Origin of the sequence: Roseibium sp. (assembly GCF_965232425.1) — a bacterium.
Taxonomy (GTDB): Bacteria; Pseudomonadota; Alphaproteobacteria; order Rhizobiales; family Stappiaceae; genus Roseibium.
In genome coordinates, this window is record NZ_OZ246971.1 from 3,924,206 (window position 1) to 3,980,742 (window position 56,537).

The 56,537-nt window shown below is 61.0% G+C and carries 51 protein-coding genes and 1 tRNA gene (2 of these 52 running past the window's edge); 34 read left to right on the top strand and 18 right to left on the bottom strand.

The genetic code is table 11. The features are described 5' to 3' along the window. The 3 genes from ACO08A_RS17850 to mnmA form a co-directional block, all read right to left on the bottom strand. Positions 1–533, bottom strand: partial view of a YceI family protein gene (locus ACO08A_RS17850; protein ID WP_422037326.1) — the 5' portion only. Its footprint begins 43 nt before the window's first position; the window shows 533 of its 576 coding nt (coding positions 1–533); its start codon is at positions 531–533; its stop codon lies off the left edge, out of view. A 214-nt stretch (positions 534–747) separates the two neighbouring features. Further along, positions 748–824, bottom strand: a tRNA-Met gene (locus ACO08A_RS17855). A gap of 115 nt (positions 825–939) precedes the next feature. Next, positions 940–2,118, bottom strand: a complete 1,179-nt coding sequence (mnmA, locus tag ACO08A_RS17860) for a tRNA 2-thiouridine(34) synthase MnmA (protein ID WP_422037327.1) — start codon at positions 2,116–2,118, stop codon at positions 940–942. A gap of 358 nt (positions 2,119–2,476) precedes the next feature. On the opposite strand from mnmA, the gene ACO08A_RS17865 reads away from it, so the two are divergent. From ACO08A_RS17865 to flhA, 9 genes are all read left to right on the top strand, one after another. Next, positions 2,477–4,534 carry a flagellar hook-length control protein FliK gene (locus ACO08A_RS17865; RefSeq protein WP_422037328.1) on the top strand — a complete coding sequence of 686 codons (2,058 nt, stop codon included), beginning with the start codon at positions 2,477–2,479 and terminating at the stop codon, positions 4,532–4,534. Between the two features lie 34 nt (positions 4,535–4,568). Continuing rightward, the gene (locus ACO08A_RS17870; RefSeq protein ID WP_421979135.1) at positions 4,569–5,228 is read left to right on the top strand and encodes a flagellar hook assembly protein FlgD; all 660 of its coding nucleotides are present in this window, start codon (positions 4,569–4,571) and stop codon (positions 5,226–5,228) included. A 376-nt stretch (positions 5,229–5,604) separates the two neighbouring features. After that, complete coding sequence (locus tag ACO08A_RS17875) at positions 5,605–5,880, top strand: DUF1153 domain-containing protein (protein ID WP_029065927.1); 276 nt, start codon at positions 5,605–5,607, stop codon at positions 5,878–5,880. Positions 5,881–6,192: 312 nt separating this feature from the next. Next, complete coding sequence (gene fliF / locus ACO08A_RS17880) at positions 6,193–7,806, top strand: flagellar basal-body MS-ring/collar protein FliF (RefSeq protein WP_422037329.1); 1,614 nt, start codon at positions 6,193–6,195, stop codon at positions 7,804–7,806. After that, entirely contained in the window at positions 7,806–8,855 is a 1,050-nt protein-coding gene (gene fliG, locus ACO08A_RS17885) for a flagellar motor switch protein FliG (protein WP_422037330.1), read from the top strand. Before fliF ends, fliG begins: the two co-directional genes overlap by 1 nt. 44 nt (positions 8,856–8,899) lie before the next feature. Beyond that, complete coding sequence (locus tag ACO08A_RS17890; protein ID WP_422037331.1) at positions 8,900–9,592, top strand: FliH/SctL family protein; 693 nt, start codon at positions 8,900–8,902, stop codon at positions 9,590–9,592. Next, positions 9,589–9,924, top strand: a complete 336-nt coding sequence (fliN, locus tag ACO08A_RS17895) for a flagellar motor switch protein FliN (protein ID WP_422037332.1) — start codon at positions 9,589–9,591, stop codon at positions 9,922–9,924. Before ACO08A_RS17890 ends, fliN begins: the two co-directional genes overlap by 4 nt. A 10-nt stretch (positions 9,925–9,934) precedes the next feature. Continuing rightward, complete coding sequence (locus ACO08A_RS17900; protein ID WP_421979130.1) at positions 9,935–11,287, top strand: sigma-54-dependent transcriptional regulator; 1,353 nt, start codon at positions 9,935–9,937, stop codon at positions 11,285–11,287. A 70-nt stretch (positions 11,288–11,357) separates the two neighbouring features. Next, positions 11,358–13,535 (top strand): flagellar biosynthesis protein FlhA, encoded by a 2,178-nt coding sequence (gene flhA / locus ACO08A_RS17905; RefSeq protein WP_422037333.1) that lies wholly within the window; start codon positions 11,358–11,360, stop codon positions 13,533–13,535. A 19-nt stretch (positions 13,536–13,554) separates the two neighbouring features. On the opposite strand, the gene ACO08A_RS17910 is transcribed toward flhA, so the two are convergent. Further along, complete coding sequence (locus tag ACO08A_RS17910; RefSeq protein WP_422037334.1) at positions 13,555–13,794, bottom strand: hypothetical protein; 240 nt, start codon at positions 13,792–13,794, stop codon at positions 13,555–13,557. 155 nt (positions 13,795–13,949) lie between these two features. Beyond that, positions 13,950–14,225 (bottom strand): flagellar biosynthesis protein, encoded by a 276-nt coding sequence (locus tag ACO08A_RS17915; RefSeq protein ID WP_420333567.1) that lies wholly within the window; start codon positions 14,223–14,225, stop codon positions 13,950–13,952. A gap of 152 nt (positions 14,226–14,377) precedes the next feature. Between ACO08A_RS17915 and ACO08A_RS17920 the strand changes: the two genes are divergently transcribed. Continuing rightward, positions 14,378–14,992 (top strand): GNAT family N-acetyltransferase, encoded by a 615-nt coding sequence (locus ACO08A_RS17920; protein WP_422037335.1) that lies wholly within the window; start codon positions 14,378–14,380, stop codon positions 14,990–14,992. Between the two features lie 592 nt (positions 14,993–15,584). On the opposite strand, the gene mtnA is transcribed toward ACO08A_RS17920, so the two are convergent. Further along, positions 15,585–16,691: an S-methyl-5-thioribose-1-phosphate isomerase gene (mtnA, locus tag ACO08A_RS17925; protein WP_422037336.1), complete on the bottom strand. Its 1,107-nt coding sequence runs from the start codon at positions 16,689–16,691 to the stop codon at positions 15,585–15,587. 242 nt (positions 16,692–16,933) lie between these two features. Between mtnA and ACO08A_RS17930 the strand changes: the two genes are divergently transcribed. Further along, complete coding sequence (locus ACO08A_RS17930; RefSeq protein WP_421979126.1) at positions 16,934–17,515, top strand: hypothetical protein; 582 nt, start codon at positions 16,934–16,936, stop codon at positions 17,513–17,515. 785 nt (positions 17,516–18,300) lie between these two features. Here ACO08A_RS17930 and ACO08A_RS17935 read toward each other — a convergent pair. After that, positions 18,301–19,230: a metallophosphoesterase family protein gene (locus ACO08A_RS17935; RefSeq protein ID WP_422037337.1), complete on the bottom strand. Its 930-nt coding sequence runs from the start codon at positions 19,228–19,230 to the stop codon at positions 18,301–18,303. 531 nt (positions 19,231–19,761) lie between these two features. Here ACO08A_RS17935 and ACO08A_RS17940 point away from each other — a divergent pair. Next, on the top strand, positions 19,762–20,247 hold the full coding sequence (locus ACO08A_RS17940; protein WP_422037338.1) for an NUDIX domain-containing protein: 486 nt from the start codon (positions 19,762–19,764) through the stop codon (positions 20,245–20,247). A gap of 77 nt (positions 20,248–20,324) precedes the next feature. Here ACO08A_RS17940 and ACO08A_RS17945 read toward each other — a convergent pair whose 3' ends face one another. Next, positions 20,325–21,299, bottom strand: coding sequence for a glutathione S-transferase family protein (locus tag ACO08A_RS17945; protein ID WP_422037339.1), 975 nt, complete (start codon positions 21,297–21,299; stop codon positions 20,325–20,327). A 371-nt stretch (positions 21,300–21,670) separates the two neighbouring features. Between ACO08A_RS17945 and ACO08A_RS17950 the strand changes: the two genes are divergently transcribed. Together ACO08A_RS17950 and ACO08A_RS17955 are read left to right on the top strand one after the other, a co-directional pair. After that, positions 21,671–22,165, top strand: a complete 495-nt coding sequence (locus ACO08A_RS17950) for a GNAT family N-acetyltransferase (RefSeq protein WP_422037340.1) — start codon at positions 21,671–21,673, stop codon at positions 22,163–22,165. 235 nt (positions 22,166–22,400) lie between these two features. Then, positions 22,401–24,791, top strand: coding sequence for a putative bifunctional diguanylate cyclase/phosphodiesterase (locus ACO08A_RS17955; RefSeq protein WP_422037341.1), 2,391 nt, complete (start codon positions 22,401–22,403; stop codon positions 24,789–24,791). A 51-nt stretch (positions 24,792–24,842) separates the two neighbouring features. Here the strand turns inward: ACO08A_RS17955 and ACO08A_RS17960 are convergent, their stop codons facing one another. Genes ACO08A_RS17960 through ACO08A_RS17975 form a run of 4 tightly spaced genes read right to left on the bottom strand, consistent with a single transcriptional unit; the run spans position 24,843 to position 31,725 of the window. Continuing rightward, the gene (locus ACO08A_RS17960) at positions 24,843–26,918 is read right to left on the bottom strand and encodes a hypothetical protein (protein WP_422037342.1); all 2,076 of its coding nucleotides are present in this window, start codon (positions 26,916–26,918) and stop codon (positions 24,843–24,845) included. 8 nt (positions 26,919–26,926) lie between these two features. Then, positions 26,927–29,746 (bottom strand): DUF4159 domain-containing protein, encoded by a 2,820-nt coding sequence (locus ACO08A_RS17965; protein WP_422037343.1) that lies wholly within the window; start codon positions 29,744–29,746, stop codon positions 26,927–26,929. A 4-nt stretch (positions 29,747–29,750) separates the two neighbouring features. Further along, positions 29,751–30,674, bottom strand: a complete 924-nt coding sequence (locus ACO08A_RS17970) for a DUF58 domain-containing protein (RefSeq protein WP_422037344.1) — start codon at positions 30,672–30,674, stop codon at positions 29,751–29,753. A 31-nt stretch (positions 30,675–30,705) separates the two neighbouring features. Beyond that, a complete protein-coding gene (locus ACO08A_RS17975; RefSeq protein ID WP_422037345.1) occupies positions 30,706–31,725 on the bottom strand; it encodes an AAA family ATPase in 1,020 nt (339 codons plus the stop codon). A gap of 271 nt (positions 31,726–31,996) precedes the next feature. On the opposite strand from ACO08A_RS17975, the gene ACO08A_RS17980 reads away from it, so the two are divergent. The 5 genes from ACO08A_RS17980 (at position 31,997) to ACO08A_RS18000 (ending at position 36,010) form a co-directional block, all read left to right on the top strand. Next, complete coding sequence (locus ACO08A_RS17980; RefSeq protein ID WP_422037346.1) at positions 31,997–32,596, top strand: DUF1285 domain-containing protein; 600 nt, start codon at positions 31,997–31,999, stop codon at positions 32,594–32,596. 69 nt (positions 32,597–32,665) lie between these two features. Further along, positions 32,666–33,301 (top strand): CoA pyrophosphatase, encoded by a 636-nt coding sequence (locus ACO08A_RS17985; protein ID WP_422037347.1) that lies wholly within the window; start codon positions 32,666–32,668, stop codon positions 33,299–33,301. Next, entirely contained in the window at positions 33,301–33,561 is a 261-nt protein-coding gene (locus tag ACO08A_RS17990) for a DUF6111 family protein (RefSeq protein ID WP_422037348.1), read from the top strand. The genes ACO08A_RS17985 and ACO08A_RS17990 overlap by 1 nt, the downstream gene beginning before the upstream one ends. 4 nt (positions 33,562–33,565) lie before the next feature. Beyond that, a complete protein-coding gene (locus ACO08A_RS17995) occupies positions 33,566–34,810 on the top strand; it encodes a CCA tRNA nucleotidyltransferase (RefSeq protein ID WP_422037349.1) in 1,245 nt (414 codons plus the stop codon). Positions 34,811–34,915: 105 nt separating this feature from the next. Further along, a complete protein-coding gene (locus ACO08A_RS18000) occupies positions 34,916–36,010 on the top strand; it encodes an HD-GYP domain-containing protein (protein ID WP_422037350.1) in 1,095 nt (364 codons plus the stop codon). A gap of 162 nt (positions 36,011–36,172) precedes the next feature. On the opposite strand, the gene hemF is transcribed toward ACO08A_RS18000, so the two are convergent. After that, positions 36,173–37,099 (bottom strand): oxygen-dependent coproporphyrinogen oxidase, encoded by a 927-nt coding sequence (gene hemF, locus ACO08A_RS18005; protein ID WP_422037351.1) that lies wholly within the window; start codon positions 37,097–37,099, stop codon positions 36,173–36,175. Between the two features lie 43 nt (positions 37,100–37,142). Continuing rightward, positions 37,143–37,613, bottom strand: coding sequence for a tRNA (cytidine(34)-2'-O)-methyltransferase (locus ACO08A_RS18010; protein WP_422037352.1), 471 nt, complete (start codon positions 37,611–37,613; stop codon positions 37,143–37,145). A 231-nt stretch (positions 37,614–37,844) separates the two neighbouring features. Between ACO08A_RS18010 and ACO08A_RS18015 the strand changes: the two genes are divergently transcribed. From ACO08A_RS18015 to ACO08A_RS18070, 12 genes are all read left to right on the top strand, one after another. After that, a complete protein-coding gene (locus ACO08A_RS18015; protein ID WP_422041774.1) occupies positions 37,845–39,632 on the top strand; it encodes an ABC transporter ATP-binding protein in 1,788 nt (595 codons plus the stop codon). Between the two features lie 89 nt (positions 39,633–39,721). Beyond that, on the top strand, positions 39,722–40,123 hold the full coding sequence (locus ACO08A_RS18020; protein ID WP_319383476.1) for a DUF2177 family protein: 402 nt from the start codon (positions 39,722–39,724) through the stop codon (positions 40,121–40,123). A 273-nt stretch (positions 40,124–40,396) separates the two neighbouring features. Next, on the top strand, positions 40,397–42,190 hold the full coding sequence (locus ACO08A_RS18025) for a putative bifunctional diguanylate cyclase/phosphodiesterase (RefSeq protein ID WP_422037353.1): 1,794 nt from the start codon (positions 40,397–40,399) through the stop codon (positions 42,188–42,190). Positions 42,191–42,582: 392 nt separating this feature from the next. After that, positions 42,583–43,011 (top strand): hypothetical protein, encoded by a 429-nt coding sequence (locus ACO08A_RS18030; protein WP_422037354.1) that lies wholly within the window; start codon positions 42,583–42,585, stop codon positions 43,009–43,011. Positions 43,012–43,013: 2 nt separating this feature from the next. Continuing rightward, on the top strand, positions 43,014–44,852 hold the full coding sequence (locus tag ACO08A_RS18035) for an ABC transporter ATP-binding protein (protein WP_422037355.1): 1,839 nt from the start codon (positions 43,014–43,016) through the stop codon (positions 44,850–44,852). Positions 44,853–45,155: 303 nt separating this feature from the next. Beyond that, positions 45,156–45,719, top strand: a complete 564-nt coding sequence (gene petA, locus ACO08A_RS18040; RefSeq protein WP_421979105.1) for a ubiquinol-cytochrome c reductase iron-sulfur subunit — start codon at positions 45,156–45,158, stop codon at positions 45,717–45,719. A gap of 25 nt (positions 45,720–45,744) precedes the next feature. Further along, the gene (locus ACO08A_RS18045; protein WP_421979104.1) at positions 45,745–47,010 is read left to right on the top strand and encodes a cytochrome b; all 1,266 of its coding nucleotides are present in this window, start codon (positions 45,745–45,747) and stop codon (positions 47,008–47,010) included. A 30-nt stretch (positions 47,011–47,040) separates the two neighbouring features. Further along, a complete protein-coding gene (locus ACO08A_RS18050) occupies positions 47,041–47,880 on the top strand; it encodes a cytochrome c1 (RefSeq protein WP_421979103.1) in 840 nt (279 codons plus the stop codon). Positions 47,881–48,182: 302 nt separating this feature from the next. Continuing rightward, positions 48,183–49,064: an S-methyl-5'-thioadenosine phosphorylase gene (locus ACO08A_RS18055; RefSeq protein ID WP_422037356.1), complete on the top strand. Its 882-nt coding sequence runs from the start codon at positions 48,183–48,185 to the stop codon at positions 49,062–49,064. A gap of 124 nt (positions 49,065–49,188) precedes the next feature. After that, on the top strand, positions 49,189–49,737 hold the full coding sequence (locus ACO08A_RS18060) for an adenine phosphoribosyltransferase (protein WP_421979100.1): 549 nt from the start codon (positions 49,189–49,191) through the stop codon (positions 49,735–49,737). Positions 49,738–49,741: 4 nt separating this feature from the next. Further along, complete coding sequence (bluB, locus tag ACO08A_RS18065) at positions 49,742–50,392, top strand: 5,6-dimethylbenzimidazole synthase (protein ID WP_422037357.1); 651 nt, start codon at positions 49,742–49,744, stop codon at positions 50,390–50,392. A gap of 10 nt (positions 50,393–50,402) precedes the next feature. After that, positions 50,403–50,882 carry a GNAT family N-acetyltransferase gene (locus ACO08A_RS18070; protein WP_421979098.1) on the top strand — a complete coding sequence of 160 codons (480 nt, stop codon included), beginning with the start codon at positions 50,403–50,405 and terminating at the stop codon, positions 50,880–50,882. A gap of 140 nt (positions 50,883–51,022) precedes the next feature. Here ACO08A_RS18070 and ACO08A_RS18075 read toward each other — a convergent pair whose 3' ends face one another. Next, positions 51,023–51,511, bottom strand: a complete 489-nt coding sequence (locus ACO08A_RS18075) for a MaoC family dehydratase (protein ID WP_422037358.1) — start codon at positions 51,509–51,511, stop codon at positions 51,023–51,025. Then, the gene (locus ACO08A_RS18080) at positions 51,508–51,966 is read right to left on the bottom strand and encodes a MaoC family dehydratase (protein ID WP_422037359.1); all 459 of its coding nucleotides are present in this window, start codon (positions 51,964–51,966) and stop codon (positions 51,508–51,510) included. Before ACO08A_RS18080 ends, ACO08A_RS18075 begins: the two co-directional genes overlap by 4 nt. 247 nt (positions 51,967–52,213) lie before the next feature. Between ACO08A_RS18080 and ACO08A_RS18085 the strand changes: the two genes are divergently transcribed. Next, entirely contained in the window at positions 52,214–53,113 is a 900-nt protein-coding gene (locus tag ACO08A_RS18085) for an AraC family transcriptional regulator (protein WP_422037360.1), read from the top strand. 4 nt (positions 53,114–53,117) lie between these two features. On the opposite strand, the gene ACO08A_RS18090 is transcribed toward ACO08A_RS18085, so the two are convergent. Next, positions 53,118–54,899 (bottom strand): SLC13 family permease, encoded by a 1,782-nt coding sequence (locus ACO08A_RS18090; RefSeq protein WP_422037361.1) that lies wholly within the window; start codon positions 54,897–54,899, stop codon positions 53,118–53,120. 151 nt (positions 54,900–55,050) lie between these two features. On the opposite strand from ACO08A_RS18090, the gene ACO08A_RS18095 reads away from it, so the two are divergent. Together ACO08A_RS18095 and ACO08A_RS18100 are read left to right on the top strand one after the other, a co-directional pair. Continuing rightward, positions 55,051–55,218, top strand: a complete 168-nt coding sequence (locus ACO08A_RS18095; protein WP_421979093.1) for a hypothetical protein — start codon at positions 55,051–55,053, stop codon at positions 55,216–55,218. A gap of 238 nt (positions 55,219–55,456) precedes the next feature. Further along, positions 55,457–55,621: a hypothetical protein gene (locus ACO08A_RS18100; RefSeq protein ID WP_422037362.1), complete on the top strand. Its 165-nt coding sequence runs from the start codon at positions 55,457–55,459 to the stop codon at positions 55,619–55,621. Positions 55,622–55,747: 126 nt separating this feature from the next. Here ACO08A_RS18100 and ychF read toward each other — a convergent pair whose 3' ends face one another. After that, positions 55,748–56,537 carry the 3' portion of a redox-regulated ATPase YchF gene (gene ychF, locus ACO08A_RS18105; protein WP_422037363.1) on the bottom strand. Its footprint extends 311 nt past the window's final position, so 790 of the gene's 1,101 nt are visible here — the last part of the coding sequence; the start codon falls outside the window, past its right edge; it ends in the stop codon at positions 55,748–55,750.

Below are 56,537 nucleotides of genomic sequence, written 5' to 3' on the forward strand. Positions count from 1 at the left end.
CCGACCGGCAGCGCGAAGCCGAAGGGGGCCGTATCGATCTCGGTGGTCGCGTGGAAGCCCAGCCAGTCGCCCTTGTAGTAGTCGATGAACTGGGCGACGGGGTGCGGACCCTGATGGATCAGTTCGACCTGCAGCGTCACGGGTACGGTCACCCCGCGCAGCGTCACCTCGCCGGCAACATCAGCCGTGGTATCGCCGGTCGGCGTTACCGACGTGGAGACGAAGCGTATGGTCGGGTGGTCCTCCACGACAAGGAAGTCGGCGTTCTTCACGTGATCATCGAGCGGCCCGACACCGGTGGATACCGAGGCGGCATCGATGGTGACCTCCAGTGTGGCCGAAGCCGGATCCGCAGGGTCGATCACCAGAATTCCCTCGGCGCGGTCGAACTCGCCGTGCTGGCGGCTGACACCCGCGTGGTCCCACCCGAAGCGAACCTCCGTGTGGCCTGCGTCGGTCTTGTAGGTGCGGGTCTCGGCCAAGGCAGGAACGGCGAGCAAACTCATGAGGGCAACGGTGACAAGGGTACGCATCGTGATCTCCAGGCGTCGTCTGAGGGTGAAATCTGACGCGGTCATATAAATTGATCACTGCGGAAAGCGCCACGAGAAGCGTTGCAGCCTCACGCAGACGTGACGAGGGCAGGGGGCGGGGGTGTCAGTGAGTGCAACGCGAGTACGAAACTGTGCGATCCAAACACATCATGGATCAAGCACCTTTGATTTCTTTTGAATTTCGTGTGTTTTTTGGTAGCGGAGGAGGGACTCGAACCCCCGACACGCGGATTATGATTCCGCTGCTCTAACCACCTGAGCTACTCCGCCAACCGGGCGCGCGGGCGTCGGTTGAGGCCGGCGCGACGTGGGGTGCTTATAGTGAGGCTGCGGGCAGGCGTCAAGCGCAGAATGAGCGCCTGACCGCAAACGTTTTTCTCATGCTTCAAGCCGCGGAAACCGGGGCTTCGGCTTGTGGAAAATCGGCAGGTGCCGCCACGGATCGCTCGGTCTTGTCGATCCATCCTCCCCCAAGAACCCGGGCGGTGTCATCGTCGCTGTCGAAGAAGACACAGGCCTGGCCGGGCGCGACGCCGGTTTCCCCGTTTGCCAGTTCGACAAAGCCCTTGCCGCCCAAAAGACGCAGGGTTGCGGGTGCGGGCGGGCGCGTGGACCGGACCTTGGCGAAAAGCTCGACCTCGTCGCCTTCATCGAGCGGCTGGTCGCCGATCCAGTTCATTTCGCGCAGGAGGATCGTCCGGGTCGCGAGCGCTTCGCGCGGGCCGACAATCACCTGGCGGGTGTCGGCGTCCAGACGGACAACGTAAAGCGGTTCGCCCGTTGCAACGCCGATGCCGCGGCGCTGACCGATGGTGAAATGAATGATGCCGTCATGGGTGCCGAGCTTGCGCCCGTCCATATGCACGATCTCGCCCGGTTCGGCCGCATTGGGCCGCAGCTTGCGGATCACCTCGGCATAGTCGCCATTGGGAACGAAGCAGATGTCCTGGCTGTCGGGCTTGTCGGCGACCGACAGGCCGAATTCCGCGGCAAGCTCGCGCACCTTCGACTTGGGCATGCCGCCGAGCGGGAAGCGGATGAAATCCAGCTGCTCCTGTGTGGTCGCGAACAGGAAATAGCTCTGGTCCCGGTCGAGATCGGCCGGCCGATAGAGCGCGCGCTTGTTGCCCTTCTGCGCCGAGCGCACATAGTGGCCCGTCGCGAGGGCGTCTGCGCCCAGGTCCCGTGCGGTTTTCAGGAGATCGGTGAACTTGACGGTCTGGTTGCAGGACACGCATGGGATCGGCGTTTCGCCGGCAATGTAGCTGTCGGCGAACCGGTCCATGACCTGTTCCTTGAAGCGGCTTTCGTAATCCAGCACGTAATGCGGGATGCCGATCTTCTCTGCGGCGCGGCGCGCATCGTGGATGTCGACGCCGGCGCAGCACGACTTGGCCTTGGCAACCGCAGCGCCGTGATCATAGAGCTGCAGGGTGACGCCGATGACGTCATACCCTTGTGCTTTCATGAGCGCGGCGACAACGGAACTGTCGACGCCGCCTGACATGGCGACAACGACGCGCGTATCCTCCGGACGACCGGGCAGATCAAGACTGTTTCCCATTTTCAACACTTCCAGAAGCGTCGGCCTTGTGGCGGCGGACCTTGGTCCAAGGTCACCGATCGCGTCTTCAGGATCCCTGCGCGCCGGATCAAGGCCATTTCAAAGTTGGCGGCACTATACAGATAGGATCATGCGATGCCAATTGCAGGCAGCGCGCGGCAGGCATGCTTTGCCTGATCGGCAAGTCTTGCCGACCCGCAGCCGTGGATCCTGCCATTCATCATCAAGGAAATTCATACTTTTCAATAACTTACTACGGCTTTCGACTTGGCCTGCGGCTTGCTTTGTAAGCGGTGACGCAATGTGCCCTTCTTGCAGGGCAATGATTTCGGGGGCGACTTTGCTGCCATTTGGATTGATGACCGATGTATCTGCCGGGGCCCTGGCCGCCGGTACGGGGGCACTTCCGGGTTTGGGTAAACCGGTTGGCGGTCCCGTCGGGACATCTGATTTCGAAACAGAGCTGACCGCGTTTTCGGACGTCGCCACGAACGGTGCACCCGGTATGCCGGACGGCACCGAATTTGCCGGTGGCGAATTTCCGCTCGCCTTTGCGGCGCTCTTCAATCCGGTTGAGCCCGGATTCGACCCCGCGGCCGGCGGCGAGGCACCGGAAGCAGCGGGGCCGGCCGGTCCGCCTTTCCTTCCGGTTCCCGATGCAGACGGCGAAGGTGTTGCACCGGTGCCCGCCGGGGCTGCTGCTCCCTTGCCGGGACCATCACTTCCTCCCGTGGGCGGCGCGGCGCGTGCACCGGAAACGGGGCCGTCGGGTGCGCCCGAGCTTCCGGGCCAGCCGCCGGTGCAGACGGCACAATCTCAACCGCTCCCGGCGGGGCCACCTGAAGGGCTTGCCGATGAGCGGCAGGCAAGGCCGGTCAATGCTTCCATTCAGCCGCTGCCGCCCGTTCAGCCGGTGCAGTCCGGACCGGGCGCGCAGGCAGCCGGTCTGCAAAACGGACCGGCAGCACCGTCGCAGTCTGCTGTCAAAGTACCTGGAGTGCAGCCGGACGCAGGTCCGGTTCCCGGGTCACAGGCCACACGGGTCCCTGTGCCGGAAGCTGCCGTGTTTGAAGAGAATGCGCCCGCGAATACACCACAGCCAGCAGAGCGCGCGCAGAGGCCGGCGCAAGATGCGGGCGCTGTGCCAGCGCAGAGACCCGCTCAAGTTGCCGTCCCGAGCGCGACCGCGCAACCGGCGGCTCAGCTGCTTGCCAATGGGCGCAGGTGGCAGAGCGAACTGCCGAGCGAATTGCGCGCACCGGTCCCGGCTTTCTCAAGGAGCGCGGAAGTCGTGCTGCCGCCGCAGGCTGCCGCAGCTTCTAAATTGGCTGACGGTACGACATCACTGCCTGCCGCTTCCGGTGCGCCGGCCGGTGGCAGCGCACAGGCACCGGCGGTTCCTGTTCAGACACCCGTGCCGGCAAGCACTCTGCCCGAGACAGGAACGAGGGTGGCGCAGCCCGTCAGTGACGCGCCGGTAACCAGTTCTGATCCGCTGCCCGCAGCCGCAGGCGAACGTGCAGGCAACCAGCCCGGCACGGCTCCGCTGATGCAGGTTGCAAGGCAAGGGCCGCAGAACGCCGGTCCCGGGTCTTTGACACCGCAGGCGGCAATCGACCCTTCTGCTGATGCGGCACCGGAAGGGGTCGAGCCTGTCTTCCTGAAAACGGAAACCGGAGTGAAGGACAGCAAGGCGCCGCAGCTAGCAACCGGTCCGGACAACCAGTCGCCGGGGCGTGTGCCTCACGGTGACGCGAATTCCGCGCCGCAGGCAGGAACGAATGTTGCCGATGCCCGTCCTGCGGCCGGTCCGCTGGCCGCCGCCGCGCTGGCAAACCAGGCTCCTGTTGACGACCCGGACCTCCTCACCAAGCCGGTTGAATTCACGACGACCAGCGATTTCGCCGCCACCGTGCGCGGCGGCGAGACGCATGGTGCCGTCAGGACCGAGAGCCTTCAGACCCCAAGTCAGGCCCAGTCGGGACAGGTGGCGACGCAGGTCGCCGCGGAGATTGCCAGACATCTCAAGAATGGTCAGACCCGCTTCCAGATGCGGTTCGATCCTCCGGAACTCGGCCGTGTTGACGTCAACATGCGTGTCGGCGCTGACGGCGGCGTGCAGGCGCATCTCATCGTGGAGCGTCCGGAAACCCTGGACATGTTCCTGCGCGACCAGCGCAGCCTGGAGCGGGCCCTGGAAGCAGCCGGGCTCAGCACGAATTCCGAGAACCTTCAGTTTTCGCTGAAGCAGGATGGAGGACGGGGCTTTGCATCCGGTGACGGCCAGGGCGACCAGGGGGGACATGTAGCGGAAGGCGCGGGCGGTGCGGAAGGCGAAGATCCGGATCCGGACACCGAAGAGATCATCCGGCTGACACTTGCCGAGAGCCGCGGCGGCCTCGACGTGAAGATTTGACGAACGGGATGACGGGTCATCCAAGGAGCATAGCGTGACAACCGTTTCTTCCAGTACGACTGGGACCTCGCAGAGTACCAGCACGGCCAGCCAGTCAGGCCTCATGGCCAACTATGAGCTGTTCCTGAGCATCCTTACCACGCAGATCCAGAACCAGGATCCACTCGATCCGATGGACTCGGCTGAATACACAAGCCAGCTTGTGCAATACTCGAATGTCGAACAGTCGATCCAGCAGAACAAGAACCTCGAAGAAATCATCGCCATGCTCGGCAGCAACATGAGCATGAGCTATGTCGGCTATATCGGCAACGAGGTGACGGCGGACGCATCCACCACCACGCTGTCCGGCGGTCAGGCAACCTGGACCTATGACGTCAGCGAAGACGCCACCGGAACCTATGAAGTCCGCAATTCCAGCGGCGTGGTCGTCTATACCGGCGATGCGGATCTCAGGGCAGGCTCGGGAACCGTCACGTGGAATGGCCAGTTGTCCGCCGGTGGTGAAGCCCCTGCTGGTCTTTACACGATCTCGTTCGATGTACGGGATGCCGCCAGCAACCGGGAAACCGTCAGGACTGAGACGAAAGGCATCGTCGACAGCGTCGACCTCTCCGGATCGGAAGTCGTTCTGAATGTCGGCGGCCAGAGCGTTCCCATTTCCTCGGTGACATCCGTCTCTGCTCCCTCCTGACGCGTCTCCAGGGCGGGTTTACGACCTGCCGGAGCATCTTTTCAGGAAAATCGGCCAGATATTCGGGCCTGAGCGGCCGTTTTGCCGGAAAACCGGTGGGCGTGAGAAGATTTTTTGCGGGCCCGGTCCCTCATGCGCCAACCCTCCGCGTTGCGGTTCCTTCGATCTGCCTTGCAAAATGCACATGCGGGAATTCATGGTTAACAGAACCATGCAATACAGTTAATAACTCTAGGTTTTTTCTTTGCGACTTCCTAAATATCATTCACTAAATTTAGATTTTATAGTTAATAAAAACACAATTTTGCTTTAGGCGTTTGTTAAGCGTCGTCTTGTAGTCTCATCTCACCTTGGTCATGGTTAGTGTGAGAGTACAATGACCGAACAAATTCGTTCGCGTGTAAAATATGTCATCGGCCCCGATGGTAGCCCGCTCACAATTGCGGATCTGCCACCAACATCGACGAAGCGTTGGGTTATTCGTCGCAAGGCCGAAGTTGTCGCCGCAGTTCGTGGAGGACTCCTGTCCCTCGAAGAGGCGTGTCAGAGATATACCCTGACGGTTGAGGAATTCCTCTCCTGGCAGAGTTCCATCGAAAAGCACGGCCTTGCGGGTTTGCGCGCCACGCGCATCCAGCAATACAGGGGCTGACGCTCTGAAATCAGCGTAATACGGGCGCATGTTGCAGCTCGTTTGAAGAGGTCGGTTATTCCGGCCTTTTTTATTTGTCTTGTCCGATCCCGGTTTATCCAAAAGTTAATGAACTGGGCATTTTTTCCCCACCTCGCTCGCGTTTTGCGATTCCCGAAATCCCGGAAAACCGTCGTTTTGCCAAATTGGACCAGATACCGTTAACCAGTTGTTAACCGTCTGGGCGGCAAATTTTGCCCATCGAGGGTGTGGCGTGTCGAGCCGACTCCAACAATAACGGCTTGGACATGTTTCAGATGCGGGCGGGCATTCGTGAACGGCATAATTGAATTCATAAAAACATTGGGTCCGGCGCGGATCGCCGCCATGGGAGCCGTTGCGGCCATCCTGGTGGGCGTGTTCGCCTTTATCATCCTGCGCGTGACCGCGCCGCAAATGACGACGCTTTACAACGAGTTGACCCTTGAGGATTCCGCCGCGATCGTCAGTCAGCTCGAGAGCCAGGGCATCCAGTTTCAGCTCACCCGCCAGGGGGCCACAATTCTCGTTCCGAAGGACCAGGTCGCAAGACTGCGGATGCAGCTCGCCGCCGAAGGTCTGCCGACCGGCGGTTCCATCGGCTACGAGATCTTCGACCGGAGCGACACGCTCGGTGCGACGAGCTTCGTTCAGAACATCAACCACCTGAGGGCGATGGAAGGCGAGCTTTCACGGACGATCGGATCGCTGGACCGGATCAAGGCGGCGCGCGTTCACCTGGTGATCCCCGAGCGCCAGCTGTTTCAGCGGGATCGCCGTCCGCCATCCGCATCGATCGTGTTGAATGTGCGCGGTGCCCTCGGGCCCGGCGAGATCCGCGCGGTTCAGCACCTCGTTGCAACGGCCGTGGACGGCCTGGATCCGGACAGGGTGTCGATCGTCGATGAAAGCGGCAGACTGCTTGCGTCCGGTGCCGGTGCCAGCGACGAGGACATGGTGTCCACCTCGCTTCAGGAGCGGACGGTCGCCATTGAGGGGCGCTTGCGCAACCAGGTCGAGGAAATTCTGAATTCGGTTGTCGGTCCCGGCCGGGCGCGTGTGCGCGTCAACGCCGAAGTTGACTTCAACCGTTTGACGGAAACGACGGAAACCTTCGATCCGGAAGGGCAGGTCGTGCGGTCGACGCAGACCAAGGAAGAGGCGACGTCCTCGGTCAGCCGCAATGGCCAGGTCACCGTCGGCAATGAGCTTCCGAACGCGCAGGCGCAGCAGGACGAAGGCGGACGGGACACGGCCTCCCTGACGGAGGAGGTCGTCAACTACGAGATATCGCGTTCGACGCGGACAGAGGTCGTGGAGGCCGGGCAGGTCAGGCGGCTGTCCGTCGCGGTTCTGGTCGACGGCACCTACCAGCCCGACGGCAACGGCAACTCGGTCTATACCCCGCGCCCGCAGGAAACGCTCGACCGTATCGCGGTGCTGGTGCGCTCGGCGGTCGGTTTCGACGAAAACCGCGGTGACCTTGTCGAGGTTGTCAATCTGCAGTTCGCGCTCCCGCCCCAGGACGATCTCCTTGCGGAAGGCGACGGGCTGTTCGAGTTCACACGGGACGACATCATCCGGTTCGCCGAGCTCGGGGTTCTGTTCCTGATCACGATCCTGCTGCTCCTGTTCGTGGTGCGGCCGCTGCTTCGCCGCATCGTCACACCGGAGGAAAAACAGCCGCAGGAGCTGATGATCGGACCTGACGGAACGCTGGTCGTCGAGACGGATGTGCCGCAGGACGAGGATATGGAAGACGAGTTCGTGATCGAATGGCTCGAGCAGGCGAAGCAGGAAGGGGCCATGCAGGCGAGCTCGATCGCGAAGGTGGGCGACATGATCAAGGATCATCCGACCGAAGCCGTCACCATCGTGCGCGGCTGGCTGGATGAGCAGGCAGCCTGATGGTAACCGATCAACTTCAACAACACCTCACGATCAGCGCGGACGAGGAAGACCGTGAGCTGAAAGGTGCCGAGCGGGCGGCGGTTCTGCTGCTTGCGCTGGGGGAGTCGCATGGCTCACCCATCTGGGAAAAGCTCGACGAAATCGAGGTTCGTCAGGTCTCGGCCGCGATGGCCAACCTTGGACCGGTCACGCCGAACATGCTGGAGAACCTCTTCAAGGATTTCGTGCGCCGTGTCAGCTCAAGGGGCGCCCTGACAGGCAATGTGGATGCGACCGAGCGCCTGCTGGCCAACTTTCTTCCGGGAGACAAGGTGTCGGTCATCATGGAGGAGATCCGGGGACCGGCCGGACGGAACATGTGGGAAAAGCTTTCCAACGTTCAGGAGAATGTTCTCGCGAACTATCTGAAGAACGAATATCCGCAGACCGTCGCCGTGGTGCTGTCGAAAATCAACTCCGACCACGCCGCACGCGTCCTCGGCATCCTGCCGGAAGAACTCGCGCTCGAAGTGGTCAGCCGCATGCTGCGCATGGACGCCGTGCAAAAGGAAGTCCTCGAGAAGGTGGAGCAGACGCTCAGGGTCGAATTCATGTCCAACCTGACGAACACCTCGCGCCGGGACAGTCACGAGATGATGGCGGACATATTCAACAATTTCGACCGGCAGACAGAGGCGCGGTTCCTGGCGGCGCTCGAGGAGGACAACCGCGAGGCGGCGGACCGGATCAAGACACTGATGTTCACCTTCGACGATCTGCTCAAGCTGGATGCGGCCAGCTGTCAGACGCTGCTGCGTCACGTGGAAAAGGATCAGCTGGCCATTGCGCTCAAAGGCTCCACCGACACGGCCCGCGAGTTCTTCTTCGGCAACATGTCCTCGCGCGCGGCGAAACTGCTCGAGGACGATATGGACGCGCTTGGTCCCGTGCGGCTGCGTGATGTCGATGAAGCGCAGACCGGCATGGTGAACAAGGCCAAGGATCTGGCTGCGAAAGGCGAAATCATGATCTCCAAATCGAAGGGCGATGAGGAAATCATCTACTGATGACACTCGGGCGACAGGCAGATACCGAAAACAGAATGGGCAAAATGACCAACCCGTCTAAATTTCTGTTCAACATGGACTTCTCCGAGCCGGAGGAGCCGGAGGTCGTTGCACCGCCCGAGCCGGACATCCCGTCCATTCCCCTGGCCGATCATGAAAAGCTGCTTGCCGATGCGAAAGCCCAGGCCTTCGAGGAAGGGCGGGCACAGGCGCTTCAGGACCTCCAGAACAAGCAGGAGACCCTTCTGACGGCAGAGGTCAACCGGCTGGTCGATATCGTCGGCGAGGTGATCGAACAGATCGACGACGGGCTGGCGGTGCAGGAAAAAGATGCCGTCGGCCTCGCATTTCTTGTGGCCAGACGTCTTTGTGCACACCTGATTGCGCGTCAGCCGCTGGCGGAAACCGTGGCACTGGTGTCAGAATGTCTGGGCCCGCTCAGGAAGGCGCCTCACCTGGTCATCCGGATCGCGGAAAAGGACGTTGAAGGGCTCAAGTCCCGGGTGGACCCGATCGTGCACGAGAAAGGCTTCGACGGCCGCCTCGTGATCCTCGGCGAACCGGAAATCGGCCGGGGAGACTGCCACATCGAATGGGCGGACGGTGGCATCAAGCGTGACCGAAAAGCGCTCGAAAACGAAATCGACACAAGTATTCGCAGCTATCTGCGCGCACGCGGCGCGGGTACGAAAGGCACGTCATCCGCGCCTGGAGCGGAAAAGGAAACTGACGCATGAGCGACGAGCAAGAGACCAATATCCCGCTTGACGAACTGGAAGCTCCGCAACGCAGTCTTGAGGACGAGGACGTTGCTTCGCCGGAATCGGCCGCGGATCTGGAAGCCGTTTTTGACGTCCCCGTCCGGATCTCGGCCGTTCTCGGACATTCCCGCATGCATGTGTCGGAGCTCTTGAAGCTCGCCTCCGGAACCGTTCTGGAACTTGACCGGAAGGTCGGGGAGGCAATCGACATCTACGTCAATGACCGTCTGGTCGCGCGCGGTGAAGTTGTCCTGGTCGAGGACAAGCTGGGCGTCACCATGACGGAAATCATCAAGACCGACCGATAGGATTACTCAGATGCGTCTGCTCATTGTCGGAACACTAGGCGGTCAGCTCACAACGGCGTCGAAAATCGCCATGCAGGGGGGCGCGCAGGTCACGCACGCCGATGACGTGGAAGGCGCCCTGAAGGTGCTCAGATCCGGCCGCGGCGCCGATCTGCTGATGGTTGAAGTGCATCTCGACATCGCCGGGCTGATCGGCAAGCTCCAGGACGAACGGGTGCATGTGCCCGTGGTCGCCTGCGGTGTGGAAACGGATGCGCAGGCCGCCGTGTCGGCGATCCGCGCCGGGGCCAAGGAATACATCCCCCTGCCACCCGATCCGGAGATGATCGCCGCCGTGCTTCATGCCGTTGCGCAGGAGCGGGGCGATCTCATCTATCGCGACGAGGCGATGGCGAATGTCGTCAAGCTGGCCGAGCAGGTCGCGCCGTCGGAAGCGTCCGTCCTGATCACGGGCGAGTCCGGTACCGGCAAGGAGGTGATCGCCCGGCACGTGCACAAGTGCTCCAACCGAGCCTCGAAGCCCTTCATTTCGATCAACTGTGCCGCTATTCCCGAGCACCTGCTGGAATCCGAACTGTTCGGCCATGAGAAGGGTGCCTTCACCGGCGCGGTCGCACGGCGCATCGGCAAGTTCGAGGAAGCCGACGGCGGCACGCTGCTCCTTGACGAGATCTCGGAAATGGACGTGCGGCTCCAGGCCAAGCTGCTGCGTGCGCTTCAGGAGCGTGTGATCGACCGCGTCGGCGGCACACGTCCGGTCGCCGTCAACATCCGGATCCTGGCGACATCCAACCGGGATCTTGCCGAAAGCGTCCGGCAGGGACAGTTCCGCGAGGATCTCCTGTTCCGGCTCAATGTCGTCAATCTCAAGCTGCCGGCCCTGCGCGAGCGCCCGGCGGACATCATGGAGCTCGCCCAGTTCTTCATCAAGCACTACGCCGAGGCAAACGGCGTGCCCCAGCGCCCGCTTTCCGTGGAGGCGCGTCAGGCCCTGATGTCCAATCCCTGGCAGGGCAATGTGCGTGAGCTTGAAAACACCATGCACAGGGCCATCCTGCTCGCATCCGGCCCGGAGATCGGCGTCGAGGCGATCCGCATGCCCGACGGATCGCCCCTGTCCGTTTCCAGGGGGCCGGCGCAGCGCGCGGCGGAGACAGCCGAAGCCGTCACCAGATCCTTTGTCGGCCGCACGGTGGCCGACGTGGAACGCGATCTCATACTCGACACGCTCGACCATTGCCTGGGCAACCGGACACATGCGGCGAAAATTCTGGGAATCTCCATTCGCACGCTGCGCAACAAGCTGAATCAGTATACCGATGAAGGAATTAGCGTGCCCGCTCCGGGCGAGGCGCGTCCCTGAAACCAGTCATTCAAGCATCTCACGGCGTGGGTTTTTCTAGTCGATCGCCTGTCAGGAACCGGAAGTAGGAATGTCGGACACGGCAGCAGGCGGACAGAGCGGGGCACCTGAACCCGCGCCCGAAAAACCGGCGGCGGCACCGCAGTCCGCCGGCGGCCTTTCGGCTCTGCCGGGTGTGCAGGAAGTGATCGATACGTTGCGCAAGGGCGATGTCGGCCTTGCCACCGGTATCCTGGTCATCCTGACGCTGCTGATCCTGCCGATGCCGCCGATGATGCTCGACACGTTCCTCGCCGTGTCGATCATCTTTTCCGTCATGATCCTGATGACGGGGCTGTTCATCCAGAAACCGCTTGAATTCTCGTCCTTTCCGACCGTCCTCCTGATCGCGACCATGCTGCGGCTGGGGCTCAACATCGCCTCGACACGACTGATCCTGTCGAACGGTCACGAAGGCACGGCTGCGGCCGGCAACGTCATCCAGTCCTTCGGCAACCTGGTGATGGGCGGCAATTTCGTCATCGGGATCATCGTTTTCGCCATTCTGGTGATCGTGAACTTCGTCGTTATCACCAAGGGTTCCGGCCGTATCGCGGAAGTCGCCGCGCGCTTCACCCTGGACGCCATGCCCGGCAAGCAGATGGCCATCGATGCCGATCTTTCGGCCGGGCTGATCGACGAGGCCGAGGCCAAGGCGCGCCGGAAGGCGCTGGAGGACGAGAGCTCCTTCTTCGGGGCCATGGACGGTGCCTCGAAATTCGTCCGCGGCGATGCGATCGCGGGTCTCCTGATCACGTTCATCAATATCCTCGGCGGGATCTTCATCGGCGTCGCCCAGATGGGGCTCAGTTTTACCGAAGCCGCCAACAACTACACCCTTCTGACCATCGGTGACGGTCTTGTCTCGCAGATCCCGGCGCTGATCGTGTCCACCGCCGCCGGTCTTCTCGTCTCCAAGGCCGGGGTGCACGGCGCGGCCGACAAGGCGCTGTCCAGCCAGTTCACCGGATACCCGAAAGCGCTCGGCATGTCGGCGGCCGTCATGGTCATCCTGGCGCTTTTACCCGGCATGCCAATGGTGCCGTTTCTCGCGCTTGCCGGGATCGCGGGCTACCTGGCCTACCGGGTCGGCGCGAACAAGAAAAAGGAAGAGGTCAAGGTTGCGCAGGAGAAGGCGATCGAAGCCGCACCGAAGCCGCCGCCGGAGCCGCCAATCACCGATGCGCTCAAGATGGACGAACTGAGGATCGAGCTCGGCTATGCGCTGCTGCCGCTGATCAACGGCAAGGTCCAGGGCGACGGAGATATCCTGACCGAGCAGATCAAGGCGCTGCGCCGCCAGGTCGCGGGCGACATGGGTGTGATCATGCCGCCGGTGCGCATCCTCGACAACATCCAGCTCGGCGCCAACGACTATGTCATCAAGGTCAAGGAAGTCGAAGCGGGAAGGGGTATTCTCTATCCGAACCACTACATGGTCATGGATCCAGCGGGCGGTCAGGTGAAACTGCCGGGCACGCACACAACGGAACCGACCTTCGGCCTTCCGGCAACCTGGGTGGAGGCGCAATACCGCGAAGACGCCTCCCTGCGCGGCTACACGGTGGTCGATCCGGCAACGGTGCTCTCGACCCATCTGACGGAGACGATCAAGACCAATATCAGCGAACTTCTGACCTATGGCGATGTTCAGAAACTGCTGAAGGAACTGAAAGGCGAGCAGGCCAAGCTGGTGGAGGATCTGGTGCCGTCGCAGATCACAGTTTCCGGTCTTCAGCGCGTGCTGCAGGCGCTGCTCGACGAGCGGATCTCCATCCGCGATCTCGGCACCATCCTGGAAGGCGTCTCCGAGGCTACCGGCATGACACGGAACACCGATACGATCGCCGAGCATGTGCGCTCGCGGCTCGGCCGCCAGATCTGCGCCTCAAACCTATCCCCGGGCGGTTATCTGCCGCTGATCGCGCTGTCACCGCAATGGGAGCAGGCGTTCCTGGAATCGATCGTCGGGGAAGGGGACGACCGCCAGCTTGCCATGCAGCCAAGCAAGCTGCAGGAATTCGTCGGCAAGGTCCGCGATGCCTTCGAGGAAGCCGCCCAGCAGGGCGAGGTGCCCGTGCTCCTGACGTCACCCCAGACACGACCGTTCGTGCGGTCCATCGTCGAACGCTTCCGCGCGCATACGACCATCATGAGCCAGGCCGAGGTTCACCCGCGTATCAAGCTGAAGACGGTCGGGTCGATCTAGGCAAGTCAGGTGAGTGCAGTCAGCCCGCGTCGTGGCCGGCACCTTCCGCCTGACTTCCGACGTTCATGCCATCCCTGTAAGTCCTGTTGTAGTCGGGTTTTCCGGCGCGATCCTTGCCCTGCTGCCTTCGGACGACGATGAGCGAGAGCACCATGATGGCGAACAGCGGCAGTATGAGAGCTCCGGCCAGGTGATGGTGAGGTTCGGGCAATATGTTCACCAGGACGAGCGCCAGCACGATTGCGGCAAACGAGGCCAAAAAAATCCGGAAAGCCGTCATTCCCTAAGTTTAATTGACACAAAATGAAACTGCAATTTTAGCTAGAATTCTGATTGAGCGCTCTTGTCTGAAAAGGGCGCGTTGCGCCCATCGCGCCTTCGTGGACCGGTTTGCCGTGGATAATGCCGGTTTCGCTAGACCAGCACGTTCACGCGCGCCGCGACGGCGGTCGCGTTGGCGTATGGGCCGGCCTGGTTCCTGTTCTGGAACACGAAAGCCGTGTTGGCCTGTGCGGCCTGGGTGCCGATGATATTGAAGTTGCTGGCGAGGGCGCGCAGTTCCTGCATCTTCTGCGCTGACGCCTGACGCCGCTTGGACCATGCCTGGTTGTAGTCGGACCAGGTGGATTTCCCCTGAGACCGGAACCGGCTGTGATAGTCTCTCTGGACGTAATTCCCGACCTTGGGCATGCGCGCATCTTTCCTGGATACGGTTTCAATCTCTCAGGACGTGGTTAATGAAGCGTTAAAGGCGTGCAAACCGCAACGGCCGCACTTGGTCAAATCGGGACCAGCTGATAAGCCGGACGAGTGCTTTCAAAACTTTGATCCGAGATCTTCTCATGCCTGACCAAACGCTCAATCTGACCGGATACACGGACGTGCCCGACGGCAAGATCGCCTTTGTCGTGACCTTTCTGGAAATGCTGGAGGCGCCGGCCAAACCGCTCGCACCGGCGCGGGACGATGTCGAACTGGTCCGGTGGCAAGACCCGAACCTCACCGCCTACAGGCAGCTTTTCCGGCAGGTGGGCGAGGACTGGATCTGGTTCGGCAGGCTGACCCACGGGGACGAGGAACTCCGGCAGTTGCTGGCCGATCCGGCCCGTGAAAACTATCTGCCGATGCAGGGTGGCACGCCGATCGGAACGCTCGAGCTGGAGTTCGGCAATCCGGAGGAACCGGAGCTTTCCTACTTCGGTCTCGTCCCGGGGGCGATCGGCGGCGGTCTCGGGCGCTGGCTGATGGCGCAGGCCGTGGATATCGCCTGGTCACGGCCCGAAACCAGGCGCCTGTGGCTGCACACCTGCACGGGAGACAGCCCGCAGGCGATGAAGTTCTACATGTCGTGCGGCTTCAAGCCCTACAAGCGGTCCATCGAGATCGATGACGACCCGCGGCTGCTCGGGCTCTATCCGCATGAAACGGCCCCGCATGTGCCCGTGATCAAAGGGTAGAGGGCAAATGGCAGAGGCGAAAATTGCCCATGCTTCGACACAGCACTTCGCGCTTCCCCTGGATGAGGGCGGACAAGATCGAATTGCAAAAGTTGGAGCAAACTTCAGGTGTCATCCCTGACCTGATCGGGGAGCCACTCGTTTCCAGAGCTGAAGATGAGCGGTGACAAGGCTCCGCAACGCCTCGCCAAATTGCCATGCCCGAGGTTGCCGAGATCTGGATTGGATCCCCAATCAAGTCGGGGATGACCCTTGGTGTGGGAATTCGCGCTGCAGGCGCGGGCTGAACCAGTGCAATGGAGTTCCGCGGGTTCGCTACGCTCACGCTTGTGTCTGGTTACCCGTTCAAGCCGGGCGCAGGTTCCGGATCAGCGTTCGGCTGCGCCTCACTTGTCCGGAATGACCTGGGTGGGGAGCGCATCAACACTCTCCATCGTCACCCCGGGCGAACAGCGTGAGACCCGGGGCCGGGGAGCCCTGGTGCGTTGGAAAGGGTATTGTACAATCCGCAAGGTACCCGCCGCTCTGGTCCCGGTTCGCGCTGTGCTTGGCCGGGATGACGCCGATAGAGGAAAGTGTGAGGAGTACGATTTCAGGCGCTCATCTTGACACGCTCTGGAAAGGCCTCGGCAATCGCCTGACGGTTCGGCTTCAGGACGCCGCGCTCGGTGATCAGCCCCGTGACCAGCCGGGCCGGGGTGACGTCGAAGGCTGGATTTCCGACGTCCGACCCCTCCGCGACGATGTTGATCGTCTGGATATCGCCGCGATCGGTCCGTCCGGTCATCTTGCTGACCTCCGTGCCTGCCCGTTCCTCGATCGGAATTTCCCGGACACCGTCGGACAGGGCAAAGTCGATCGTCGGCGAGGGCAGGGCGACATAGAAGGGCACATCATTGTCCCTGGCGGCCAGGGCCTTCAGATAGGTGCCGATCTTGTTGCAGACATCGCCGCTTGCCGTCGTCCGGTCGGTTCCGGTGATCACCATGTCCACCTGGCCATGCTGCATCAGGTGCCCGCCGGCGTTGTCGACGATGACCGTGTGCGGCACACCGTGGTGGCCGAGCTCCCAGGCCGTCAGGAAGGCACCCTGGTTCCGGGGACGGGTTTCGTCCACCCAGACATGAACCGGGATGCCGCCATCGTGGGACATGTAGATCGGTGCCGTTGCCGTTCCCCAGTCAACGGTTGCGAGCCAGCCGGCGTTGCAGTGGGTGAGGATGTTGACCGGTTCGCCCTTGCGCTTGGTCTCGGAAATCGCGGCGATCAGTTCCATGCCGTGCATGCCGATGGCCATGTTGATGCCGATGTCCTCGTCGCAGATCTCGTTGGCGAGCGTGAAGGCGGCCACAGCCCGCAGCGCCGGTTCCACCTGGATCAGGCTCTTGCGGGCGCGGTCGAGCGCCCAGTGCAGGTTCACGGCGGTGGGGCGGGTTTGCAGAAGGGCGGAGCAGGCGTTGTGCAGGGCTTCGTCGGAGGAGTCCGCCCGCATCGCCAGGGCGACGCCGTAGGCGGCCGTTGCACCGATCAGTGGCGCGCCGCGCACCTGCATGACGCGGATGGCATGGGCCGCATCTTCCATGGTGTGCAGCTTGATGATTTCAAAGGCATAGGGAAACTTGGTCTGGTCGATGATCTCGACGCTACCTCCGTCCTGAGCGAGCCAGATCGTGCGGTATTTCTTGCCATCAACATTCATGATGCAGTCTCCCCTAGGCAGGTGGACGACGAACCCACTAGCTTTGCATAACCCATGATTTGGAGTGAGGCCAGCGCTGCCTTGCTGGCGTTACGGTTAATTTTACCCTAAGCTTTGTTAACCATTTTAGGACCAATGCCGGTGGATAGGCGGCAGGTGAAGACGGAGTGCCGTTCTGCCCCTGCGCGAGTCGGTTAAGACTTTTGTGTTCACGACGGCAGAAGAACGGAGCCAGGCGCCTTATGTCTGAAATGCAGGATAACGTTGTCCCACACACGCGTATTCGCTCCTTGCGCGATGCCATCCGCAAGGTGCAACTGGGCGAAGTCGAGAGATCGGACGTGGTTGTCGAGTTGCAGGATACGGAACGTGCACGGCTCGACATGCTGGCCGATGAGCTCAAGGATGTCTTCAAGGAGATCCCTGAGGACGACGACCAGTTTTCGCTGCAGATCATTTCCGGGTCGACACCGCGCCTGTGGATCGATGCCACCAGCCACGTGGCCGTCGGCGGGGATCGCAAGACCTACCGTTTTCTGAAAGACACGCGCCTCGGACGCGTGGTCATCCTCGAAACCGCGAATATCGACGACATGGCCGACTGCCTGACGGAATACATCGCCGAGCGTGTGATCGAACGGGAAAAAGCGCTCGAGGGCGACTGGCTGAACAACCGTCTGAAGGAAGTCGCGCAGGACTCCAAGGTTGTCCGGGTGCGTGAAAGCAGAACGTCCTGGCTTGCGGTCGCCGGTGCATTCGGCATCGGGATTGCCGCAGGCGTTGTCGGCCTCGTCGCTTTCGCGTGGTTTGCCAACCCGATTTGACGTTCCGTTGTCATTCTGCCGCTTGGGCCGCTGCTTTCGTTTTACCTCAATACGGCTCTCGTGAGACGATCTCCTGTCAGTAAACCTGTCATTCCCGCTGCAGCGCAGCGGAAGGCCGGACCCAGTAACATCTTGTCTCACAGTGTTCTTGTAACCTTGGCATACAAGGGATACTGGATCCCGTCTTCGCAGGGATCAAAAAAAGGACGCGTTCCGGTAGTTTGAAAGCGCAAGGTCTTGGCTTTCTGCCGTCACCCCTGATCTCGCTTTGCCCGTCCGGGATGACAGGGAGAGTCCGCGCTCTCGGGGTCAGCCTCACATTCGCAAGACCTCATCCTGAGGAAGGCCATAGGCCTGTCTCGAAGGATGGGCCACACGGCTTTGAATTTGCCGCCCATCCTTCGAGACAGCGCTCCCGCGCTTCCTCAGGATGAGGGGCGTGGGTGGGAACCAAGCCGAAAAAAGGCAGCATCGGCGAGCGGAGCATTGCCGCGGCGAGACATGAAACCGTCTGATCCCCTCCGACACCAAGTCGGGATACGGAATTTATTTCCGGATTTGTCATCCCGGTTTGCTGCGCAAGCAGCAAGACCGGGAACCAGTACGCTGTGGTGCCGAAAAGGTCCGCTCGTGCGGTGGATTTGAAGTTCGCATCATTTCTCCTGCAACCCCCAAAGCGAACTTCAGATTCAGGTGATGAGCGCTGGAGATTACTGGTTCCCTGCCTTCGCAGGGATGACAAGACTGGTGTATCGCAGGATGCAGAAGCGCAGACACCTTCCCGGCTAGTCCCCGTTCGGAATGCTGACGTCTCTTTCCGCGAGCAGCTTGACCGGTGTGTCGGGCGCATCGAAACCGTGTTCTTCCATACGGCAAGTCCAGCCGGTATTGGACTTTTCGATCCTGAAGAGATTGTAGCGTGCGGCCGGGTGCCGCCCGCCCGGTGCGCTCGTTGCCGAAGGGACACCGACAACGGGCACGGGACCAGCCGGCCCTTCGATTTCTTCGAAACTGTCGATATGCGTGTGCCCGTGGAGAATGAGTTCCGCGCCCGCGTGTTTGATGGCGGCGCGCACGCGCGATGCGTCCGACAGCCGCTTGTGCCATTTCGTGGCGTGCCTGAACGGTGGGTGATGCAGCATCACGACCCGGAAATAGCCCTCCCTGCCGAGCTCTTCCAAGGTCTCCCGCAAGCGTCTTGCCTGTTCGGCTCCAACCCGGCCGGTCGCGAACCAGGGGGCCGTGGCGCGCCCGGTGGTCACACCCACCAGGGCGACATCTTCGCGTGTGCGGACATAGGGAAAGGTTGCTTCCACGCGCGCGTCTTCCGGTGGTTTCGTCGCGGCATCGTCGGAACACATATACGGCCACCACGCTGCGCGTGCCTTGTAGACAGCGCCCGGCACATAGGCATCGTGATTTCCCGGAACGACGGACACGCTGTCCGGCTCTCCAATCTCTTCGAGCCAATCGCGCGCGCCGGTGATTTCAAGGGGAAGGGCGATGTTCACAAGGTCGCCGGTGACCGCGATGTGGTCGGGAGACTGCGCCTTCATGTCTTCGACGAGCTGGTCAAGATAGCTTGCGCCCATGATCTTGGAACGGTTTCGCCGCCAGTTGAGGTAGCCCAGAATGCGCTTTGATACCAATTGGATAAGCTTGGGATCGGGCAGGGGACCAAGATGGGGATCGGAAATATGCGCGAGCGTGAACATGGTGGCGCATCTTCAAAGCAAAAAGCGCCGCGTCAAGAAAATAACGCGGCGCTCCGGTTGCTGAGCATCTGTTTTTGAAAAAAGGGCATCCTGCCCCGGGCCGGCCTACCTGGCCTGAGCGGGTCTGGCAGTCTTGCCCGAGGACGTGTTTGCGGTGCGCGTGGTCTCGCGCAGCGTCGCGTTCACGACATTAACAAAACCGAACATTCTTCTGCCTCCGCAGGCTCGTCCGAAGCTTAGTTGCTCGGGAACGTGGTCAGGGCAGCAACAACGCGCGGGTTGCTGAGATCGAGGGCCGGTTTCCACTGGTAGTGGTTCTGGCGGGTGCGGCGCTTGCCGAAAATTGCGTTCAACATTGTCTTTTCCTTCGTAAGGTCACGGCAGTCTCACCTGCCTTCGAATTCATCACTGTGCACGCTATATAGGCATTCACCCCGCGCAGGAGGAGAGCTATTCGTGCGTATCAGCCCTGCAGCGGTTGCATGGGTCAAGCGTGTTTACCTTTGGCGGCAGGAGGTGCAATCTGCGGACATGCTGAAGTTGTTATCCTTCCTGCCGACGAGCCTGACGAAGCGCATCGTGCAGAGCGCAGTCCTGATCAGAAACCCCTACATTCTGGGCGTTCGGGTGATCGTGGCAGACGATCGCGAATGCGTCCTGCTGGTGCGTCACACCTATCTCGAGGGATGGTATCTGCCGGGCGGGGCCGTCGACCGCGGCGAGACGCTGGAACAGGCCGCAATCCGGGAGGTTCAGGAAGAGGCGGGGATCGCCGCGCAACAAGCGCCGCGCCTCCTGGGCATGTATCTCAACCGCGAGGCAACAGGCCGCGATCATGTCGGCCTGTTTCAACTTGATACATGGCACAAGGCCCCGGCATTTCTCGCGCCGAATGCGGAGATTGCGGAAGCGCGTTTCTTTCCGCTCGACTCGCTACCCGACGATCTGAGCCCGGCAACCGCGCGGCGTCTTTCAGAATTCGCAGACGGGACGTTTCCCTCAGGGGCCTACTGGTGAGCCGTCCCTGAAATTCCGGCCTGAAATCCCGGCCTGAAATTCCGACCTGAAAGCCCGTCCCGGAGATTCCGGCCTGTTCACGCAGCGGCCGGAAGCCGGTCCCTGTCATGGGGTCTGAGAAAGTCGAGGGCCGGTCCGACCGGCACGATCCGGGTCGGATTGACGCTCTCGTGAGAGCCGTAATAGTGCTGCTTGATCGTTGCCATGTCGACGGTCTCGGCAACACCCGGCACCTGGTAGAGTTCCAGCAGGTAGTTGGACAGGTTCGGGTAGTCGACGATACGCCTGATGTTGCACTTGAAATGGCCGACATAGACCGCATCGAAGCGAACGAGCGTGGTGAACAGACGCCAGTCCGCCTCGGTTAGCCGGTCTCCGGTCAGGTAGCGGTTTTCGGCGAGCAGGCCTTCAAGGGAATCCAGCGTTTCAAACAGGGCCGTGACGGCTTCCTCATAGGCTTCCTGGCTCGTTGCGAAGCCGGACTTGTAAACGCCGTTGTTGAGCGTGTGGTAGATGCGCTCGTTGATTGTGTCGATCTTCTCGCGCAGGTCCTGCGGATAGAAATCGAGGTTGGAGCCGGTCAGGCCGTCGAACTCGGAATTGAACATCCGGATGATTTCGGACGATTCATTGCTGACGATGGTCTCCTGTTCCTTGTCCCAGAGGATCGGCACGGTTGCCCGGCCGGTATATTCCGGATCGGCCTTGGCATAGATGTTCCAGGCGTATTTGGCGCCGGTGAGCGGTTCCGTTTCGGCAAATTCCCAGCCGTTCTTCAGCATCAGCGGCTGGACTGCGGACAGCGAGATCGCGTCCTCGAGACCCTTCAGCTTGCGGAAGATCATCGTGCGGTGCGCCCAGGGACAGGCATAGGAAACGAACAGGTGATACCGTCCGGCTTCCGCCTTGAATCCGCCCTTACCGCTGGCACCGGGCGACCCGTCGGCGGTGATCCAGTTGCGGAACGCTGCGTCCTTGCGGACAAAACGGCCGCCGCTCGACTTCGTGTCGTACCATTGATCCGTCCAGACCCCGTTTACCAGCAAACCCATTGCGCGCTCCTTCGTGTTTCCTCGTGAAATAGGTTGTGCGCCGGTCCCGGAATTCAATCAACTGAATGCTGTGTTCGCGATCCATGAACAATCAATTCCGATACGATCTCCAAAAAAACGCTGGACCGGGAGGAGGTTGCGTGATACCCGCTTTGCCTCACAAATGAACCGCCATCGCATGATGATTGGCAGTTGTAATTCAGAGACTGGGACCCATGACCGCAGGTCTGACACTCCGACGACGAACCGACCGACGAGACATCTCTCGTCCGATCCGTCGCGGCTGACCTCATCCCGGACCAACAAGGCTTTTCATTTCGGGTTCACGGCAGGCGCGCTTGCTTTAAGATCGCTTGTTCAGGACCAATATCATGAAACAGACCACCTGGGTTATCCGGCCGGAAGACGCCGCCGACACCACAGCAATCGAAGATCTCCAGGCAAATGCATTCGGACCGGGCCGGTTCGCACGCACCGCGTTCCGCATCCGGGAAAATGCCGAACCCCGGCAGGATCTTTCCTTTGTCGGTCTCGTGGGATCGCAGATTGCCGGGTCGATCCGGCTGTCGCCGATCCTCATCGGTGACACCGCGGCGCTGTTGCTCGGACCGCTGACCGTGTCGCCCGACTTCAAGAACAGGGGGCTTGGCAAGGCATTGATGCGCACCGCGATGGATGCTGCCGAACTGGCCGGTGACAAAATCGTTCTTCTCGTCGGCGACGCGCCCTATTACGGCCCCTTCGGTTTTCGGCAAGTGCCCCTCGGGCGGATCACCCTGCCGGGTCCGGTCGATCCGGCAAGACTCCTGGTCGCGCTGTTGAACGCGGCGGAGATGCCTCAAGGTGGGGTACAGGGCGGGCAATAACGCCAGCCTGGCGGACCATGTCCAATCAGCCGGATTTCGAAAACCTGATCTCATACCGGAAGGCGTACCTGGTATGCGACAGGTCTCCAGTGGTAAGGTCACATTCGCGTGTACGCAGAGGAAAGTCCGCTTTATCGCGTCATTGATTATTTTTCCGATTGTTGTTTTTGTTTCGGGTTAAGAGTTTCGGCATATAGAATCCCTCGCGATAGGACTTTGCCGAGGCATTTGAAACATGAAACTCAGATATTTTTTGCTGACGTTGTTTCTTTTCCTGTCGATGACACCATTGTTGCTTTTCCAGGCATGGCCGCACTCCGAAGTACTGGAAGGCGAGCTGGACGAGGTGCATGAACGCCACCTGCTTCTGGCGCGAAACCTTGCGGCAGCCCTGGAGCGGTATTACCGGGATCTCGTCACAACGTTCGACCTGCTTCTCGACACGCCGGAAGCCTGGTCGAAAACCAAGTCGATGGTCCGCGTGCTCGACAATCTGAGTTTCCGTCACGTCTGCATCGCGGACTGGGACACCGGCAAGGTGACCTTGACGCTCGCATCGGCCTCCGCGCCCTGTCCCGACACGATCCCCGAAGCGGAACTTGAACGGCTCAAGGCGCTCGCTGTCCCGGGCGAAGTCACCTTCGGCCCGGTCGTGCAGACCGCGGACGGTGAAAACGTGCTGCATATGGTTCGTCCGCTGGAGGACGGACTTGCGGTCGGTGCCGTGCGGACAACCTATTTCCGTGAACTCGGTGAGGCGATTTCATTCGGCGTCCGCGGCCATGCCGCGATCGTCGATCACACGGGAAAGGCGCTTTCACATCCGCTGCCCGACTGGGTTGCCGCGCGCAAGGACATGTCCGGAATCTCGGCGGTGCAACGCATGCTGGCGCGGCAGACCGGTGTCGAGACCTTCTATTCCCCTGCGCTCAAGGGCGACATGATTGCCGGCTTCACCTTCGTTCATCCCGTCGGTTGGGGGGTGATGATCCCGCAGCCGATTGCCGAATTGCAGCAAAAGGCCGACATCGCGCGGCGGTCCGGGGTCATCGTCCTTGCGATCGGGGTCGCATCCGCCCTGGCACTCGCGCTCCTGGTCTCTCTGCGGGTGGTCCGGCCGATCGAACAGATATCGCGGGCGTCGTCCAGGATCGCGGGAGGCGAGTTCGGCCTGCCGGACCTGCAGGCCTCCAGCCGTCTTCTGCCGGTCGAGTTCAATGAGCTGAGCCGGCGTTTCCGGGAAATGGTGCTGCGCCTGCGGGAGAACCTGTCGACCATCAATGCGCTCGCCTACCAGGATCTGGTCACGGGCCTCGGCAACAGGACCTACCTGCATCAGCAACTGGACAACGCGATCGCCGCCGGGCAATCCGGGGCGCTCATGCTGATCGATCTCGACGGGTTCAAGGCCGTGAACGACGTGCATGGACACGACGTGGGGGACAAGGTTCTCGAGGTTGTCGGCAAGCGATTGTGCGAGGTTTTCGGTGTCGAAAGGTTGTCCGATATCGAACCGGAGGAGACTGGTCAGATTTCGTCGGATGCGTTCCGCAATTGCCTGGTGACGCGTCTCGGCGGCGATGAATTCGCGATCTGGGTCCCGTCCGAACATCGCAAGCGTATCGAGGCATATGCCGCACTGATCGTCGATCGCCTCAAGGAGCCGGTCGTTCTGGACGGCGCGCAAACGCGGATCGGGGCAAGCGTCGGGTTTGCCTGCTATCCCGAGCATGCCACGGACCGCTCCGACCTGATGAAGGCTGCCGACCTGGCCATGTACGATGCCAAGAAGGCCGGCAAGGACCGGTTCGTGATGTACTCGCCGGCGCTCAGGACGGCAATTCAGAACGAACGAACCCTGGCGGCTGAAATTCTGAACGGTCTGGAAAAGGACCAGTTCCTGCCGTATTTCCAGCCGCAGTTCCGGTTGCCGGACCAGACGGTCGCCGGTGTCGAAGCGCTTGTCAGATGGGAGCACCCGGACCGCGGGCTGCTGTCGCCGCACGACTTTCTGGACACGGCAAAGGATCTCAACCTTCTCGGCGATATCGACGCCATGATGCTGGAACGGTCCGTCGGTCTATTGAAGGGCCTTGGCGAACAAGGCATCAACGTGCCCGCGCTTGCCGTGAACCTGTCTGAAGAAAGGCTGACGTCACCGGATTTCCCGGAGGCGCTCAAGCTTGTTCGCAACCTGCCGTTCGAGCTGCGTTTCGAACTTGTGGAGACCATCACGCTCGACAATCTCGACGCGCATGTGGCCGGGGTGCTCGACCAGATCCGCGCCGCCGGGTGTCTCCTGGATCTCGATGATTTCGGCGTGGCAAACGCCTCCGTCATGGGCCTGATGAACATCGAACCGTCCCATATCAAGATCGATCGCAACCTCGTCTCCGGCATCGAAGAGGGCAATACGTTCGAGCGGCTGGTGCGGTCGATCATCGATATGGGGCATTCCCTGAACATCCCCGTCATCGCGGAAGGGGCGGATACGCTGGAACAGGTCGAGCGCCTGGCAACGATGCAATGCGACTTTGCCCAGGGTTTCGCGCTTGCCAAGCCAATGCAGGTCGACGATCTCGCCGTCTTTCTGAAGGCAGGTGCGCAAACGGAAAGAACCGCCTGAACGCCAGGGTGCGGCCTTGGGCCGGGTTTCAAACGCCTGGAACCGTGCCCGTCACCGGCCCTCGCGATACCATGTCAGGGACAGCATGCCGAGCAGCAGCGCAAGACCGAGAAGTCCGATCATCAGCGGATAGCGGTCGACGCCATTGAGGACGCTGGCTTCCGTCGCCTTCAGGCCGATCCAGCCGTTGCCGGCATAGCTTGCGGAAGGCTGCATGGAGACGACGCGCGGAATGTCGAGGTCACCGCCCACGTCTCTCAGCCGCTGGGTGCTGCCGCCGGTTGCCTCGCTGATCGGTGTTAGCACATCGGTCGTCGACAGAACGTCCGTGTATTCCTTGGGATTTTGCGGGCCGACATGAATGAGAGCGCTCAGCGTGCCGTCCGTCACCGAGAACAATCCGGTCTGATCCGCGGCCATGTCCCCGCGCCAAAGGCCGGGCTCACGCTCGCTCATATCCACCAGCGTCGTGTCGCCAGCTGGTGCGGTTACGGTCACTTCACCCACGGTGTCTCCCAGGGTTTGCCGTTCCACGACAAGGTCGGATCCCCGGATCGATACATTGAGCGCTTCTTCTTCGAGATCAGGTTCCTGCATCAGCCAGTGTGCCAGCCGGCGCAGCAGCGGGACGTGAGGTCCGCCGCCCTCGAAGCCGCGTGCCCAAAGCCAGACGTGATCGGAGAGCAGCATCGCGACGCGGCCTTCGCCCTCGCGGTTGAGCACCAGCAGCGGTGTGTCGCTCGGGCCGGACATCAGCTGCTGTCCCGCGTCAAGCTGCGTATCGACCGCGCGGAACCAGCGGCTCCAGGCCGGCGGATCCTGTTCCGACCCGGGAAGGCCCCTGGTCACGGGATGCCGTTCGCCGAGGCTTGCCAGCGTCGCGTGGAAAGGTTCTTCCAAAATGCCGCCCGTGGGGCTTGCAGGCAGGATCGGCGCAAGCGGGGTCCGGTAAAGGCTGCCCGCTTCGGCGTAGTCCGGACCACCCGCGAGCAGCACGGCACCGCCGTCCTGAACGTAGCGCGCGATGTTGTCGAAATAGAGCATCGGCAACACGCCACGCCGGACGTAGCGGTCGAAAATGATCAGGTCGAATTCATCGATCTTGACCGAGAAGAGCTCGCGTGTCGGGAAGGCGATCAGCGAAAGCTGGTTGATCGGCGTGCCGTCCTGCTTTTCCGGGGGACGCAGGATGGTGAAATGGACAAGATCGACGGAGGCATCGGACTTGAGAAGGTTGCGCCAGGTGCGCTCGCCGGAATGCGGCGAGCCCGAGACGAGGAGGACCCGAAGGTTTTCACGGATGCCGTCAATGGTGACCACGGCGCGATTGTTCAGCGTCGTCAGTTCGTTCTCGAGCGGGGCTGCCTCGAATTCGAAGATGTTGTCGCCGCCATGCGCGATTTCGACCGGAATATCGATCTTCTCACCGGTGCGCGCCGTGCGTTCGCTGACCACGGTGCCGTCCCGCTTGACCGACAGCTGGACGAGATCCCCCGGACCGGTGCCCGCACCCTGGTCAACCACCGTGAGGCTGACGGTCTGCTCCGAGCCGACCAGACCGAATCTCGGAGCTTTGTCGAGCACGATGCGGCGGTCCCGCTCGTCCGGAGCGCCGGTGATCACACCGTGGACAGGGGCGTCGAAACCGAGCGCGCCCGCGCTTTCCGGCACATCATGGATCTGCCCGTCCGAAACAATGATCGCGCCGCCCACCCGATCCGGCGGCACATCCGCAAGTCCGTTGCTGAGGGTCTGGAAGAGCTCCGTCCCGTTGCCCGAGCCGGCATTGCGGGATTCCAGGACACGCAGGTCAAAGCCCTTGAGTGCAGCGATGCGGCGCTGGATCTCGGCGGCCGCTTCGTCCGTGGTTGTCTCCCGGTCCGCCAGGCGCTGGCTCTGGCTCTTGTCGACGACCAGCGCAACGACGCTGGAGAGCGGTTCGCGGTCCTCACGTTCAACTGCGGGATTGGCGAGTGCAAACAGCAACAGAGCCATCGTGAGTGAGCGCAGAACCCATCCGCGCAGACTGAGGTAACCGGAAAGCGCCGCAAGAAAGAGGGCGATCGCACCTCCGGCAACAAGCGCCCAGAGGGGCAGCAGCGGGTCGAAGGAAAGGGACCAGACCATCGGCGCTCCTATTGTCCCAGCCGCTCAAGCAGGGCGGGGATGTGAACCTGGTCGGCCTTGTAGTTGCCGGTCAGGCTGTACATGACGATGTTGACGCCGGATCTGAAGGCGTAGTCGCGCTGCACGGGGCTGTTGGGAACCGTGGGGTACATGAACTCCCCCTCTTCGGTGATGGCCCAGGCCGACGCGAAGTCGTTGCCCGTGATCATGATGGGCGACACGCCATCGCCCGCCCGCACCGGACGGTCGCCGCGCGCGGCGATTTCCTCAAGGCTTTCCACCCAAAGCGGGCTTCCGGCATAGCGTCCGGGGAAGGCATCAAGCAGATAGAACGCCTTGGTCAGGACATGATCTGGCGGGACCGGCTGCAAGGGCGGGACGTCCAGATCCTCCAGGATCTCGCGCAGTTTCAGCGTTGCCGGTGTCGACGAAAAACCGGTGGCGGATGCGTTGATATGATCGCGCGTGTCGAACAGGATGGTGCCGCCGTTGCGCATGAACGTGTCGATCCGGGCCATCGTCTGGTCGTTCGGCTTGTCCGCGACAGGATCGATCGGCCAGTAGAGCAGCGAATAAAACGCCAGTTCGTCATTCGCGATGTCAATCGCAACAGGCGCACCGGGCTCCAGCGCGGTTCTTTCAGCCAGAAAGCGGGTCAGGCCGGCGAGGCCGGCAGCACTCGCATCGTCAATTTCCGGGTTGCCCGTGATGACATAGGCGAGGCGCGTATCCAGCGTGGATTCAAGCGCCTGCAGCTCGTCCGATGTCGATTGCGCCAGCGCCGGAGAGGTGCCGATATACGCCGCGCAGGTGAGCGTCACGGCAAGCAGGCCTGCAATGCCGGCGGCGCGGCTGCGAAGGCCGACGCGGCTGAGACCGCCGGCAAGCAGAAAGACGGCGATTGCGTCCGCCACGAGCAGCAGAAAGGCGAGCGTGAAGAAAAACGCCCTGAGGTCGATCGGATCGGACGCAGGGTAGGCGGTCCTGGTTGCCCGGTCGCCGAGCAGCGTCAGGTCGAGCGATGACAGGGTATCCTCCGCGCCCATGAGGTTCAATGCGCGGAAACCGTCTTCGGTTCCGTAGAGGCCGGGCGGCGTTCGCCGGCTGGCAGCCGCTTCCCGGAAATCCGACGCGCTGACAGGCGTAACCTCGACCGGCGGGGCACTGAAACGCCCGTAGCCGTCAAGCAGCCGCAAGGGGGGCAGCACGCTTGACGCCGACGTGCTGTCATCGGTGGTTTCGGAGGCGGCGGCAACGTTCGAGACGGCCAGGATCCTGCGCAGCATGTTCAGGAAGACGCCGGATAGGGGCAGATTGGACCAGGCCGAGTCGGCGGTGACATGGAAGAGGACTACACTGCCCGCGCCAATGGGTGCCGCGGTCACGAGCGGCGTGCCGTCCTCGAGCATCGCCCAGGTTCTTTCAGGCAGGTCCGATGTTGGTTCCGCCAGCACTTGCCGGTTCACGGTCACTTCTTCGGGCACCTTCAGCCCGAAGAAGGGGGAATCGTCCGGGAAGTCGGCAAGGTGCTGCGGCTGCTTCCAGGAAAGAGAGCCGCCGAGCGAACGATCACCGGCCCGCAGGCGCACGGGGATCAGGTCGTCGCTGCCGCCTGCCGTGCGCGGACCGGCGAAGCGCACGAGCGTGCCGCCGTTCTCAATCCACTCTCTCAGTTCAGCGGCCGTTGTGTCCGGGAGACGCCCGACATCGGCAAGAACCAGAACGGAGATGCCCTGGTCGATCAGTTCGGGCACCGCCAAGGCAATATCGCTGTCCTTCGAGCGGCGGATATCGGAAAACGGCAACAGCGCGCGCTCAAGATAGTAGACCGGCGACAGCAGGGGCTGATCGAGATCACCGGACTGACCGGAAATGAGGCCGATCGTGCGGCGGCGCCAGCTGTCGTCGACCAGCTGGACTGCACCGGCAGCCGCTTCCCCGGAGATCTCGACGCGGGCGATGTCGTTGCGCAATTCGCTCGGCAATTCGAACCGAGCGGTGGTTTCCGTGTTGCCGGCGTCAAAACTGGCCTGCACCTCGCCGAGAACCAGTCCCTTCAGGTCAAGGGCCCTGACATTGGCCGTCCCAAGAGGCTGTTCGTCGTGGCGGACCACGGTTACGGACAGCGCATCGGTATCGTTTTGCAGGTTCTTCAGGCCCATCGGGGTGTCGAGACCGGTCAGAACCGTGACCGGGACGTTGCCCGTCATTGCGGCGAGGTCGGTCATGAACGGACCTTCCAGCTCGGTATCGTCGGACAGCCAGACAATCGTCCCGGGCATGGTGTCCTGTGCGGCCTTGCGCAGACCGATATTCAGTTCACTGCGCTGGGGCGGGTAGGGGCGCGGTTCCAGCGCGCGCAGTTTTTCAAGGGCAGCGCTTGCAGCTTCCGGCGTGAAACTCTGATTTGGGCCCTCTGCTGTCGCCACGAAGACGACCGGTTGCCCCGACTGTTCGGCGGTTGCGAGGATCTGTTCGGCCGCGCTCAGCTGCGCGTCCCAGCTTTTTGCGGAGGTCCAGCCGTTGTCGACCAGAAGCCAGAGAACACCGTCTCCGGTGCCAACAGGTTCTGATGTGCGCCAGACTGGTCCGGCCAATGCAATGATCAGGATGGCCGCCAGCAGCAGCCGCAGAAGGGTCAGCCACCACGGGCTGCGCTGCGGGGTTTCCTCGTGCTGGTCGATGTCGAGAAGCAGGCGCGTCGGCGGAAATGCGATTTCGCGCGGACGTGGCGGCGTCAAGCGCAGCAGCCACCAGATGACCGGCAGGAGCGCAAGCGCGGCGAGGATCCAGGGGGCGGTGAATGTCAGGGAGAGACCGGCAAACATCGGCTCAGATACCTCCCCTGTTCATCACGTCAAGCGCACCGGAGAGTGCGCTGTGCAGGACAAGAAGCGGTTCAGCCGCGGGCCGGTCGGTATGGTGGAGCACGTAGGTCCAGCCCGCGCGGCGGGCCATGTCCCGAACCTCTGCCCGGTGTGCTTCCAGCTTGTTGTGGTAATCCTCGCGCCAGTTTTCCGCGCGGCCCGCAGTCAGGCGCGTTCCGAGCTCCGGATCGGTAAATTCGATCCGGCCATCGAAGGGAAAGGTTTCCTCGATAGGATCGAGGACCTGCACCAGATGACCCTTCGCGCCGGTGCTGGCAACGCGGGCGACCCATTCGGCAATTTCGTCGAGCGGATCGAGGAAGTCGGAGACCAGCACCACGTCGGCAAAGCGTTTCACCGATGTGGTATCGGGAAAGGCGACAGGTTTTGACAGATGGGCGAGGGCGTCGGCGAGCCTCTCTGCGGCGCGCCTGTCGGAAAAGGGCCTGGTCAGCCCCGGAAGCCCGATCCGTTCGCCGGTCTCAGCCAGCATGTCGGCAAGCGCAAGCATCAGAACGATGGCGCGGTCCCGTTTGCTGACCGTGGACAGGCGTGACTGAAACACCATCGAGGAGGACAGGTCGGACCACAGCCAGACCGTATGCGCAGCTTCCCACTCGCGCTCGCGTACGTAAAGATGGTCGTCCCGCGCGGAGCGGCGCCAGTCGATCCGCTTGGCAGGCTCGCCCATGTTGAAGGGCCGGAACTGCCAGAAACTTTCGCCCGGACCGGCTCTGCGCCTGCCATGCCAGCCGGCGATGATCGAGCTGGCGACATGGCTCGCCTCCACCAGGAGATCCGGCAGTGCATCGGCAACGGATCTTGCCTCGCCGATGACGCTGGGCCACGCGTCCTGGTCAATGCCTGCCTTGTTTGTCCGGGGGTCCATATGGTCTCGGGCTCCTGCGAAAGACTCGGTCTCAGGCGATTGTCTCTTTGACGCGCTGAATGACGTCTCTCACAGTATGACCATCGGCTCTGGCGGCAAAGGTCAGTGCCATCCGGTGCTGCAGAACGGGCTCCGCCAGAGCGAGCACATCGTCCACGGACGGGGCCAGACGGCCGTCCACCAGGGCGCGTGCACGCACCGTCAGCATGAGTGCCTGGCTTGCTCGCGGCCCCGGTCCCCACGCGATCAGCTTGGTGACGTCGCTCTCGGCCGAGCTGTCGTCGGGCCGCGCCGAACGGACAAGTTTCAAAATGGCTTCAACAACCGATTCACCGACCGGCATGCGACGCACGAGCTGCTGATACTCCATCAGTTCCTCGGCATTCATCGCAACCTGCGCTTCCGCCTGATCCGCGCCGGTCGTCTCCAGAAGGATCCGGCGCTCGGCCTCAAGATCGGGATAATGAACGTCGATCTGCATGAGGAAGCGGTCAAGCTGCGCTTCCGGAAGCGGATAGGTGCCTTCCTGTTCGAGCGGGTTTTGCGTTGCCAGAACGTGGAACGGCCGCGGCAGGTCATGCGGGTGACCGGCCACCGTCACATGATATTCTTGCATCGCCTGCAACAGTGCGGATTGCGTGCGCGGGCTTGCCCGGTTGATTTCGTCGGCCATGAGCAGCTGCGAAAACACAGGCCCCGGAATGAAGCGGAAGGACCGGCCGCCATCGGCCGATTGTTCCATGACCTCGGCGCCGAGAATGTCGGAGGGCATCAGGTCCGGCGTGAACTGAATTCTGCGTGCGTCCAGGCCGAGAACGGTGCCGAGCGTTTCAACAAGCTTCGTCTTTGCGAGCCCCGGGACACCGACGAGCAGGCCGTGGCCGCCCGCCAGGATGGTCACGAGAGACTGCTCGACGACGGTTTCCTGACCGAAGATGATCCGCGCGATGTCGGCCTTTGCATCCGTGATGCGCGCAACCGCCCGTTCCGCGTTTTCCGCTACGGCGGCGAGATCTTCATCGCTGGGGTTCGAGGGGGAAACAACGCTCATGAATCACCTTTCCCGTCTTGTCTTTTCCCGGACCTGAGGCGGTGCGGGGCATTGTCTTCGGTTGCTGCGACTCATGCAGTCTGACACCATATAAATCTGTAGATAAGGCGCAATTGTGCGCCATACAGTGGAAAGGTCCAAGAATCTTTCCAGGTGTTGGGGAAAAGGCTGTGCTTAAGAAGGGCGTTCCCGGGCCGGCAACCGGCGGGTAGGTTAATGTCTCGGCAATTTTCCGGAGGGACCGGAATTTCTTTTCAGGACTGTGAAACACATGCCACAAAATGACAATCCAGCCGCGGCAGACATGCCGGACGGGTTGAAGGCCCTGATGAGCAGGGCGGACGGAAAAGACAGGTCGCTTCCCCCGGTGGAGAAGTGGAATCCGCCGTTTTGCGGGGATCTCGACATCAGGATTGCGCGGGACGGAACGTGGTTTTACCTCGGATCGCCGATCGGACGGCAGCCTCTGGTGAAGTTGTTCGCTTCGGTTCTGAGGCGGGATGCCGACGGCAAGCACTATCTCGTCACACCGGTCGAAAAGATAGGCATCACCGTCGATGATGCCCCGTTTCTGGCCGTTGAAATGGCCGTGACGGGAACCGGGGAAGAACAGGGGCTGACGCTCAGGACAAATCTCGGTGAACTCGTGAAAGTTGGGGCCGGACACCCGCTGAGATTTGAAAAAGAAACGGACAGCGGTGGCCTGAAACCCTATGCTCTGGTGCGGGGCAGGCTGGAAGCGCTGTTCACGCGTGCGCTCATGTACCAGCTGGCAGAACTGATCGTTGAACGTGAAGCGCCGGGCGGCACCGAAACCGGGATCTGGAGCGAAGGGAGCTTTTTTCCGATCGGTGCGCACTTGCTGAAATGAACGGAATAACCATTTGATTGTGCAGACAATAACCAAATCAGAGCCCGTTGCCGGATGAGCGCTCCTGTCATGGACAAAGGGATTCACTTGAACCGATGGTCGGAAGACCTGCGGCAACGGCTTGATGTTGCCACCCAAAGTGCCGCTCAGCCTGAAACCGGTGATCATATCCTCAATCCCGATCTTCCACCCTACGCGCGCTGGGACGGTGCACCCAGAGATGCGGCGGTGCTCATCGGCATTCTGGAACGCGACGCCGGCCTCAGTGTGGTTCTGACGCAGCGCACCGGGCACCTGAAGGCGCATGCGGGACAGGTTGCGTTTCCGGGCGGCAAGATCGACCCCACCGATGCGGGACCTGTCGAGGCGGCGCTGCGCGAAGCGGACGAGGAAATCGGGCTTTTGCCGGACAGGGTCGAACCTCTCGGCACGCTCGCCCCCTATCTGACCGGCTCCGGTTACAAGATCATCCCGGTCGTGGGAAAGCTGCAGACTACCGGACCGTTTCAACCCAACCCGGACGAAGTCGAAGACGTCTTTGAAGTTCCGCTCAATTTCCTGATGGACCCGGTGAACCACCAGAAACAGAGCCGGGACTGGCAAGGCAAACGGCGCTATTTCTATGCCATGCCTTTCGGAGAACGCTATATCTGGGGCGTTACCGCCGGAATCATTAGATCCATGTACGAGACGGTTTATCGCTGATGCTGCGTGTTGCACTGACCCACCTGCTCCTGTTTCTCCTGCCTTTTCTCTGCTACGCGATCTGGTTGTGGCTCACGAAGAGAAGCAAGGATCCCGACCGCTGGGCGCGGGGTCCGCTGGCGTGGCTGACCGTGTCAGGCCTTGTTCTGGTGATCGCGGGCTTCATCGTCATGTCCACGTTGAACCGCGGACCAGACGGGACGGACTATCGGCCGACGCAAATGAAGGATGGCGTTTTCGTGCCCGGTGGTTTCGAATAGGCACATGACTTCCAGTGTGGACGAAAAGCTCTCGAAAGCCGACTGGCTTGCCGCGCCCGGCATTCAGGCGGTTTTCTCCGCCGTCGAACGCGACGGAGACGAGGCGCGGGTCGTCGGCGGGGCGGTGCGCAACACCTTGCTGGATCATCCCGTTCCCGACGTCGATATCGCGACAACCGCTCCACCGGATGTCGTGATGTCCCGCGCCCAGGACGCCGGTCTGAAGGCAATCGGAACCGGGCTCGAGCATGGCACGATCACGATTGTTGCCGATGATTTTCCCTACGAAGTCACGACCTTGCGGGAGGACATCGAAACGTTCGGCCGCCAGGCGCGCGTTGTCTTCGGCCGCGACTGGGAAAAGGATGCAAGACGCCGGGACTTCACCATGAATGCGCTCTACGTGGACCGGAACGGGCATCTCCATGATCCGCTTGGCGGTCTCGACGACTGTCTCGGCCGGCGCGTCCGGTTCATCGGTGACGCCGACGGCCGTATCAAGGAAGACTATCTTCGGATCCTGAGATTCTTCCGCATTTACGCGGCTTACGGCGAGGGGGAACTCGACGCGGAAGGTCTCGGCGCGTGCCTTCGGCAGAGGAACGGGTTACGGCAGCTGTCCGCAGAACGTATCGGGCACGAAATGCGCCGGCTGCTGCGTGCGCCGCGTGCTGCCTACGCGCTTCGCATGATGAATGATTGCGGTCTCTGGGAAATCGCGACCGGTGGCCTGGCCCGGATTGACGACTACGATGCGCTTCGGTCGCTGGACAGCGTGGCGTCGCAGACACGGGATGCCGAACTCGGACTAGTTGTGCTTGCGGGTTTCGTGCGCGAGGACCTGGCCAGGCTCTCCGACCGCTTCCGTCTTTCGAACCAGGAACGCAAACGCATGGAAACCGCGTGGGCCGCGAAGAAACGGTTTCTGCGGACCGCAGGGCGTCCAAGCGCCGCAGCGATGACGTATGCGTTCGGGCGGGAAGGTGCAATCGACGGCTTGCTGGCTGTCTGGTCCGCCAGTCTTGCGGGAACGAAGGAGGACAGCGCCTTCTTCGAGGGCATGCTGTCCGATCTCGCCGCACAGGTCATCCCCGAGTTTCCCCTGAAAGGCGCGGATCTGATTTCGCTCGGTCACAAGGCCGGACCGGAACTCGGCGCACTTCTGAGGCGGCTGGAAGTCGTGTGGATCGAAAGCGAGTTCGCACTGACCAAGGAGCAATTGCTCGAACGCTCCGGTGCCGCGCCTTAGCGAAATTTTAAAAGTAATCCCTGCAAGATAACGTTTGCAGTTCCCTATAGGAATCCACCTGTATTTCATGTCTCACATGTTTTGAGGGCGCGAACGAGACGATCGATGGAAATAGTTCTTATTTCAGACGGGCCATTACCGATGGATTCCCCGGTCAGGAAGCTTCCCTTTTTCTTTCCGGCCCGCCTCATAAACATGGACATGGTGTCGCCGCACACGGTTGGTGAGGGCAAGGTGGCCGTGGTCGAGTTACTCGGTGCTACCGATGCCGGACTGACGGCACTGAAGGCGTCCTGGAGCAGCATCGCATCCATACCTGTCATCTGCCTGGTGTCGCAGAAGAACCGGAGGGAGGTCATCCAGGCCGGGGCACTCGGCAAGACGGAGACGCTTGAACGTGACGCGCCGTTCGCGCTCCTCCTGAAGCGGCTGAAGCAGCTCATGGAGACCGATATCCTTGAAGCACTTCCGCACAAGACCCCGGAAACGACGGCCCGCGCCTACAAGTCGAGCAACACCTTCCTTGAGAGCCTTTGCCTGTCGACGGTGGAAGGGGCCAAGATCCGCATCAGCCTGATGAACGAGAGCGCTGAAGACATGCTGACGGCGCTCAAGAAGGATGGCGTGTCGTGCTGGCTGAATGCCGTCGAGACACATCACAGCGCCACATACAGCCATTCGCTTCAAGTCGCCGGCCTTGCGGGCATGCTGGCCAAGCATATCGGCTGGAGCGAGGAGGACTGCAAGGAAGTCATCGCCGGCGGGCTTGTACATGACATCGGCAAGATGCGTATTCCGCTGACAATTCTCGACAAGCCCGGCAAGCTCACGCCTCAGGAGCGGAGCATCATCGACAAGCACCCGGTGTTCGGACGGGATATCCTGAAGTCGAGACTGGAAGTGTCCGCGGATGTGAAACGCATGGCCATTCAGCACCACGAGTTGCTTGACGGCTCCGGTTATCCGAAAGGCCTGCGCGGCGAGCAGCTTGTCCCGAAGGTGCGGCTGATCACCGTTTGCGACATATTCGTCGCGCTTACGGAACAGCGTTCCTACAGGGGCAGCGTTCCCTCGCGCACCGCAGTCGACATGCTGAAAGACATGGGGCCGAAGTTGGATCAGAAAATTGTCGCCAGCCTTTTCCAGATGCTCTTCGGGCGGGCCTTCGGTGCGGTCACGCGGGAAGCCCCGGCAGCCTGACCGGTCTAGGTGATGGACCCATAAATGAGGCGGAAATGGTTTGAGGCGGATTGCGTCTCCTCAAGGAGCGGAATCACATTTCCTTCACTTTCGCTCCTCGCAGTTGGTCAAAACGATCCAAACCAAATTGACTTCATTTTTGAGTCCCTGCCCTAAGCCCCCTCAGGGCCACTTCACAACCGGCGGCATGGACGAGAGGATCGAGGCGACGTTGCCGCCCGTCTTCAATCCGAAGATCGTGCCGCGATCATAGAGCAGGTTGTATTCCACATATCTGCCGCGCCTGACCAGCTGTTCCTCGCGTTCCTGCTCGGACCACGGCTTTTCGAAGTTCTTTCTCACCAGTTCTGGATAAATGCCCAGGAATGCCTCGCCGACGGCCCTGGTGAAGGCGAAGTCGGCGTCCCAGTCACCACTGTGAAGATAGTCGTAGAAGATACCGCCGATACCCCGGGCTTCATTGCGGTGCTTCAAAAAGAAATAATCGTCGCACCAGGCCTTGTAGGCATCATAGTCGGCGACGTCGTGGGCCAAGCAGGCAGACCGCATCGCCTCATGGAAGGCGATCGTGTCCGGATCTTCCTGTGTGCGGCGGGCATCCAGCACCGGCGTCAGGTCCGCGCCGCCGCCGAACCACTGCCTCGTTGTCACGACCATACGCGTGTTCATGTGAACCGCGGGCACATGGGGATTGTGCAGATGCGCAATCAGGCTGATGCCGGACGCCCAGAACCGCGGATCTTCCGAGGCTCCGGGTATCTGTCCCCGAAACTCGGGAGAAAACTCCCCGTGGACCGTGGAGACGTGAACGCCGACCTTCTCGAAGACGCGCCCGTGCATCATGGACATGACGCCGCCGCCACCTTTCTGGCCGGAGCTGTCGGTGCGCTCCCAGGGCGTGCGTTCGAACCGTCCCGCGGGCAGGTCGGACAGGGGGCCGGACCGTGTGCCGATTTCGTCTTCAAGGGTTTCGAAGGCCGCGCAGATCCTGTCACGCAGGCTCTCGAACCAGGCGGGTGCCGTGTCTTTCTTTTCCTCGATATTGCCGGGGATCGGACCACCGCGATTTTCAGGAGCAGGTGCATTCATGTAAGCAGGCCTTTAAGTCAAAGGGTGCGCGCCGGAGCGGCTTTCAATCCAGTTTCTTAGGAAATGTGTTCGTCTGCCGCAAGGCTTCACCAAGCGCCATGCCAGCGGATATGGCGACGTTGATCGAACGCATACCCTCGGCCATCGGAATAGTCAGCCGCGCGTCCACCAGATCGTGCACGCTCTGCGGAGCACCGGTGCTTTCGCGGCCCATGACCAGAATGTCGTCGGCCTGAAACTCAAAATCCGTGTAGTTCCTGTCCGACTTGGTGGTGAGCAGGATCAGGCGGCGGTTCTGGGTCAGCCTGAACAGTTCGAAGTCCGCAAAGCTCCTGTGCCGCCGCATCGAAGCGCGTTCAAGATAATCCATGCCGGCGCGCTTGAGCGCACTGTCCGAAATCGGAAAGCCTGCCGGCTCAATCAGATGCACAGTTACGCTCATGCAGGCGCACAGGCGCAGGATCGTGCCCGTGTTCTGCGGAATGTCAGGTTGATAGAGAGCTAGGTCGGGCATGCTTCGGGAATTCTTTTCAACGCGGGATTTCGGGCTCGGCTGGATATCAGCCTGGGCACCAAATGTCATTCGCGTTCGCGAAAACCGCAAGGATATTTGTTGGTCGGGTGACACCTTCCGCGCGTAGAATGACCGCTAGAATCGCACCACCTCCGGAGACGGCACGTGTCCTCACTCTTTCGCACATTTGAAACATGGATAGATCCGTTTCGAGGTCCGCCGCCAACGGACATGCCCCGGCACGGGATTGCATTTCTCGCTCATTTCGTGATGCAGGTCCGCTGGCCTTTCGTGGCCATGCTGGTGCTTGGAGGACTTTCTGCGTTCGTGGAAGTCACGATCTTCAATTTCCTCGGGCGGATCGTGGACCTTCTCGAAACGGGCAACAGGGACAGTTTCTTCACCGACCACGCCTGGACGCTCGCGGGGATGGCGTTCGTGGTTCTTGTTTTGCGGCTGATCGTCAACTCGCTCATGGCGCTGGTCGAGGAGCAGACCGTCGTTCCGGGTTTCTTCAACCTGGTCCGCTGGCAGTGCCACCAGCGTGTCATGAAACAGAGCCTGAGTTACTTCCAGGACGATCTCGCCGGACGTCTGGCGCAAAAGGTTCTGCAGTCGGGGCTGTCCGCAGGCGATTTCATGGTCAACCTGCTGCAGGTCGCCTGGTTCATCATCGTCTACGCGGTCACGACCCTGGTTCTGGTCACGCAGCTCGACGTGCGGCTCGGAGCGATCGTTGCCGTCTGGCTTGTGTGTTTTTCCGTGACCGCCGTCTACTTCGTTCCGCGCATCCGGCTGGCAGCCAAGGACACGGCAAACAGCTATTCCGGTGTAACGGGACGTCTCGTCGACACTTACACCAACATCCAGTCGGTGAAGCTGTTCGGCTCGACGGAAGAGGAAAACCGGGGTGCGCGCGAGGCGGTCGAACACTTTATTTCCAAGCTTCAGCGCTTCACCCGGTACCTGACCTCGATCAGGATGACGATGTCGCTGATCAACGGTGTCATGATCGTATCCATCACGGCTGCCTCGCTGCTAGTCTGGCAGGACGGCGGTATCAGCACCGGCCATGTCGCTTTCGCGCTCAGCCTGATCCTGCGTCTCAACATTCTCCTCAACCGGCTGTTCAATCAGCTCAATGGTCTGTTCCGGCATTTCGGCTCGCTACAGGACAGCATGGAGACGGTCGTCAAGCCGATAACGCTGACGGACGCCGCGAACGCCACCGCGCTTAAGGTCGAAGAGGGTGCGATCGGGTTCGAGAATATCCGCTTCCACTACGGCAAGGACGGCGGTGTGATCGATCACCTGAACCTCACCATCCGGCCCGGGGAACGGGTCGGTCTCGTCGGACCGTCGGGGGCCGGAAAGACGACGCTGGTCAGCCTGTTGCTCCGGTTCTTTGATCTGGAAACCGGGCGCATCGTGATCGATGGCCAGGATATCAGCCTGGTTGCGCAGGAAACGCTGCGCAGGTCGATCGGCATGGTGACACAGGACACGTCGCTTCTGCACAGGTCGATCCGGGAGAACATCCTTTACGGCCGCACGACAGCCAGTGAAAAGGATCTTGTCGAGGCCGCCCGCAAGGCGCACGCGCTCGAGTTCATCGAACAGCTTGCGGACAAACGGGGGCGGAGCGGGTTCGATGCCTTCGTCGGTGAGCGCGGGGTCAAGCTGTCCGGCGGACAGCGGCAGCGCATCGCGATTGCGCGTGTGCTGCTGAAAGACGCACCGATCCTTGTGCTCGACGAGGCGACGTCGGCACTCGATTCAGAAGTCGAGGCGGCGATCCAGGACAATCTGCAAAGCCTCATGGCCGGGAAAACCGTCATTGCCATTGCGCACAGACTGTCGACGATCGCGGCCATGGACCGGCTGATCGTGATGGACAAGGGGCAGATCGTGCAACAGGGAACACACGAGGCGCTTCTTGCGGACGAACGCGGACTTTATGCGCAGCTCTGGCACAGGCAGTCGGGAGGTTTCCTGAAGGCGGACGTTCAAACGGCCTGACCGGCGCACAAAGGGGCCGTGCGGTTGCAACAACATGATCCGACCGACACCGGGACGCGTATCAGCCATATCTTGTTTCCGAGGGTCCCATGGTTCAACACATCATTGCCTATTTTGCGACTGCACTGGTGTTTCTGGCAGTCGACTATGTCTGGCTGTCGCAGATCGCGACGCGGTTCTATTTCGACCGCATCGGGCATCTGCTCATGGACAAACCGAATATGGGGGCGGCCGGCGCATTCTATATCATCTACGTCGTCGGCATCGTGATCTTCGCAGTCGCGCCGGCGCTGAAGTCGGAAAGCCTCGCGATTGCCATCGTTTACGGGGCGATGTTCGGGTTCTTCACCTATGCGACCTATGATGTGACCAACTACGCAACGCTCCGGGACTGGCCGGTCATCGTGACCGTGGTCGATGTCGCCTGGGGAACCGTGCTTTCGGCCTTTTCGGCCGGTATGGGTTACGTGTTGACAAGAATGGTGACCTGACCCTTCGGCGACGATCCGGCAGGGTTCCGACAAATGGCCGCCTACTCCCTCGTTTCCCGCAACCGGTGCCGTTTCGGTTTCGAGCAGCTTCAATGCGTGCGTTGCATGTATTGTCAATAATACGACTGTATTGAAGCTGCCCGCTTAGCGATTCCTTCAAGTTATTCTGCCAAGATAGTCTTCAACTTGTGAAGCAGTTGATGAACTGGCATGGAAGCGTCCCCGGCCGACTGGCCTGCACTATTTCTGTTTGTCTGTGCCGGAGTAGGGGCCGTGTTCTTCTCCGCCGGGATTGCCTTGGGCCGACGCGGGTTGGGGCCTCCGGCCAACCAGCGACCATCAGAGTTCGGGAACGACGCTGCCATTCTCAAAACGGTGGTCGAGCATGCGCACGAGGGGCTTGTCCTTCAGGACGTCTATGGCCGGATCGAATGGTCGAACCCCGCCTATACCAGGATCACCGGCTATACCGCCGAGGAGATCCGGGGACGCCGCCCGCAGGAGTTCATCCTGCCTCCGAACAAGCAGCTTGCACCGGACGAGCTTGAAAACTTCAAGTTCGACCTGGACAAGTTTTCGTCCGGCTTCAAGGAACTGATCCAGAACCGGCGAAAGAACGGCGAACTGTTCTGGAACCAGCTCACATTCGCGCGCATCGAGGCTGAAACCGAAGACGACACCCGCATGATCATCCTGTGCCAGGACGTGACGCGCGAGGTCGAGCGCTTCGCGGAACTGGAGGAAACCCGCAAGCGGCTCAAGTACCAGGCGGAACACGACGAGCTGACGGGGTTGGTGACCCGGGCGAAAATCACGGAATTCCTGCAGGAGCGTCTGTCGGCAGGCCGGGACGAAGCGGATCAGATCGGCCTTCTGCTGCTCGATCTGGATCATTTCAAGGACATCAACGACAGCCATGGTCACAGCGCAGGCGATGCCGTGCTGCGTCACGTGGCCGGCGTTCTGAAAACGGTGATTGGCGATGACGGGCTGGCTGCAAGGATCGGCGGCGATGAGTTCATGGTCGCGTTCTTTCAGCCGGTCGAAGGCAAGCAGCTGGAACGCCTGGCGAGCCGCCTGCTTGACGACCTTTCGCAGCCGGTTCCAATCGAGCACCAGCGCTACAAGATCGGTGGGAGCGCCGGGCTCGTCCAGGCCGACTGCGCCAGGGTCGGGCTCGAGGAACTGATCAATTGCGGCGACATTGCCCTTTATGCGGCGAAAAAATCGGGACGTGGACGGTACCGCTGGTACACCGAAGCGCTCGGGACGGCGCACCGACACCGGCGCATGAGCATGGCGCGGCTGGATCAGGATCTGGAGAACGGCAATCTGACGCTCCTGATGCAACCGCAATTCGATCTCCACGCGCGGCGCATCACCGGTTACGAGGTCTCCGCCCATTGGCTGCATCCCTCCGAAGGCCTTGTCGATCCCAGGATGATGTTGAGCAGCCAGGATGACGCAAAGCGCATTTCAAGGATCGAGAGGTTTGCGCTGGAGATGGGCCTCGCCGAAATGGGCAGGCTGCTCGAGGCGTCCGGGATGCCGTTGCGGCTCAGCGTCGACCTTACCGCGGCCAGCCTGAGCGATCCGGAATTCGAGGCGCTGCTTGTTCAGCTTTGCGAAGACGCAGGTTTCGCGCTGTCTGACCTGACGATCGAACTCGACCCGGAAATCGTGCGTATCGAGGACTGCATCAGGCTGAAGGAAACGCTGGAGAGCCTCAAGACATCAGGTTGCGGTATCGCGCTCGACAACTTCGGCAGCCTTCAGAGCGGTTTGGGTCAATTCATCGAAAGCGGGGCGAACCTCCTGAAGATCGGCCCCTCGCTCATCACTGATCTGGAAACGAGCATCGACAGGCGACACTTGGTCGAAGCCGTCGTCAGTCTCGCTGCGAAGTTTGACTATCAGGTCGTCGCTCTCGGCGTCGAGCGGCCTGAACAAGAGAAGATTCTGCGGGATCTGGGTTGCGGGCACATTCAGGGCCCGATCGTTTCGCCGTGGAAGACTCCCCGGGAAGCCGAGATCCACGTTCGCGAATTCGTCTTCGAGGACCACTGACGTTTCGCCCCGGTCCCGCCGGACCGGCGCAATGTGTCCGATTGGCAACAGGTGTCAGTTACGTTGAGGCGCCGGCAAGATAGCCCTTTCCATTTTCGCCTAAAACGGTTACCAACACCGTCAGTCAACCTCACGTCGTTGACGTTTGATTTTCCTTGTGGCCGCCGGCCGCGCAACCAGGAGGGCTTACATGATAGATCATCATATGATCCAGGCATTTCCAGTCCCCACTGGCTGCACCAAGGTGGTCGTCCGGCAGCTTTAGGCGCCAACACTTCCTTTTTCACATCTTAGTTCTGCGGTGACCGGCTTAAGCCGTCCGTGTGCTGCGCGTTTCTTGTCACGTGTCTGCCGTCACCATTGACCAAATTCCCGTTTTCGGAGCCGTTCCGATGAATTCGTTCTACCCACAGGACCTGTCTGCGCCGGCGGACCGTCCGGATGTTGAAGTGCCGCCGCCGCCAGTTCCACAAGGCAGTGCGCGGCGCAGGCTGATGCGCGGCCTGCTGCATGCCGCTGCGTTTGCCGGTGTCACGTTCATTGTCGCAGTGCTGCTGTTCGTGCCGGTGCTCGTCTACAACCTGGGCCGCGTCGAGGCCCTTGAAGTTGCAGGCAGACACATCCCGGTCTCCGTCTTCATTGACGAACTGGGGGCTCTCTTCTGGGGCACGGCGATCATTGCGCTGTCATTTACAAGTCTGATGTCCGGTCTGTTCTTCATGACAACCGGGACAACCATTCGCCCGCGGCCGCAATCGATGGCCGGTCAGGATGCCATGGCGCATCTGACCGTGCTACGTTTGAGCCGCTCTGAGAGGTAGTCATGTTTGACCGTTTCGAAAAGCTCGTGGATCCCTTCGAGAAGACCGAGCTCGACGTTCCGCCAAGCGGGTTCTGGGCGTTCTGCTGGTATTACACCAAGCCCGTCTGGCCGATCCTGCTCGTCGTCTCCATCCTGGGCGCGCTCATTGCCGTTCTGGAAGTCACCATTTTCACGTTTCTGGGCGAGCTGGTCACCTGGCTCAGCACCGAAAACGCGGAAACGTTCTTCCAGGACAACTGGGGGCAACTCGTCTGGATGGGGCTCGTTGTGCTGGTTCTGCTGCCGGGAATTGCCGCGATCTGGGAGATGCTGTTTCACCAAGGCCTGATGGGCACCTATCCGATGTCGGTGCGGTGGCGTGTTCACCGCTACCTTCTCCGGCAGAGCATCTCGTTCTACCAGAACGATTTTGCCGGCCGTATCGCCAACAAGCTGATGCAGACGGCACTGGCGGTGCGCGAAGTGGTCACGCGGATCGCGGATATCCTCGTCTATGTGGTGGTCTATTTCGTTGCGGCGCTGTTCGTGGTCGCGGAGGCGAGCATCTACTTCGCGATCCCGTTCATGGCCTGGCTCGGCTGCTACCTGATCACCATGCGGGTGTTCATTCCGCGGCTCAAGGACGTGTCGCGGGAGCAGGCCGATGCGCGGTCCGTGATGACGGGGCACGTGGTCGACGCGTATACGAACATATCGACCGTGAAACTGTTCTCCCATGCGGAGCGCGAAGAAGACTATGCCAGGTCTTCCATGACGTCGTTCCTGAAGACGGTGTTCCTGCAGATGCGGCTGGTGACCGGCATGAACATCACGCTAACGACCCTCAACATGGTGCTGCTGTTCGCCGTTGCGGCCATGTCGATCATGCTCTGGCAGGCGGGCAAGGTAACGACCGGGGAAATCGCTGTCGCGGTTGCGCTCGTCCTGCGGTTCCAGGGCATGTCGCAATGGATCTTGTGGGAAGTGTCTGGCCTGTTTGAAAACATCGGGACCGTGCAGGACGGCATCAACACGATCTCGCGCGAGCGGGATGTGGTGGATGTCCCCAATGCCCAGGCGCTTTCCGTACCGAAGGGCGAGATCCGTTTTGACGGGATCGGCTTTCACTACGGCAAGAAGTCCGGCGTGATCGAAGACCTGGACCTGACAATTGCTCCGGGTGAGAAAATCGGTCTGATCGGGCGTTCCGGTGCCGGCAAGTCGACCATCGTCAACCTGCTGCTGCGTTTCTATGACCTGGAGCGTGGCCGCATCCGGATTGACGGGCAGGACATTGCCGGCGTGCGGCAGGACGATATCCGGGCGAATGTGGGGGTGGTCACGCAGGACACATCGCTACTGCACCGGTCGATCTTCGAGAACGTTGCCTATGGCAAGCCGGATGTCGAGCGGGACGAGGTCGAGGCGGCGCTTGAGAAGGCGCATGCAATGGACTTCGTGAAGGGCCTGACCGACCTCAACGGACGCACGGGGCTGGATGCCCATGTCGGTGAGCGCGGTGTCAAGCTGTCCGGCGGCCAGCGGCAGAGAATTGCGATTGCCCGGGTCCTGCTCAAGGATGCGCCCATTCTGGTGCTGGACGAGGCGACATCCGCGCTGGATTCGGAAGTCGAGCTTGCCATTCAGGAAAGTCTCTTCGAACTGATGAAGGGCAAGACCGTGATCGCGATCGCTCACAGGCTGTCGACAATCGCGGCGCTGGACCGGCTGATCGTCATGGATCAGGGACGAATCATCGAGGAAGGCTCGCACCAGGAACTGCTCGATGCCAACGGTCTCTACGCGCAGCTCTGGCAGCACCAGTCGGGTGGCTTTCTGGCGCCTGTTCAGGCGGCATAATTCGCAAAACGAAATGGCGGGATCGGGATTCATTTGAATTCCGGTCTTGCGCTTTTTCCCCAAAAAAGGGCAGAAAAGCGGCGTGGCTGTTGTTTTGCCTGCGACATATGCGTTTTGTGGCGTTTGTTTGTCTGGACAAGCGTTTCGAAGGGTGCAAAAAGACAAGCCGCTTGGCCGATGCGGGGAACTGCCGCACTTGGCCACCGTTGAGCCCGGCATGGTTCCCTCTATCCTTCTCCCAGGATAGCGGTGGGACATGATGCGGGCTATCGGTACAGGTAGAACTTTTGAGGGGACGCGACCTTGGCACACAACACGGATGCGGAAGAACCGAACCGCCGTGATTTTCTCTATATCGCGACCGGCGCAATGGGCGTTGTGGGCGCCGGCGCGCTGGTATGGCCGTTCATTGATCAGATGAACCCGGATGCCTCGGCGCTTGCGCTGGCGTCCATCGAGGTTGACGTGTCTGCCGTCGAAGAGGGGCAGTCAATCACCGTCAAATGGCGCGGCAAGCCGGTGTTCATCCGCAACCGCACGGAAACGGAAGTGACCGACGCCAAGGACGTTCCGATTGCGGATCTGCCGGACAAACTGGCCCGGAACGCCAACCTGCCCGCCGACGCCGAGGCAACCGACCCGAACCGGGGCGTCAAGGACAAGGAAAACTGGCTCGTGCAGATCGGTATCTGTACGCACCTGGGGTGCGTGCCGATTGGCGACGCCGGTGAGTTCGGCGGGTGGTTCTGCCCCTGCCATGGCTCGCACTACGATACGGCCGGCCGCATTCGTAAAGGCCCGGCTCCCGAGAATTTGCTGATTCCGCCGCTCGAATTCGTCAGCGACACGACAATCAAGATCGGTTAACGGCAGAAATTTTTAGGAGACAGCCATGGCTGGACATTCAAACTACGTACCGCAGAGCGCTGCGGCCAAGTGGCTCGAAAGCCGCCTGCCGGTCATTTCGCTCATGCGCGGTTCCTTCGTGGACTTCCCGACACCGAAAAACCTGAACTACTGGTGGACCTTCGGCGGGATCCTGTTCTTCGTGCTGATCGCTCAGATCCTCACCGGGATCGTTCTGGTGATGCACTACACGCCCAGCACCGATGCCGCGTTCGACAGTGTCGAGCACATCATGCGCGATGTGAATTTCGGCTGGCTGCTGCGGTATCTCCATTCGAACGGCGCGTCGATGTTCTTCATCGCCGTCTATATCCATATTTTCCGCGGCCTCTACTACGGTTCCTACAAGGCACCGCGCGAGATCTCGTGGATCCTCGGCGTGATCATCTTCCTGATCATGATGGGAACGGCCTTCATGGGCTACGTTCTGCCCTGGGGCCAGATGTCCTTCTGGGGCGCGACCGTCATCACGAACCTGTTCTCGGCGATCCCGCTCGTGGGTGAAGCCATCGTGACGTGGCTGTGGGGCGGTTTTGCCGTCGACAACCCGACACTGAACCGGTTCTTCTCGCTCCACTACCTGCTGCCGTTCATGATCTTCGGCGTTGTCATCCTGCACGTGTGGGCGTTCCACACCACGGGTAACAACAACCCGACGGGCGTGCAGCCGAAGACCAAGCAGGACACGCTGCCGTTCCACCCGTACTACACGGTGAAGGACCTGTTCGCGATCGTCGTGTTCATGATCTTCTTCTCGTGGTTCGCCTTCTACCTGCCCAACTATCTGGGCCATGCGGACAACTACATCGAGGCGAACCCGCTCGTGACGCCGGCGCATATCGTTCCGGAATGGTACTTCCTGCCGTTCTACGCGATCCTGCGCGCCGTGCCGGACAAGCTTGGCGGCGTCGTGCTGATGTTCGGTGCCATCGCGGTCCTGTTCATCCTGCCCTGGCTCGATACGTCGAAAGTCCGTTCGGGAACCTACCGGCCGCTGTTCAAGCAGTTCTTCTGGATCTTCGCGCTGACCTGCGTTGCGCTCGGATATCTTGGCGCGATGCCGGCGGAAGGCATCTACGTGACGCTGTCGCGTATCTTCACCGCCTACTACTTCGCTCACTTCCTGATCGTCCTGCCGATGCTCGGTTTCCTGGAGAAGCCGCGCCCATTGCCGGCATCGATTTCGGAAGCGGTGCTGAAGGGCGGATCAGGGCAACCCGCCGGCGCAGCCGCCGCGCCGGAAACGAAATAACGCGAACCGGATCAGGAGTTATTTGAGACAATGAGCACCATGATCAATATGGTTCGTTCCCTGGTGGCGGTGGCATCCCTTGCCATCGCGACACCGGCCCTCGCCGCCGGAGCCAAGGTGGAAATCGACTATCAGAACTGGTCCTTCGCCGGACCGTTCGGTTCCTATGACCGCGGACAGCTGCAGCGCGGCTTCAAGGTCTATCGCGAAAACTGTTCCGCTTGTCACGGCCTGAGGCTTGTCGCCTTCCGTAACCTGGCAGAAAACGGCGGGCCGAGCTTCACGGAAGACCAGGCCAAGGCTATTGCTGCCGAATACACCGTTGTCGACGGCCCGGACGATTTCGGCGACATGTATGACCGGCCGGCGATCCTGGCAGACCGCTTCCCGTCGCCTTTCCCGAACGAGCAGGCTGCCCGTGCAGCGAATAACGGCGCGTACCCGCCCGATTTCTCGCTGCTGGCAAAGGCCCGTGCCGCGCAACGCGGCTTCCCGGGCTTCGTTTTCGACATCTTCACGCAGTACCAGGAAAACGGTCCTGACTACATCTACTCGCTTCTGACCGGGTATGTGGACCCGCCTGCGGATGTCACCGTACCGGATGGCCAGTACTACAACCACTCGTTCCTGGCCGGCCAGTTCATTTCGATGGCACCGCCGCTGTTCGACGAGGCAGTCGAATATACCGACGGCACGCCGATGACGGTCGAGCAATACGCGAAAGACGTTTCCGCATTCATGATGTGGGCCGCGGAGCCGCATCTGGAAGACCGCAAGAAGATCGGCTTCCGCGTGATGGTGTTCCTGATCGTGTTTGCAGGCCTGCTGTACTTCACCAAAAAGCAGCTCTGGCGCAACGCGGAACACTGATCCGCACAAACACCGGCAGATTTCAAAAGGCGGGCCTCGGGCCCGCCTTTTTTGTTGGCCGTTGCCTGAAGCCCCAACCTCATTTCGAGGTGCGCAGCCCCGAAAGACGGGCGGCAGCTTCAGAGCCGGCTGCGCCATCCTTCGAGACGGACCTTGCAGTCCTCCTCGGGAAGAAGCCGTGCCGGGTTGCAGCGCTGATCTGTGATCGGCCTGCCTTTTTTGTTTTTTGACCTATTCAAGTTTCCCGCTGCTTGTTAATCAGCTGACAGGACTGGATTCTTGTTTCAACTGGAGACTTGGCAATGGCTGATGCGGTTCTTGGGATTATCGGCGGTTCGGGCATCTACGATCTTCCCGGGCTTGAAAACGCCGAATGGATCACTGTTGCCAGCCCCTGGGGAACGCCGTCCGACCAGGTCCGGATCGGTGAAATAGACGGACTGAAAATCGTGTTCTTGCCTCGCCACGGCCGGGGACACGTCTATTCGCCGACGACAATCAACTACCGTGCGAATATCGATGTGATGAAGCGCTGCGGCGTCACCGATCTCCTGTCTGTCTCGGCCTGCGGGTCCTTGAAGGAGGAGCATGCGCCGGGCACTTTCGTTCTGGTCGACCAGTTCATCGACCGCACGATCGCCCGGGAAAAAAGCTTCTTCGGCACCGGGTGCGTCGCGCATGTGTCGATGGCAACACCGGTCAGCCCGAAGCTGATCGAGGCCGTTGCCGCGGCTGCGGAAGCCGAAGGCCTCGCCTATGCGAAGGGCGGGACTTATCTTGCGATGGAAGGCCCGCAGTTTTCCTCGCTTGCCGAAAGCCATCTCTACCGGTCGTGGGAATGCGACGTGATCGGCATGACCAACATGCCGGAAGCCAAACTCGCGCGCGAAGCGGAGATCTGTTACGCGACGGTCGCGATGGTCACCGACTATGACAGCTGGCATCCCGATCACGGCGAAGTGGATATCCAGGCCATCATCAAGGTTCTGCATGACAATGCCGAAAACGCCCAGCGTCTTGTCGCCCGGGTTGCGAGGGATCTGCCGCGAGACCATCAATCCTGCCCGGCAGGGTCCGACACGGCACTCGAGTTTGCCTTCATGACGGCACCCGAAAAACGCGACCCCGCGCTTGTGGCGAAACTCGACGCGGTGGCAGGGCGTGTTCTGAACCGGACGTCCTGACGCAAGAGCGGTTGTTACACCGATCAATGCAACATGCTGAAATTGCTTCGATAGAAGACGCAAACTTGTTATAAGCGTCGGTCGGGGCATGTGCCCGAACGACAAGCTGAAGAAAGAGAGTTCGATGACCGAACAGACGATCCAGGATGAATTGGTCCATTCGATCCGAACGATCAAGGACTATCCGAAAGAGGGAATCCTGTTTCGCGACATCACCACGCTTCTGGGCAATGCGCGCGCGTTCCGCCGTGCCGTCGATGCACTCGTGCAGCCCTGGGCAGGCTCGAAAGTCGACCAGATTGCCGGGATCGAGGCGCGCGGTTTCATTCTCGGCGGCGCAGTTGCGCACCAGCTGTCGGCGGGCTTCGTCCCCATTCGGAAAAAGGGGAAACTGCCGCACGAAACCGTTCGGATTGCCTATTCGCTGGAATACGGTCTTGATGAGATGGAAATGCACAAGGACGCCATACAGCCGGGCGACCGGGTCATCCTTGTCGACGACCTGATCGCGACCGGTGGCACTGCGGAAGCGGCCTGCAAGCTGCTGAAATCCATGGGAGCGAATATCGAAGCCGCCTGCTTCATCGTCGACCTGCCGGACCTGGGCGGCCGCGCAAAGCTTGAAGCGCTCAATGTGCCGGTGCGCACGCTGGTGGAATTTCCCGGGCACTGACGCCATGCCTCCACCAGCGGAAGAGCCGCGATTTTCCAACCAGTTCCGGCAAGATTTCGAGGCCCTGCTGAAATGGCGGCGGGATGTGCGCCGCTTTCGCACCGATCCATTGCCGGACGGACTGCTCGATCGTCTCCTGCATCTGGCCGATCTCGCACCGTCCGTCGGCAACAGTCAGCCCTGGCGGGTCGTCGTCGTGGAGAGCCCGGAAAAGCGGGACGGCGTGATTGCCAGTTTCGAGACGGAAAACGAAGCCGCGGCGGAGCAATATCCAGACGATAAGGCAGCGCGGTACAGGCAGCTCAAGCTTGCCGGATTGCAGGAAGCGCCGGTGCATCTGGCCATCTTCAGCGACACCGACCCGGAGCAGGGTCATGGCCTTGGCCGCGTGACCATGCCGGAAATGCTGGCCTATTCCACGGTCAGCATGGTGCATACGTTCTGGCTCGCCGCCAGGACGGAAGGTGTCGGCGTCGGCTGGGTCTCGATCCTGGATCCGGCAACGGTTTGCCAAATCCTTCAGGTTGACGGGAACTGGCGGCTCGTGGCTTATCTATGTGTTGGCTATCCTGAAGAAGAACATGTCGACCCGGAACTGGAACGCGCGCGATGGCAGGCCCGCAGTCCACTTTCAAACAGGGTTTTTCACCGGTAGGAGCGCTTCAATGCCTGTAGTCATTCGCCGAACGGAAGAAGGGGACTATCCCGCAGTGCGTCAGCTCCTGACGGATCGCTGGACCGCTCCGGAGATCATGCTGGACAACGAGATGGTCGATGCGTCCCGGCTTCCCGGCTATGTCGCCTTCGACGGGACCGATCTGGTGGGCCTGGTCACGCTGATCAAGCGGGACGGGGAGTGGGAGATCCTGACGCTGGATTCGATCAATCGCTGGGGCGGTGTCGGCAGCCAGTTGCTGGACGCGGTCGTCACGGAGGCGCGCTCGCAGTCGGTTCCGCGCCTGACCGTCAGAACATCAAATGACAACCTGGATGCCTTCCGCTTCTATCAGCGGCGCGGGTTCCGCTTCGAGCGGATCGGGCAGGGAGTCATTGACGAGGAACGCGAACAGAAGCCCGGAATACCGCTGCGCGGCGACTACGGCATCGAGATCCGCGACGAAATCCTGTTCGCGCGTACTCTCTAGGCGACTTGAACAGACGTGGCGGCGGCAATGCGCTCCACGTTCCGCCGCCGCCTTCCGGTTTCTTTCATCAGCGCGCCGCGCACGTCTCCGGAGAGCGCCGGGAAGACCGGCCGCAAGACATTTAGGCAAGGATCTCCTTGTCAGCCGGCCCGGGCGGCACGTCGTTCGACAAAGACGGTTGCCTTGAACGAGAACACCAGCGTTCCGTCCTGGTTGTGGGCCAGCATGTCGGAATGAACGAGACCCCATTCGGGCCTGCTGCGGCTTTCGGTCTTTCCGGTCACGATGCGGGTATAGGTCAGTGTGTCGCCGGCAAAGACGGGCTTGATCCATTTCAGATCCTCAAAGCCCGGCGAGGGGCCAATTTTTGCCGCCGTCACGCCCGATTCGCGGGCCGCTGACTGCGTCGCCTTCATCTTCGCGACGAAAAGCTTCATGAAAACGCTCGCCGTGTGCCAGCCGGACGCGCACAGACGGCCGAAATGCGTCTGCGCCGCTCCCTCCTCGCTCAGGTGAAAGGGTTGCGGATCGTACTTTTCCGCAAAGCGGATGATCTCGTCTGTCTGGAAGGTGTACCGTCCGAGTTCCAGGGTGTCGCCTTCACGGATGTCTTCGAAAAAATCGATCATCGGGCCGGCTCCCTTCTTTCGAACAGAACGGGATTTTCCCAGTCGATAACGTCCTTGCCGTGCTGGTTGGCGGCGCAGATGCGGATGAAAACCAGGCCAAGCCCGGGTTTGGACCGCAAAGGCTTGGTTCCCAGGATCTCGGCATTCGCCGACAGAATGTCGCCTGCAAAAACCGGGTGTTTCCACCTGAGCTTGCTGACGCCGGGCGATCCCCGGCCCGTGCTCTTGTTGAAGAGGTTCACGGCCAGAAGGCGCATGACGATGCTGGCCGTGTGCCAGCCGGATGCCGCCAGGCCGCCGAGCATCGACGCCTTGCCGCCTTCCTCGCTCATGTGAAAGTCCTGGGGATCGAACTCGGTCGCGAACTCGATGATGTCGTCCCGGGTGACCTCGATGGAGCCGAGCGGGATTTCCTGCCCGGCGGCGAAGTCTTCAAAGTATTGGGGCTGTGTCATTTGGCTGGGCTGTGCTGTGTGAAACCGGAGCTTGTCGCGGAGGCGGAGGGGAAGCGTTCAATCCTTCTGTCGTAGCACAAGAGCGGATGCAATTTCGATAGGCAGGACACAAAGAGGCGCTCAAAGGAGAGTGTGCGCCATCAAACGGGTCGAAGCCTCATGCCTGTCGTCTTCTCGCGTCCAAGTCAGCAAGATTTGTCAGATGGCCCGGTGCTAGAGTTCCGGAAATCAAGCAGGGCCATTTCCAATGACACAGCACGAAAAGCAGTCCATCTCGCCGAAGGATGACGGCTATCTCCGGCGCTTCACGCGGGTGATCGAATATATCTACGCGCATCTCGACGAAGACCCGGATCTGGCCATGCTTGCCGAAGTCGCCGCCCTGTCTCCATGGCACTGGCACCGTGTCTGGCAATCGGCCTATGGCGAATCCATCGTCGCGACGGTCAAGCGGCTGAGGCTCCACCGGGCCTCCGCGGATCTGACCTATTCCGCGATGCCGATTGCCGAGATCGCGTCGCGTGCCGGCTACAGCAGCCAGGAAGCCTTCAGCCGCAGTTTCAAGAAAGTCTACGGCCAGTCTCCCTCGAGCTATCGGGAGGCTGGTGTCGAAGGCCGTCTGCAGCCCGCCAATGGCGGCGCTCCCATTCCCAAGAAAAGAGGATCTCTTCTCATGCATCAGGTTGAAATCAAATCCATTGGCACCGAAACGCTTGCCGTCATTCCGCACAAGGGCGCCTACATGGAGATCGGCAAGGCCTTTGAAAAAGCCATCGGGGTTCTTGCCAGCCGCAACCAGCTTGGACAGGTGGGCGCGATGAAGGGCCTGTACTACTCCGATCCGACACATGTCCCGGAAGACGAGCTTCGGTCCGCTGCAGGCGTGGCGGTGTCTGACGGCTTCCCCGTCGCGGCCCCGTTCGAGGCTGTTGAAACCTATGGGGGCGACTATGCCATCCTGCATTACAAGGGACCCTACGCGGACATGAAATGGGCCTACGAGTGGCTTTATGGCGAATGGCTGACCCAGTCGGGGCGCGAGCCAGCAGATGCGCCGTGCATGGAAGTCTATCTGAACAATCCGCGCGACACCGCGCCGGCGGATCTTCTGACGGATATCTGTCTGCCGCTGAAACCGGCCGCCTGATCAGTCAGGCGGATAGCGGCCAGAACACCAGGATCGCCGGGATGGCCACGGCCAGAACGAGGATCTCCAAAGGCAGGCCGATGCGCCAGTAGTCTCCGAAACGGTACCCTCCCGGACCCATGATGATCGTATTGTTCTTGTGGCCGATCGGCGTGAGAAAGGCGCAGGAGGCTGCTACGGCGACGGCCATCAGAAACGGGTCCGGGTTGACACCGAGGCTTCCGGCGATCTGCACCGAGATAGGCGCCGCGATCAGGCAGGTCGCGACGTTGTTCAGAAAATCGGACAGGGTCATGGTTACGATCATCAGCACCGTGAGCGTGACCCAGGCCGGGGCGCCTGCCGTCAGGGCGACGATGCCGTCGGCGATCAGCTGCGCATTGCCCGCGTTCTCGAAGGCCTGGCCAAGCGGGATCAGCGACCCGAGCAGCACGATCACCTTCCACTCCACCGCGTTATAGACTTCCGAGCCGCTGACAAGGCCGGTTGCGGCGTAAAGGACGACGCAGGCTGCAAGGGCGACCGGCAGATAGGCAAAACCGGCAACAGCGACCGCGATCGCCAGGATGAAGCCGGCAATTGCCAGCCAGGCCTTGTTGCGCTGGATCATGTCCGTCCTGCGTCCTTCCAGGGGCAGCACACCCAGCCAGGAAAAGGCGTTCTCAAGCCGCTCTTCGGTCCCGATCATCAGAAGCACGTCCCCCGGACGGATAATCTCGTGCCGGACCCGCTTCTGGATCCTGCGGCCTTCGCGGGAGATGCCGAGCAGGGTGACACCGTGTCCGTACAGAAGCCGCAGCTTGAAGGCGCTCGTGCCCGTGATGCGCGCGCTGTCGGGCGCGATCGCCTCGGCGAGGGACAGCGAGGAGCCGCCAAGGCCACCCTTGTGCTGCTCGGAGCCTGCAAAGTCGAGCTTGGCCGCCCCCATGAAACTCTCGATCGCCTTCGGGTCGCCCTCGACCACGAGAAAGTCACCGCTCTTGATCGGTTCGCGGCGCGCAAAGCCCTTTATCCGCCGGCCGTTGCGGATGAGGCCGATAATGACGACATCCTTTTCTTCGGCAACCGGATAAAGATCGCCCACCGCCACGGGTTTTTCCTCAGAGACCTTGCTGATCTTCAATTCGGCCGAATAAAGACTGTCGGCGAACCCCTCGTCTTTCGGCTTTTCCCTGAAGTGCGCGGGCAGGAAGCGCCAGCCGAACAGGGCGACGAAGGCGATGCCGAAGACGGCGACCGTGAGCCCGACCGGTGCGAAATCGAACATGGCGAACGGGCGGCCGAGCGCATCGGACCGGTATTCGGCAATGACGATGTTGGGCGGTGTTCCGATCAGGGTGATCATGCCGCCCAAAATGGTCGCGAACGACAGCGGCATCAGCGACAGGCCAGGAGAGCGGCCGGCTTTCTTTGCGGCTTCCAGATCCAGGGGCATCAACAGGGCAAGCGCCGCCACGTTGTTGATGATGCCGGAGAGCCCCGCACCGACCACCGACATCAGCGATATGTGGCGTGCAAGGCCTCTGGAGGCCGACAGGAGATGGTTTGCAATCAGCTCGACCGCCCCCGAGTTCATCAAACCCTTCGAGACGATCAGGACCAGCGCGATGATGATGACGGCCGCGTGTCCGAAGCCGTTGAAAATCTCGCCGGAGGGAACGAGCCCGAGAAAGGCCCCGACGATCAGTGCGGCGAAGGCAACGAGATCAAACCTGATCCGGCCCCAGACAAGCAGAGCAAAGACAATTCCGAAAAGCACAAACAAGGCGATCTGGTCAAAAGTCACGAAAGGGCCCCCGGAGAAATGACAGTGACAACAGGACAAAGCTGAACATGGCCGAACGTTAATCTCAAGGCCACTCATCGGACATGTGCCGTGGCCATATCTCTGTCAGACGCAAGGCAATGATGCACTTGCAATGAAGGGAGTGAGTAAAATGAAGTACAGAGGTCAATCTTACGACAGTGTCGATGTCATGGCCCGCGCGGCACAGAGCCAGCAGGACTTTTTCGGATCCTTGTTCGGATTTGGAAAAAACAAGGGCAAATGGCAAGACAGGAAAGGTCCGAATCCGCTGACCATGCAGGGTCTGGACCGCAGCTGACAGAACCCCCGCCGGAAGACCGGCGGGGGTTTTGTCGTGCCTGTCCCGATTTCGTCAAGATCTCACGGCGCGCAGGTCTCGCATCGCAGTATCATTCTATTCTTTTTATCATTAAATCAATAGGTTAAGTGCGTGTGTCCGAACTGTAATGCGTTCTTCACACATTGGACACGAGGGCTCCCCATATCCCTGACAGACGCAAGGACAAAGGGTTCTTGCACAGAAAGGGAGAGAGACGATGGAATACAACATTCGTTCCAACTACCAAACGCACCGCCTGACCCAGGAATACGGTGCACCGAAAACAGGCTGGAGTTCACAGTCCGGTCATCACAGGCGCCGCAAATGGCAGGACCAGCAAGGTCCGAACCCACTGATGATGATGGGACTGGACCGAAGCTAAGAAAAAACCCCGTTGAAACCAACGGGGTTTTTCTTTGCGTCATGAACCGGCGCACACTACGGTCACCGGCCGGCGTTCAGGTGAGGCTGAGTCACCTGTCTGGGTGCAGGAAGCCCAGTCTTTCGATCACGTATTGAACTTGAAGAGCAGGACGTCGCCATCCTTGACGATGTACTCCTTGCCTTCGTCGCGGGCCTTGCCGGCCTCCTTGGCCGCGTTTTCGCCGCCAAGAGTGACATAATCTTCGTAGGCGATTGTCTGCGCGCGGATGAAACCCCGCTCGAAATCGGTGTGAATGACGCCTGCGGCACCGGGAGCCTTTGTACCCTCGGTGATCGTCCAGGCCCTTGTCTCCTTCGGGCCGGCGGTAAAATAGGTGATCAGGCCGAGCAGGTCATAGCCGGCGCGGATCATGCGGTCGAGACCGGGCTCCTCGAGACCGATGGTTTCCAGGAACTCGTCCTGCTCTTCCTTCTCGAGCTGGGAAATCTCTGCCTCGATTGCGGCGGAAATGACAACGGCAACCGCTCCCTCCTGGGCAGCCTTTTCGGCAACCTTCTGCGACAGCGCGTTGCCTTCGGCGGCGGAGGCTTCGTCGACGTTGCAGACATATAGAACCGGCTTCGAGGTAAGAAGATTCAGACCCTTCAACATCCGTGCTTCTTCGGCGTCGGCGGTTTCCAGCACGCGGGCCGGTTTGCCGTCCTGAAGAAGTGCGAGAGCTGCTTCCATGATCGGAAGGACGGCCTTTGCCTCCTTGTCGCCGCCGGTCGCCTTTTTCTTCAGCGGCGAAATGCGGCGTTCCAGGCTTTCCATGTCGGCGACCATGAGCTCGGTTTCCACCGTTTCGGCATCGGCGATCGGATCGATCGTGCCGTCGACATGGGTGATGTCGTCGTCTTCGAAGCAGCGCAGC

What these genes read in the sequence shown, in the direction of transcription:
- ACO08A_RS18015 (WP_422041774.1), top strand. Translation starts at nt 37,845, where the DNA reads ATGCCCCGGCACGGGATTGCATTTCTCGCTCATTTCGTGATGCAGGTC.
- ACO08A_RS18070 (WP_421979098.1), top strand. Translation starts at nt 50,403, where the DNA reads ATGCCTGTAGTCATTCGCCGAACGGAAGAAGGGGACTATCCCGCAGTG.
- ACO08A_RS18095 (WP_421979093.1), top strand. Translation starts at nt 55,051, where the DNA reads ATGAAGTACAGAGGTCAATCTTACGACAGTGTCGATGTCATGGCCCGC.
- ACO08A_RS17915 (WP_420333567.1), bottom strand. Translation starts at nt 14,225, where the DNA reads ATGCCCAAGGTCGGGAATTACGTCCAGAGAGACTATCACAGCCGGTTC.
- ACO08A_RS17875 (WP_029065927.1), top strand. Translation starts at nt 5,605, where the DNA reads ATGACCGAACAAATTCGTTCGCGTGTAAAATATGTCATCGGCCCCGAT.
- ACO08A_RS18050 (WP_421979103.1), top strand. Translation starts at nt 47,041, where the DNA reads ATGAGCACCATGATCAATATGGTTCGTTCCCTGGTGGCGGTGGCATCC.
- ACO08A_RS17890 (WP_422037331.1), top strand. Translation starts at nt 8,900, where the DNA reads ATGACCAACCCGTCTAAATTTCTGTTCAACATGGACTTCTCCGAGCCG.
- ACO08A_RS17920 (WP_422037335.1), top strand. Translation starts at nt 14,378, where the DNA reads ATGCCTGACCAAACGCTCAATCTGACCGGATACACGGACGTGCCCGAC.
- ACO08A_RS17930 (WP_421979126.1), top strand. Translation starts at nt 16,934, where the DNA reads ATGTCTGAAATGCAGGATAACGTTGTCCCACACACGCGTATTCGCTCC.
- fliG (WP_422037330.1), top strand. Translation starts at nt 7,806, where the DNA reads ATGGTAACCGATCAACTTCAACAACACCTCACGATCAGCGCGGACGAG.
- ACO08A_RS17955 (WP_422037341.1), top strand. Translation starts at nt 22,401, where the DNA reads ATGAAACTCAGATATTTTTTGCTGACGTTGTTTCTTTTCCTGTCGATG.
- ACO08A_RS18045 (WP_421979104.1), top strand. Translation starts at nt 45,745, where the DNA reads ATGGCTGGACATTCAAACTACGTACCGCAGAGCGCTGCGGCCAAGTGG.
- ACO08A_RS17970 (WP_422037344.1), bottom strand. Translation starts at nt 30,674, where the DNA reads ATGGACCCCCGGACAAACAAGGCAGGCATTGACCAGGACGCGTGGCCC.
- ACO08A_RS17935 (WP_422037337.1), bottom strand. Translation starts at nt 19,230, where the DNA reads ATGTTCACGCTCGCGCATATTTCCGATCCCCATCTTGGTCCCCTGCCC.
- fliN (WP_422037332.1), top strand. Translation starts at nt 9,589, where the DNA reads ATGAGCGACGAGCAAGAGACCAATATCCCGCTTGACGAACTGGAAGCT.
- hemF (WP_422037351.1), bottom strand. Translation starts at nt 37,099, where the DNA reads ATGAATGCACCTGCTCCTGAAAATCGCGGTGGTCCGATCCCCGGCAAT.
- ACO08A_RS18085 (WP_422037360.1), top strand. Translation starts at nt 52,214, where the DNA reads ATGACACAGCACGAAAAGCAGTCCATCTCGCCGAAGGATGACGGCTAT.
- ACO08A_RS17975 (WP_422037345.1), bottom strand. Translation starts at nt 31,725, where the DNA reads ATGAGCGTTGTTTCCCCCTCGAACCCCAGCGATGAAGATCTCGCCGCC.
- ACO08A_RS17980 (WP_422037346.1), top strand. Translation starts at nt 31,997, where the DNA reads ATGCCACAAAATGACAATCCAGCCGCGGCAGACATGCCGGACGGGTTG.
- ACO08A_RS17965 (WP_422037343.1), bottom strand. Translation starts at nt 29,746, where the DNA reads ATGTTTGCCGGTCTCTCCCTGACATTCACCGCCCCCTGGATCCTCGCC.
- ACO08A_RS17865 (WP_422037328.1), top strand. Translation starts at nt 2,477, where the DNA reads ATGACCGATGTATCTGCCGGGGCCCTGGCCGCCGGTACGGGGGCACTT.
- ACO08A_RS17960 (WP_422037342.1), bottom strand. Translation starts at nt 26,918, where the DNA reads ATGGTCTGGTCCCTTTCCTTCGACCCGCTGCTGCCCCTCTGGGCGCTT.
- ACO08A_RS18055 (WP_422037356.1), top strand. Translation starts at nt 48,183, where the DNA reads ATGGCTGATGCGGTTCTTGGGATTATCGGCGGTTCGGGCATCTACGAT.
- bluB (WP_422037357.1), top strand. Translation starts at nt 49,742, where the DNA reads ATGCCTCCACCAGCGGAAGAGCCGCGATTTTCCAACCAGTTCCGGCAA.
- ACO08A_RS18100 (WP_422037362.1), top strand. Translation starts at nt 55,457, where the DNA reads ATGGAATACAACATTCGTTCCAACTACCAAACGCACCGCCTGACCCAG.
- ACO08A_RS18010 (WP_422037352.1), bottom strand. Translation starts at nt 37,613, where the DNA reads ATGCCCGACCTAGCTCTCTATCAACCTGACATTCCGCAGAACACGGGC.
- ACO08A_RS17995 (WP_422037349.1), top strand. Translation starts at nt 33,566, where the DNA reads ATGACTTCCAGTGTGGACGAAAAGCTCTCGAAAGCCGACTGGCTTGCC.
- ACO08A_RS18020 (WP_319383476.1), top strand. Translation starts at nt 39,722, where the DNA reads ATGGTTCAACACATCATTGCCTATTTTGCGACTGCACTGGTGTTTCTG.
- flhA (WP_422037333.1), top strand. Translation starts at nt 11,358, where the DNA reads ATGTCGGACACGGCAGCAGGCGGACAGAGCGGGGCACCTGAACCCGCG.
- ACO08A_RS18080 (WP_422037359.1), bottom strand. Translation starts at nt 51,966, where the DNA reads ATGACACAGCCCCAATACTTTGAAGACTTCGCCGCCGGGCAGGAAATC.
- ACO08A_RS18035 (WP_422037355.1), top strand. Translation starts at nt 43,014, where the DNA reads ATGTTTGACCGTTTCGAAAAGCTCGTGGATCCCTTCGAGAAGACCGAG.
- ACO08A_RS17985 (WP_422037347.1), top strand. Translation starts at nt 32,666, where the DNA reads ATGGACAAAGGGATTCACTTGAACCGATGGTCGGAAGACCTGCGGCAA.
- ACO08A_RS17945 (WP_422037339.1), bottom strand. Translation starts at nt 21,299, where the DNA reads ATGGGTTTGCTGGTAAACGGGGTCTGGACGGATCAATGGTACGACACG.
- ACO08A_RS18030 (WP_422037354.1), top strand. Translation starts at nt 42,583, where the DNA reads ATGAATTCGTTCTACCCACAGGACCTGTCTGCGCCGGCGGACCGTCCG.
- ACO08A_RS18075 (WP_422037358.1), bottom strand. Translation starts at nt 51,511, where the DNA reads ATGATCGATTTTTTCGAAGACATCCGTGAAGGCGACACCCTGGAACTC.
- mtnA (WP_422037336.1), bottom strand. Translation starts at nt 16,691, where the DNA reads ATGAATGTTGATGGCAAGAAATACCGCACGATCTGGCTCGCTCAGGAC.
- ACO08A_RS17950 (WP_422037340.1), top strand. Translation starts at nt 21,671, where the DNA reads ATGAAACAGACCACCTGGGTTATCCGGCCGGAAGACGCCGCCGACACC.
- ACO08A_RS18060 (WP_421979100.1), top strand. Translation starts at nt 49,189, where the DNA reads ATGACCGAACAGACGATCCAGGATGAATTGGTCCATTCGATCCGAACG.
- ACO08A_RS17900 (WP_421979130.1), top strand. Translation starts at nt 9,935, where the DNA reads ATGCGTCTGCTCATTGTCGGAACACTAGGCGGTCAGCTCACAACGGCG.
- ACO08A_RS18000 (WP_422037350.1), top strand. Translation starts at nt 34,916, where the DNA reads ATGGAAATAGTTCTTATTTCAGACGGGCCATTACCGATGGATTCCCCG.
- ACO08A_RS17990 (WP_422037348.1), top strand. Translation starts at nt 33,301, where the DNA reads ATGCTGCGTGTTGCACTGACCCACCTGCTCCTGTTTCTCCTGCCTTTT.
- ACO08A_RS17940 (WP_422037338.1), top strand. Translation starts at nt 19,762, where the DNA reads ATGCTGAAGTTGTTATCCTTCCTGCCGACGAGCCTGACGAAGCGCATC.
- mnmA (WP_422037327.1), bottom strand. Translation starts at nt 2,118, where the DNA reads ATGGGAAACAGTCTTGATCTGCCCGGTCGTCCGGAGGATACGCGCGTC.